This window comes from Microcoleus sp. T3_A4 (genome assembly GCF_036700465.1).
In the GTDB taxonomy this organism is placed as follows: Bacteria; Cyanobacteriota; Cyanobacteriia; order Cyanobacteriales; family Microcoleaceae; genus Microcoleus.
The window spans coordinates 19640-77310 of record NZ_JAUBOY010000037.1; the positions used below are offsets into that span (position 1 = coordinate 19640).

41 protein-coding genes and 1 pseudogene are annotated in these 57671 nt (G+C 45.8%); 19 read left to right on the top strand and 23 right to left on the bottom strand.

Annotation, left to right across the window (positions count from 1 at the left end; genetic code table 11):
* From QUA07_RS20725 to QUA07_RS20765, 9 genes and pseudogenes are all read left to right on the top strand, one after another.
* Nucleotides 1–679, top strand: a pseudogene (locus QUA07_RS20725) (ATP-binding cassette domain-containing protein); the annotation flags it as partial.
* A 49-nt stretch (nucleotides 680–728) separates the two neighbouring features.
* Entirely contained in the window at nucleotides 729–1520 is a 792-nt protein-coding gene (locus QUA07_RS20730; protein ID WP_333078787.1) for an ABC transporter permease, read from the top strand.
* Nucleotides 1521–1698: 178 nt separating this feature from the next.
* Nucleotides 1699–2601: an Rpn family recombination-promoting nuclease/putative transposase gene (locus tag QUA07_RS20735; protein ID WP_333328621.1), complete on the top strand. Its 903-nt coding sequence runs from the start codon at nucleotides 1699–1701 to the stop codon at nucleotides 2599–2601.
* Between the two features lie 45 nt (nucleotides 2602–2646).
* Nucleotides 2647–4722, top strand: a complete 2076-nt coding sequence (locus QUA07_RS20740) for a Gldg family protein (RefSeq protein ID WP_333328624.1) — start codon at nucleotides 2647–2649, stop codon at nucleotides 4720–4722.
* Nucleotides 4723–4878: 156 nt separating this feature from the next.
* Nucleotides 4879–5544, top strand: a complete 666-nt coding sequence (locus tag QUA07_RS20745; RefSeq protein WP_333328627.1) for a DUF4340 domain-containing protein — start codon at nucleotides 4879–4881, stop codon at nucleotides 5542–5544.
* 256 nt (nucleotides 5545–5800) lie between these two features.
* A complete protein-coding gene (locus QUA07_RS20750; RefSeq protein WP_333161790.1) occupies nucleotides 5801–6931 on the top strand; it encodes an ABC transporter ATP-binding protein in 1131 nt (376 codons plus the stop codon).
* A 186-nt stretch (nucleotides 6932–7117) separates the two neighbouring features.
* The gene (locus tag QUA07_RS20755) at nucleotides 7118–8248 is read left to right on the top strand and encodes a spermidine/putrescine ABC transporter substrate-binding protein (protein ID WP_333328631.1); all 1131 of its coding nucleotides are present in this window, start codon (nucleotides 7118–7120) and stop codon (nucleotides 8246–8248) included.
* A gap of 154 nt (nucleotides 8249–8402) precedes the next feature.
* Complete coding sequence (locus QUA07_RS20760; protein ID WP_333328634.1) at nucleotides 8403–9314, top strand: ABC transporter permease; 912 nt, start codon at nucleotides 8403–8405, stop codon at nucleotides 9312–9314.
* Between the two features lie 135 nt (nucleotides 9315–9449).
* The gene (locus QUA07_RS20765) at nucleotides 9450–10295 is read left to right on the top strand and encodes an ABC transporter permease (RefSeq protein WP_333085094.1); all 846 of its coding nucleotides are present in this window, start codon (nucleotides 9450–9452) and stop codon (nucleotides 10293–10295) included.
* A gap of 111 nt (nucleotides 10296–10406) precedes the next feature.
* On the opposite strand, the gene QUA07_RS20770 is transcribed toward QUA07_RS20765, so the two are convergent.
* The gene (locus tag QUA07_RS20770) at nucleotides 10407–11222 is read right to left on the bottom strand and encodes a fatty acid desaturase (RefSeq protein ID WP_333085095.1); all 816 of its coding nucleotides are present in this window, start codon (nucleotides 11220–11222) and stop codon (nucleotides 10407–10409) included.
* 361 nt (nucleotides 11223–11583) lie between these two features.
* Nucleotides 11584–12396, bottom strand: a complete 813-nt coding sequence (locus QUA07_RS20775) for an acyl-CoA desaturase (RefSeq protein WP_333085096.1) — start codon at nucleotides 12394–12396, stop codon at nucleotides 11584–11586.
* 80 nt (nucleotides 12397–12476) lie between these two features.
* On the opposite strand from QUA07_RS20775, the gene QUA07_RS20780 reads away from it, so the two are divergent.
* Nucleotides 12477–13709, top strand: a complete 1233-nt coding sequence (locus tag QUA07_RS20780; protein WP_333328639.1) for a methionine gamma-lyase family protein — start codon at nucleotides 12477–12479, stop codon at nucleotides 13707–13709.
* 189 nt (nucleotides 13710–13898) lie between these two features.
* On the opposite strand, the gene QUA07_RS20785 is transcribed toward QUA07_RS20780, so the two are convergent.
* Nucleotides 13899–14219: a DUF2834 domain-containing protein gene (locus tag QUA07_RS20785; protein WP_333328642.1), complete on the bottom strand. Its 321-nt coding sequence runs from the start codon at nucleotides 14217–14219 to the stop codon at nucleotides 13899–13901.
* Between the two features lie 46 nt (nucleotides 14220–14265).
* A complete protein-coding gene (locus tag QUA07_RS20790; RefSeq protein WP_333328645.1) occupies nucleotides 14266–14898 on the bottom strand; it encodes a Vat family streptogramin A O-acetyltransferase in 633 nt (210 codons plus the stop codon).
* A 236-nt stretch (nucleotides 14899–15134) separates the two neighbouring features.
* Between QUA07_RS20790 and QUA07_RS20795 the strand changes: the two genes are divergently transcribed.
* Nucleotides 15135–15596 (top strand): GNAT family N-acetyltransferase, encoded by a 462-nt coding sequence (locus tag QUA07_RS20795; protein ID WP_333328648.1) that lies wholly within the window; start codon nucleotides 15135–15137, stop codon nucleotides 15594–15596.
* A 49-nt stretch (nucleotides 15597–15645) separates the two neighbouring features.
* Complete coding sequence (locus tag QUA07_RS20800; RefSeq protein WP_333109180.1) at nucleotides 15646–16017, top strand: DUF2237 domain-containing protein; 372 nt, start codon at nucleotides 15646–15648, stop codon at nucleotides 16015–16017.
* Between the two features lie 119 nt (nucleotides 16018–16136).
* On the opposite strand, the gene QUA07_RS20805 is transcribed toward QUA07_RS20800, so the two are convergent.
* The 3 genes from QUA07_RS20805 to QUA07_RS20815 all read right to left on the bottom strand — a co-directional run bounded on the left by QUA07_RS20805 (nucleotide 16137) and on the right by QUA07_RS20815 (nucleotide 19802).
* Entirely contained in the window at nucleotides 16137–17279 is a 1143-nt protein-coding gene (locus QUA07_RS20805; protein ID WP_333328651.1) for a leucine-rich repeat protein, read from the bottom strand.
* 187 nt (nucleotides 17280–17466) lie between these two features.
* Nucleotides 17467–18501 (bottom strand): M28 family peptidase, encoded by a 1035-nt coding sequence (locus QUA07_RS20810; RefSeq protein WP_333328654.1) that lies wholly within the window; start codon nucleotides 18499–18501, stop codon nucleotides 17467–17469.
* A gap of 98 nt (nucleotides 18502–18599) precedes the next feature.
* Nucleotides 18600–19802 carry a Coenzyme F420 hydrogenase/dehydrogenase, beta subunit C-terminal domain gene (locus QUA07_RS20815; protein WP_333328657.1) on the bottom strand — a complete coding sequence of 401 codons (1203 nt, stop codon included), beginning with the start codon at nucleotides 19800–19802 and terminating at the stop codon, nucleotides 18600–18602.
* Between the two features lie 395 nt (nucleotides 19803–20197).
* Here QUA07_RS20815 and QUA07_RS20820 point away from each other — a divergent pair, with 395 nt between their 5' ends.
* Complete coding sequence (locus QUA07_RS20820; protein WP_333328660.1) at nucleotides 20198–20758, top strand: hypothetical protein; 561 nt, start codon at nucleotides 20198–20200, stop codon at nucleotides 20756–20758.
* Between the two features lie 159 nt (nucleotides 20759–20917).
* On the opposite strand, the gene QUA07_RS20825 is transcribed toward QUA07_RS20820, so the two are convergent.
* The 6 genes from QUA07_RS20825 to psbZ form a co-directional block, all read right to left on the bottom strand.
* Nucleotides 20918–21178 carry a hypothetical protein gene (locus QUA07_RS20825; RefSeq protein WP_333151551.1) on the bottom strand — a complete coding sequence of 87 codons (261 nt, stop codon included), beginning with the start codon at nucleotides 21176–21178 and terminating at the stop codon, nucleotides 20918–20920.
* A gap of 2 nt (nucleotides 21179–21180) precedes the next feature.
* The gene (locus QUA07_RS20830; RefSeq protein ID WP_333328663.1) at nucleotides 21181–21366 is read right to left on the bottom strand and encodes a hypothetical protein; all 186 of its coding nucleotides are present in this window, start codon (nucleotides 21364–21366) and stop codon (nucleotides 21181–21183) included.
* An 89-nt stretch (nucleotides 21367–21455) separates the two neighbouring features.
* On the bottom strand, nucleotides 21456–22922 hold the full coding sequence (locus QUA07_RS20835) for a DEAD/DEAH box helicase (RefSeq protein WP_333085686.1): 1467 nt from the start codon (nucleotides 22920–22922) through the stop codon (nucleotides 21456–21458).
* A 775-nt stretch (nucleotides 22923–23697) separates the two neighbouring features.
* Nucleotides 23698–25008 (bottom strand): 30S ribosomal protein S12 methylthiotransferase RimO, encoded by a 1311-nt coding sequence (gene rimO / locus QUA07_RS20840; RefSeq protein ID WP_333059616.1) that lies wholly within the window; start codon nucleotides 25006–25008, stop codon nucleotides 23698–23700.
* A gap of 316 nt (nucleotides 25009–25324) precedes the next feature.
* Nucleotides 25325–25915, bottom strand: a complete 591-nt coding sequence (gene ribH / locus QUA07_RS20845) for a 6,7-dimethyl-8-ribityllumazine synthase (RefSeq protein ID WP_333094553.1) — start codon at nucleotides 25913–25915, stop codon at nucleotides 25325–25327.
* Between the two features lie 220 nt (nucleotides 25916–26135).
* On the bottom strand, nucleotides 26136–26327 hold the full coding sequence (gene psbZ / locus QUA07_RS20850) for a photosystem II reaction center protein PsbZ (RefSeq protein WP_190735314.1): 192 nt from the start codon (nucleotides 26325–26327) through the stop codon (nucleotides 26136–26138).
* 316 nt (nucleotides 26328–26643) lie between these two features.
* Here psbZ and QUA07_RS20855 point away from each other — a divergent pair, with 316 nt between their 5' ends.
* Both QUA07_RS20855 and QUA07_RS20860 read left to right on the top strand, forming a co-directional pair.
* Nucleotides 26644–29520, top strand: a complete 2877-nt coding sequence (locus tag QUA07_RS20855; RefSeq protein WP_333328666.1) for a CBS domain-containing protein — start codon at nucleotides 26644–26646, stop codon at nucleotides 29518–29520.
* Between the two features lie 347 nt (nucleotides 29521–29867).
* Entirely contained in the window at nucleotides 29868–30110 is a 243-nt protein-coding gene (locus tag QUA07_RS20860) for a DUF2127 domain-containing protein (protein ID WP_333328707.1), read from the top strand.
* A 767-nt stretch (nucleotides 30111–30877) separates the two neighbouring features.
* On the opposite strand, the gene QUA07_RS20865 is transcribed toward QUA07_RS20860, so the two are convergent.
* Nucleotides 30878–31222 carry a DUF4870 domain-containing protein gene (locus QUA07_RS20865; protein WP_333161840.1) on the bottom strand — a complete coding sequence of 115 codons (345 nt, stop codon included), beginning with the start codon at nucleotides 31220–31222 and terminating at the stop codon, nucleotides 30878–30880.
* A gap of 103 nt (nucleotides 31223–31325) precedes the next feature.
* Here QUA07_RS20865 and prfC point away from each other — a divergent pair, with 103 nt between their 5' ends.
* Entirely contained in the window at nucleotides 31326–32954 is a 1629-nt protein-coding gene (gene prfC, locus QUA07_RS20870) for a peptide chain release factor 3 (protein WP_333247360.1), read from the top strand.
* A gap of 545 nt (nucleotides 32955–33499) precedes the next feature.
* Nucleotides 33500–33772 (top strand): hypothetical protein, encoded by a 273-nt coding sequence (locus QUA07_RS20875; protein WP_333328670.1) that lies wholly within the window; start codon nucleotides 33500–33502, stop codon nucleotides 33770–33772.
* Nucleotides 33773–34007: 235 nt separating this feature from the next.
* Here QUA07_RS20875 and QUA07_RS20880 read toward each other — a convergent pair whose 3' ends face one another.
* Nucleotides 34008–36944 (bottom strand): hypothetical protein, encoded by a 2937-nt coding sequence (locus tag QUA07_RS20880; RefSeq protein ID WP_333328673.1) that lies wholly within the window; start codon nucleotides 36942–36944, stop codon nucleotides 34008–34010.
* A gap of 295 nt (nucleotides 36945–37239) precedes the next feature.
* Between QUA07_RS20880 and QUA07_RS20885 the strand changes: the two genes are divergently transcribed.
* Entirely contained in the window at nucleotides 37240–39810 is a 2571-nt protein-coding gene (locus tag QUA07_RS20885) for a zinc metalloprotease HtpX (protein ID WP_333328677.1), read from the top strand.
* 988 nt (nucleotides 39811–40798) lie between these two features.
* Entirely contained in the window at nucleotides 40799–41368 is a 570-nt protein-coding gene (locus QUA07_RS20890) for an RNA-binding protein (protein ID WP_333085264.1), read from the top strand.
* 482 nt (nucleotides 41369–41850) lie between these two features.
* Here QUA07_RS20890 and QUA07_RS20895 read toward each other — a convergent pair whose 3' ends face one another.
* The 8 genes from QUA07_RS20895 to QUA07_RS20930 all read right to left on the bottom strand — a co-directional run bounded on the left by QUA07_RS20895 (nucleotide 41851) and on the right by QUA07_RS20930 (nucleotide 57589).
* Nucleotides 41851–42858, bottom strand: a complete 1008-nt coding sequence (locus tag QUA07_RS20895; RefSeq protein WP_333328680.1) for a tellurite resistance TerB family protein — start codon at nucleotides 42856–42858, stop codon at nucleotides 41851–41853.
* Nucleotides 42859–43178: 320 nt separating this feature from the next.
* Complete coding sequence (locus QUA07_RS20900; RefSeq protein WP_445305904.1) at nucleotides 43179–49793, bottom strand: CHAT domain-containing protein; 6615 nt, start codon at nucleotides 49791–49793, stop codon at nucleotides 43179–43181.
* A gap of 455 nt (nucleotides 49794–50248) precedes the next feature.
* The gene (locus QUA07_RS20905; RefSeq protein WP_333328686.1) at nucleotides 50249–51505 is read right to left on the bottom strand and encodes an IS4 family transposase; all 1257 of its coding nucleotides are present in this window, start codon (nucleotides 51503–51505) and stop codon (nucleotides 50249–50251) included.
* A 232-nt stretch (nucleotides 51506–51737) separates the two neighbouring features.
* The gene (locus QUA07_RS20910; RefSeq protein ID WP_333328688.1) at nucleotides 51738–52844 is read right to left on the bottom strand and encodes a hypothetical protein; all 1107 of its coding nucleotides are present in this window, start codon (nucleotides 52842–52844) and stop codon (nucleotides 51738–51740) included.
* A complete protein-coding gene (locus QUA07_RS20915; protein ID WP_333328691.1) occupies nucleotides 52841–54736 on the bottom strand; it encodes a CHAT domain-containing protein in 1896 nt (631 codons plus the stop codon). The genes QUA07_RS20910 and QUA07_RS20915 overlap by 4 nt, the downstream gene beginning before the upstream one ends.
* 31 nt (nucleotides 54737–54767) lie before the next feature.
* On the bottom strand, nucleotides 54768–55928 hold the full coding sequence (locus QUA07_RS20920) for a DUF1822 family protein (RefSeq protein WP_333328694.1): 1161 nt from the start codon (nucleotides 55926–55928) through the stop codon (nucleotides 54768–54770).
* Nucleotides 55918–56709: a sigma-70 family RNA polymerase sigma factor gene (locus QUA07_RS20925; protein WP_333328697.1), complete on the bottom strand. Its 792-nt coding sequence runs from the start codon at nucleotides 56707–56709 to the stop codon at nucleotides 55918–55920. The genes QUA07_RS20920 and QUA07_RS20925 overlap by 11 nt, the downstream gene beginning before the upstream one ends.
* Before the next feature lie 544 nt (nucleotides 56710–57253).
* Nucleotides 57254–57589 (bottom strand): hypothetical protein, encoded by a 336-nt coding sequence (locus QUA07_RS20930; RefSeq protein ID WP_333328700.1) that lies wholly within the window; start codon nucleotides 57587–57589, stop codon nucleotides 57254–57256.
* Nucleotides 57590–57671 lie beyond the last annotated feature (82 nt).

Genomic DNA, 57671 nt, shown 5'->3' on the forward strand with positions numbered 1-57671 from the left:
AGAAACACCAAAGTCGAACCAACCTTCTCAACCAGAACTGGTTCTCGAAAATCTCGAAGTTTCAGAAACACCAAAGTCGAACCAACCTTCTCAACCAGAACTGGTTCTCGAAAATCTCGAAGTTTCAGAAACACCAAAGTCGAACCAACCTTCTCAACCAGAACCCGAACCGATTTTAGATGCGCCAAAGTCGATCGAACGTTCTCAACCAGAACCCGAACCGATTTTAGATGCGCCAAAGTCGATCGAACGTTCTCAACCAGAATCCGAACCGATTTTAGATACACCAAAGTCGAGCCAACCTTCTCAACCAGAACCCGAACCGATTTTAGATGCGCCAAAGTCGAGCCAACCTTCTCAACCAGAACCCGAACCGATTTTAGATGCGCCAAAGTCGATCGAACTTTCTCAACCAGAACCCGAACCGATTTTAGATGTGCCAAAGTCGATCGAACTTTCTCAACCAGCATCTGAACCGATTTTAGATGCGCCAAAGTCGATCGAACGTTCTCAACCAGAATCTGAAGCAGTTGTAAAAAAACGGCCACTTAAAAAAAAGCCACAACCAACTAGCGATTCTCGACCAGAACAGCCAGCTATTACTAGAAAGCGACAAATAGAAAGAAAGCAACAGGATAGCGACGGCAGCGAAACACCACCTGCAGGCGACTCAGAATGAACCAATTACCAATGGCCAATTACCCATTTCCAATTCCTAAAGGTTAGTAATGCTTAGTAATATTATCGCAATTTACCGCAAAGAACTACAAAGCTATTTTGCCTCGCCATTAGCCTATGCCATCGCAGCAGTCTTTTGGCTAATCACCGGCTACTTTTTAATAGCTATCCTCCTCGCCCCCGACGGGTTAATTCCCCAAATCGGCCAGCGAGACCAAATGGGAATTACCGAACCTCCCATCGACGTAGCCTACGAATTCCTACAACTATTCCTGCGAATCATGGGTTCCCTTTCGTTGTTCGTACTACCCGCACTCTCAATGGGACTTTACGCAGAAGAACGCAAACGCGGCACCTTAGAACTATTAGCCACATCGCCCTTAACAAACTGGGCAGTTGCTACCGGCAAACTCCTGGGAGTTTTAACATTTTATACCACAATGTTGCTGCCCCTGCTGTTCTGCGAGGCGATCGCCCTCAGTTCCTCAACCCCACCCGTACCCCCCGGAGTTCTTCTGCTAGGACACGGCGGCTTAATATTACTAGCAGCAGGAGTATTGTCGCTCGGAATGTTTATTTCCTCCCTCACCGATAGCACAATTTTATCCGCCATCCTCACCTTCACTCTAGTATTATTTCTGTGGGTGATCGATGCAGTCGCCGTCAGTATCGGTGGCCCCTTCGGCACAGCATTAGGACATTTGTCGCTCCTAACAAATTACACCAATCTTGTCAAGGGAGTTTTCGATACCAGCAGTTTAATTATGTTTGCCAGTTACATCATTTTAGGAGTATTTCTGACCGCCCAATCCATCGATGCGCTGCGATATCAGCGTTCTTAAAAACATCAGGGAAGGCTTCGGGGAATAAAGAGGAAAGAGTGGGAAAGTAGGAGATTTGGATAGTTGCACATTAAAGGAAACACCACCAATTGCCAATTCCCAATGCCCAATTCCCAATGCCCAATTCCCCATTCCCATCCCCAATTAATGTTAGTTATTCCACTAATTTCTTGAAATAATGAGATTTATCAATCCAAAAATCGACTTTGCGTTCAAAAAAATATTCGGTTCCAGCGACAGCAAAGACATCCTGATTAATTTTTTAAACGCCATCCTTTATGAAGCACAGCCGGTCATCGAAGACTTAGAAATAATCGACTCCCAACCAGAACCTCAAACTCTAGCTACCCAAGACACACACCTAGATGTCAAAGCCACAATTAACGGCGGCAGAATCGCCCTAGTTGAACTTCAACTGATAAACGTGCCTTCTTTTGGGAACAGAGTTTTGTACAACGCTGCCAAAAGCTACAGCCAACAATTAACAGGCAAAGAACGTTACGAAAGACTAAAAACAGTAATTTCCTTGAAAATTGCCGACTTTGAAATGTTTGAAAATCAGCCGGAATTTATGTCACGGTTTGTTTTTCAAGAAAAAGAGCAACAGTTTGAGTGTCCAGATACTGCAATAGAATTAGTATTTATCGAACTGCCAAAATTTAACAAGGAATTAGCAGAATTAGAAACAACCGCAGAGCAATGGATTTACTTTCTCGAAAATACCAGCACTCTGGAGACAGTACCAGAAACACTCAGTGCCGTTCCCGAAATTCAGAAAGCTTTTAGAATTGCCAGCAAGGAAAACTTCACTCAGGAAGAATTAAATGAATTGCACCAGCAAGAACTGTGGATAGAAGACCAGCAGATTGCCATAGAGATAGCAAGAGAACAGGTGACAAAAACCGCTCAACTCTCGTTAATATTGCGTCAGCTAGTGCGGCGTTTAGGCACAATACAACCGGAAACCGAAAACTGCATCCGTCAATTAGGCGTAGAACAATTAGAAGAACTAGGAGATGCCGTGCTGGATTTCAACAAGCCGTCAGATTTAACAGCATGGTTGCAGGCTAATGCGATATAGAATAACATCCTCGACCCGGAAATTTTCCCCTCAATTATTTACGTTATGAAAATTAGCAAAACAAATTGGAAATATGTTTTTTTGCTGGGCCCCCTCCTCATCGCAGCGGGGGTAACAGCAGCACTTGTATCTGGAGTATGGGACCCCCTGACAGTCGGTTTAGTTATTGCCGGAGCAGTGACGATCGCACTTTGGCTGCTATATTTGAGTTACGAACAAAGCTTTTGGGGGCAGCGTTCCACTCAAGCCAGCACCAACGCCCTGATTGCTACCCTCGCCGTCTTTGTGATACTCGGAGTAATTAACTTCATAGCCGTTCGCTATCCCGTCCGCATCGACTTAACCGAAAGCCAACAATTTACCCTTGCCCCGCAGACTCAACAAATACTGCGAAACCTGCAACAAACAGTCAAAGTTTGGGTATTTGACCCCATCCAAAATCCCCAAATTAAAGAATTGCTGCAAAGCTACAAACGCGAGGGAGGCGAAAAATTCCAATTTGAGTTTGTTGACCCGCAGGCCCAACCTGGAAAAGCGCGGGAATTTAGTATTACTAGCATCGGAGAAGTTTACCTGCAATCCGGCGACAGAAAACAGGTACTGCAAAAAGGTGGCACTGCTTTTGGTAGCGACCCAAATCAAGGTCTTTCAGAGATAAAACTTACCAATGGCTTAGAAGAAATCCTGAACACTCGCGTTGCTAGAGTTTACTTTTTGCAAGGCAAAGGAGCCCGCCCGCTACAGGAAGGTCAAGGCGGAATTCAGCAAGCTGAAAAAGCTTTGAAAGATAAATACTACAACGTCCAAACGCTGAATTTGACCGAACGCAAAGAAGTGCCAGAAGATGCAGATGCTTTAATCGTTCCCGGCCAGGACAAACCGTTTTCCGATACAGAAATTAAAGCACTAAGAGCTTATCTCGATCGCGGCGGCAGTTTATTGTTAATGGTAGACCCGGCAATTGATACGGGATTGGACAAATTGCTGCAAGAATGGGGCGTCAAACTAGACGCCCGTTTGGCCATTGATGCTTCGGGCACTGGTCAAAGATTTGGCCTGGGCCCCACGGTTCCCACAGTCAGGCGCTACGGCGAACATCCGATTACTCAAAGTTTTGGCAACGGTATTTCATTTTATCCATTTGCGCGTGCTTTGGAAACCTCGCCAGTACAAGGGATAGAGGAAAAACCACTGATTTGGACGAGTCAGGAAAGTTGGGCGGAAAGCGATTTGACGACTAAGAAATTGGAGTTTGATCAGAAGACCGATCGACAAGGCCCGCTATTATTAGGTGTAGCTTTAGTTCGATCGTCCACTGACAGCACTCCCTTAAAGCCCTCACCTTCACCAACACCAACTTCGCCCTCGCCTTCACCCCAAGCATCACCGGCAACGCCATCGCCTTCACCCCAAGCATCGCCGACAGATTCACTATCGCCGACAACTTCACCATCGCCGACAACTTCCCCATCACCGACAACTTCCCCATCACCGACAACTTCCCCATCGCCAACAACTTCCCCATCGCCGACCGACTCGCCATCGCCGACAACTTCGCCATCACCGACAGATTCACCCTCACCGACAACTTCGCCATCGCCGACAACTTCGCCATCGCCGATAGATTCACCATCACCGACAACTTCGCCAACAGCTTCCCCAATCAGCTATTCGGTGATTGTCTCGCAAGAAGCAACGCCTCCAGCATTACCGACGACTTCGCCAACACCGGCAGCATCTCCCACAGCATCTCCCACAGAACCGGCAGAAAGTTCGCCAACACCAACACCCGCAGCATCCCCCACAGCATCTCCCAGTCCAACCGCAACTCCTTCCGCGCCTTCAACTCCTAGAAAAACATCGCGAATGGTAGTAATTGGCACATCTCAATTTGTGACTAACGGTTGGTTTGACCAACAACTCAATAGCGACGTGTTTCTCAATTCAGTCAGTTGGTTGAGTAAACCAGACCAGCAAAGCTTTTCTATCAGTCCGAAAAAAGCTACTAACCGCCGCATTAACATGACTGCCCTCCAAGTAGGATTGCTGGTGTTAGCTTGGCTAATGTGGCCTTTACTCGGACTGGGAATTGGCGGCGCTATCTGGTGGAAGAGAAGATAAGTTAGTTGACTGTTGACTGTTGTCAGTTGGCAGTTGTCAGTTGACTGTTGTCAGTTGACTGTTGTCACTGGTCATTTGTTAATCCTTTGCTGTGGCTAATAACAAATAACCAATAACATTAATCAACAGTCAACAGTCAACAATGCCCAATGCCCAATGCCCAATGCCCAATTCTCAGTTATTATGAAATTGCAGAAAAATACATTAGTATTGATAGCCGTCGCGTTGAGCATGACTGGGCTGGTTGCTTTATTCGAGATGCAAGTATCTCCGAAACAGGAAGCAGCTAAGGAAGAAAAACAGAAAATTTTTGCTTTTAACTCCGATCGCATACAATTCTTTACAGTCAAAACTCCCGAAAAAATATTGACTTTTGAGCGAGTTTATGCTACAAAAGGAGGCAAGTCTAGCTGGGAAATGAAATTGCCAGTGCAAGCACACGCAAGTCAGGCATCTGTGGATTTTTTGCTAGACAGGCTGGCAACAGGAAAGAGCGATCGCACGATTAATACTACTGCTGCTCAACTGCCAGAATTCGGTCTCGACCAACCCCAAGCTACAGTCACAGTAAAACTGGACAACCAGGAAACTCACCGCCTAGTTTTAGGCAAAACAGACTTTAGCGGCCGCTTCTTGTACGCTCAAGCCAATCCGCCGGAAGCGCCCCCTCAAAATTCCGCCCAAAATTTGCCCGTGCTGCTAGTGCCTTTTGACTTTAAAAATGCCGTCCAGCGACCTTTGTCAGAGTGGAAAAAAGCAGAAGAACCCAAAACAGAGAAACCGCAAAAACCCTCTCCCACGCCAAGTCCAGAGAATAAATAGATGCCCAGTTGATCTGAGATGTTGCACCATTCTCAATAAGCCTTTTATGAACAGGCAAGATGCCTGTTTCACAAAGAGTGAATTTTCTTCTGAAACAGGCCCGGAAGCCTGTTGCTGACAATGGTGCACTCTGGGATAGAATTTAAAGAACAAATCCCAAAACCTGTTACATCCAACATTCCTCACCTAAAATACAGAAAAGTCTAAACTTAAACTGTATTTAAGTGGCGTGCATTACCCCCAGGAAAGGGCGAATATGTTTCAGACAGCACTCAACCAAGGTACGACAGCAACGGATACAGCGCTTGACGTTGAACTCCGCAAGGTATTTAAGGTATTTAATGGCGAAACCGCAGTCCGCGGAGTAGACCTCAACATCCGCCAAGGAGAATTTTTTAGCATCCTCGGGCCGAGTGGCTGCGGCAAGACTACGACCCTGCGCTTAATCGCTGGGTTCGAGACTCCCTCGGCGGGCGAATTGATGATTCGTGGCCAGTCGATGACCAACACTCCAGCTTACCGCCGTCCGGTAAATACTGTGTTTCAAAGCTATGCTTTGTTCGGACACATGAATGTCTGGGACAATATCGCTTTTGGATTGCGGATCAAAAAGCTGGGTAAAGCAGAAATTGAAGAACGGGTACGGGAAGTTTTGCAATTGGTGAAAATGGAATCTTTCGCCAACAGGTTTCCCGGTCAAATGTCGGGCGGCCAGCAGCAGCGGGTGGCTTTGGCGAGAGCTCTGGTAAATAGACCGGCGGTTTTGCTGCTGGACGAACCTCTGGGTGCCCTGGATTTGAAGTTGCGGAAGCAGATGCAGTTGGAACTGTCGAATTTGCATCAAGAATTGGGTTTGACTTTTGTGATGGTGACTCACGACCAAGAAGAGGCGATGAGTCTGTCTGACCGAATTGCGGTGATGCACGAGGGGAGGATTGAGCAAATTGGCTCTCCTGAAGAAATTTATGAGTGTCCGCAGACGGCTTTTGTGGCCGATTTTATTGGCGATACGAATTTGTTTGCTGGTACGGTAGAATCGATCGACCGATCGACTATCACAGTTCGCACATCAGCCAATCTGAAAATAATCGTTCAGCAGTCGGATATGTGGAATGGTGTCACAGGCGACTCTGTTGTGGTCAGCGTTCGGCCGGAAAAAGTATATTTGAATCTCTACCAGCCGGAAGTTTCGGTCAACTGTTTTGAAGGGCGGCTCAAAAATACTATGTACATGGGGACGCACGTTCATTACGTCGTTGAGTTGGCTTCGGGCGATAAAATTACTGTACGCCAGCCAAATACTGGCGGTTCTTTCCCAGATCCGCACACGCCGATTTACGCTTATTGGGGAACTACTGATTGTCTGGCTTTGACCGATCGGAATTAGTCAGTTGGCATTTGGTAGTTGGTATTAGTCATTAGTCATTAGTCATTGGTTATTTGTGGGTGGTTGGTTCTCCTAACAAATAACATAGGACTATTCCCAATTAACAATTCCCTATTACCAATTCCCCAATCTTCAATCTCCAAATCTAAAATCTAAAATCTAAAATCTAAAATCTAAAATCGAACTGTGCCTCCGACTAACTTACCAATTTCCAGGATTTTTCCGGCTAATTCTACACGCCGTCAGTTCCTAAAAAATTCGGCGGCGACAATTTCCGGGTTAGCTGTTTCGAGTTGCGGCTGGCGACTTGCAGACGTACAATCAGCTCCTCCCGTCAAAGGTGCTGCCGACCAACTTTTCATCTATACTTGGGCCGGCTATACAGATAACGCTTTGCTCGATCGCTTTGCCGAAAAAACTGGCATTCGCGTAGTGGCCGACGTGTTTAGCTCCAACGAAGAGATGCTGGCGAGAGTTCAAGCCGGTGGCGCCCGCGCCTACAGCATCATTTACCCATCTGACTACATGGTGGTTCAAATGACGGAACTGGGGCTGTTGAGCCCATTAGACCACTCGATTTTGGGCGGGATAGATCGGCTCAAAAAACAGTTTCAAAACCCTGTTTATGACCCAGGAAACCGCTACAGCGTACCTTTGAGTTGGGGAACCACAGGCTTAATTTACAACAGCGAACAACTCAAAGAAGCTCCTGAAGATTGGGACTATTTGTGGCAGCACAAACAGGAGTTAGCAAAGCGAATGACGCTGGCGAGTGATGTTCGAGAAGTCATGGGCGCTGCGTTGCGGATGCTGGGCTATTCTCTGAATTCTACGAACCAAGACCAAGTGAAACAAGCTTACGAAAAGTTGGTGGAACTCAAACCGGCGATCGCATCTTTTACGACTGATGCTTGGCGGCCTCAAATGCTAACGGGGGATTTGAAGATAGCTATGTGTTATTCTTCTGATGCTAATGAAGTAATTTCAGATAACGATAAATTGAAGTATGTCGTCCCTAAAAGCGGTTCTTCTCTGTGGACTGACACTTTAGTAATTCCTCAAGGTGCTCCCAACCCCGAAGCAGCTTATAAGTGGATTAACTTTTTGCTGCAAGCCGATGTCGCTGCTTCTTTAGTAGAACGGCTCAGTTTTTCAACTCCTTCGGAAGATGCTTTTAGTTTGTTGACGCCGGAAGTCCGCGAAAACGAGATTCTTTTCCCTTCGGAAGATATTTTGAAAAAGTGCGAAGGTGTGGCTCCGGTAGGGAAATTTATGGAAGTGTACGATCGCTATTGGACTCAATTAACCAGCGGCTAATCATCAAACCTAGGGCGGGTTTTACACGCAATCTCTGATTCTCACCCAATATTTACATAAACCCGCCCCCGTACAGCAGATCGCCCAATCTATCCGTATTATATCCGCGTTAATCCGCATTCATCAGCGGTTAAAAACTCAAAAAAATTGATTTATGGCTGTTTCAACTAGAACTCCCCCTCCTCTTCCTCCCAATTCTTCTTTGAAGCCTGAAACTGTTTCCCCGTGGTCTGCTTGGGCTGGGCCACTGGCATTATTGGGCCCTTCTGGCTTGTTGCTGCTTTTATTATTAGTCATACCAACTTTGGTGATTTTTCAGCTTAGTTTGGTGCCGAATATTAAACCGGGAGATTTGGTGAATCCTTCGGGAATCGGCAATTACCTGCGAGTGTTTGAGCCGCTGAATTTGCAGGTGATGGGTCGATCGCTCTATTTTGCAACGGGGACTACTATTCTGTGTTTGCTGCTGGGATTTCCCGTCGCTTACTGGATCGCCCTCAATGTCTCGAAAAAGTGGCGGAATTTAACTTTGTTAGGGTTTGTGTTGCCGCTGTGGACTTCTTCGCTGTTGCGATCGTATGCTTGGATTACAATTCTGCGTCCTACGGGGGTTCTCAACTCGCTGCTGGCAGTTGTAGGCATTCCTCCTCTGGAATTGCTTAATCAAAGTTCCGCAGTTTTAATCGGCATGGCTTACAGTTATTTGCCTTATATAGTGACCATTCTCTACGCTTCTTTGGAAAAGTTAGACCGCAGGTTGCTAGAAGCATCTCAGGATTTGGGTGCGAATCCAGTGGAAACTTTCTGGAAAGTGACCGTACCTCAGACCATGCCGGGAATTGCTGCGGGTTCTTTGCTAGTATTTATTAGCAGTTTGGGCGATTTTGTCGATCCAGAGTTGCTCGGTGGAGCTTCGAGTATGACCGCAGCTCGTTTGATTTACAATCAATTTTTGGGGGCGACTCAAAATTGGGGGCTGGGTTCGGCTCTGAGTATGGTATTAATCTTTGCAGTGAGTATCGGAATTGCCCTTTTACTCAAATATGGCGATCGTAATGCAGTTTAGGATGTTTAAGGAAGAAGGAAGTTCGGCAACGGATTATATAACGGATGTAACGGATGTGACGGATGTCAGTCCGATGGAAGAAGAAAGAAAACAATCCTAACGAATTAACAATTACCAATTACCGATTACCGAGAAATGGAAAAGACAGCCGAAAATCCACAGGAGGAAATACAAGCCGATATGTACTTAAAACCTAAATTTAAGATTTCTTGGCAGGTGATATTTGCCGTTGTGATGTTTTTTTATATGTACCTGCCCATCCTGGTACTCACATTTTACAGCTTTAACAAATCGCGTTTTAGCGCCGGCTGGGAAGGATTTACTTTAGATTGGTACGTTAAATTATTTAGCGATACGCGGATTTTAGTTGCCCTGAGAAACAGTTTAACAGTTGCTGTTTGTGCAGTTGCAATCTCGGCCGTACTTGGCACTTTGATGGCCGTTGGTTTAGCCCGCTACCGCTTTCCTGGCAAGAGTTTATATCAGGGAGTCTCCTACTTGCCGATTATTATTCCAGATATTGCGACCGCAGTTGCTACTCTGGTATTTTTAGCGGCGCTGGCTATTCCTCTGAGTTTGTGGACAATTGTCGCCGCTCACATTGTGTTTTGTCTGGCTTACATCGCCCTAGCTGTTTCTACTAGATTGGCCGATTTAAACCCGTATTTAGAAGAGGCTGCCTTGGATTTGGGTGCAACGCCTGTTGAAGCTTTTATTCAGGTTTTGCTCCCTCAATTAATACCCGGAATTGTTTCAGGTTGTCTGTTGTCTTTTGTCCTCAGCATGGACGATTTTTTGATTGCGAGTTTTACCGCAGGTAGCGGGACTACAACTCTGCCGATGGAAATTTTTAGCCGGATTCGGACTGGAGTAAAACCGGATATTAATGCTTTGAGCGTGCTCTTGATAGTAGGTTCGGGAGGATTGGCCTTTTTAGCGGAATATTTGCGTGGCCGGGGCGAGCAAAAACGGGCTCATTAGGCAGTGGGCAGTTGACAGTTGGCAGTTGACAGTTGGTTATTTGTGAGTTGTTACCAATGCCCCATGCCCTATGCCCCATGCCCTATGCCCCATGCCCCATGCCCCATGCTGCTACTTGGCTGGTAATTTCACTTTAGTAGCCAAACCTAGTGCTTCCAAAACTTGAATTGTCATCCAAGTGAAGTCAATTTCCCACCATTTCATACCGTGACGCGCAGAGTATTGAAAAGCGTGGTGGTTGTTGTGCCAGCCTTCGCCGTAAGTCAAAACCGCAACCCACCAACAGTTAGTGGAACTATCTTCCGTTTCGTAAGTGCGATAGCCAAATTTGTGAGTGGCGCTGTTAACAAACCAAGTGCAATGATATACCGCAACTAAGCGGACAAAAATTACCCAAACTACAAAAGGCCAGCCTGCTGCTAAGTAAAGCAAGACGCCAAAGGCGATTTGAATTGGCAGAAAGTAATTTTGCAAAAATTGATAAAACGGGTCGCTTGAAATGTCTTTTGTGCAGCGAGAAATTTCAGCGTGAGCTGGACCTTTATATAGCATCCAGCCGATGTGACTCCACCAAAAACCCTTTTGGGCATTGTGAGGGTCGAGCGCATTTTGGTCAGAGTTGGTGTGGTGCAATCGGTGCAGCCCAACCCAATCAATTATTCCTCCTTGACAGGCAAGGGCTCCGCAAAATGCTAGAAAGTATTCTACGAATTTTGGTGTCTGAAAACTGCGGTGGGTGAGCATTCGATGCCATCCGAGAGTTATTCCCAGACCGCCGGTTATCCAGTGCATGAATACTGTTAAACCAACTGCTGTCCAATTGAAGTTACTGGGTAGCAGTGCGAACAAAGCGCCGATATGAAGTCCTGCTAAACTAATAACGTGCTTCCAATTGTATTGGAGTTTTTCTTGCGTTGCAATTGTCATTCTCTTTTTGATTTCTGATGAGATGCCGAGCTGAATTCACGCATACAAGTTTTGATTGAGGTAGTGAACTGTTTTGTTGAACACTTGCCCAAACTAATAAATAATGAATGAATGATAGATTTTGGATTAGAATTGAAAAAATTTACCGTTTTGTCTTAACAATAAAAATTTTGGATGCTAAACAAAATTTTTTGTTCCCAAATCTATTATAACTGATTCTGGTTTTGGTTGGGTCGATCGCACTAGATGATTCGAGCTTACTTCAACCCAACCTATACCGCTCGCAAAAACAGGATGAGGCATTGGTCACGAGCCATTAGTCCAGAACTGATGACCGACAACCCATGACTCATTGCCCATGCTATTTTTCTGCTAATTTCACTTTGGTTGCCAAACCAAGTGCTTGCAGCAGTTGAATTGTCATCCAGGTGAAGTCGATTTCCCACCATTCGAGACCGTGGCGCGCCGAGTATTGAAAGGCGTGGTGGTTATTGTGCCAGCCTTCGCCGTAGGTGAGCAGGGCAACCCACCAGCAGTTGGTCGATCGATCGCCCGACTCGTAGGTCCGGTAGCCAAATTTGTGGGTAGCGCTGTTAACAAGCCAAGTGCAGTGGAACACCACCACGATCCGCATAAACACGCCCCAAACCACGAAAGACCAGCCGCCTAATAAATAAAGCAACACACCGAAGACGACTTGGATGGGGATAAAATATGCTTGGAGAAACTTGTATACTGGGTCGTCGCCGATGTCTTTAGTAAAGCGGGGGATTTCCACTCTGATCGGCAGATCCGAGAGCATCCAGCCCATGTGGCTCCACCAGAAGCCTTGATTGGAATCGTGGGGATCTGTTTCGGTGTCGGAATGTATGTGGTGTAACCGGTGCATTCCTACCCAGTCGATCGGGCCACCTTCACAGGAAAGGGTACCGCAAATAACTAGAAAATACTCTAGCCATTTCGGTGTTTGAAAACTGCGGTGGGTGACGAGGCGGTGATATCCGAGAGTAATTCCTAAACCACCTGTTACCCAATGCAGGAATACTGCTAGCCCAACCGCAGACCAGCTAAAATTACCCGGCAGCAAAGCAAATAAAGCACCGATGTGCAGAAAGGCCATAAAGCCTACGACAGGCCAATCAGGAGAAGTTTTTTTGGAAGTTGCAATCGTCATGAATATATTATGTTTACAAACTAGGGGCCGCATCTACGCCATAATGAACAGCGCGCACGCAAAGGGTGAGCGAGGTATAGATGAATAGCGTTTCACGGCTACAGGAAGCAGAACAGGCACTCTTTCAGATTTTTTCTGGTATTGACACTACAGTCAAGCAAAATCTTCAACGAGTCTTAAAAGCTTTTCGGAGCCACCGGGTTGGAGTCCACCATTTTGCAGGGGTTACGGGTTACGGCCACGATGATTTGGGTCGAGAGACTTTGGACGGGGTGTTTGCCGAAGTGGTAGGGGCCCAGGCCGCGGCTGTCCGGGTACAGTTTGTTTCGGGTACTCACGCGATCGCCTGTGCTCTTTTTGGCATCCTGCGTCCTGGTGACGAAATGTTGGCAGTGGCTGGTTCTCCCTACGATACTTTAGAAGAAGTGATCGGCTTGCGGGGGCAAGGTCAAGGTTCACTCATTGAGTTTGGCATTAGTTACCGTGAGTTGCCTCTAACTCGCGAAGGAAGTTTGGATTGGCCGGCATTGAGCTCTACTATTTCAGCAAAGACTCGCCTGGTTTTTATCCAGCGCTCTTGCGGCTATTCTTGGCGGTCGAGTTTGTCTATTTCTGAGATTAAAAAAATCGTCACCATAGTCAAACATCAGAATCCTAACACAATTTGCTTTGTTGATAATTGTTACGGCGAGTTTGTCGAGGATTGCGAACCTACTGCTGTGGGCGCGGATCTGATGGCTGGTTCTTTAATCAAAAATCCGGGGGGTACGATCGTCCCTGCTGGAGGTTACGTTGCTGGGAGGGCTGATTTAGTAGAGGCGGCAACTTGTCGCTTGACGGCGCCGGGAATTGGCAGCAGCGGCGGCGCAACTTTTGATTTGAATCGGTTGCTGTTTCAGGGTTTGTTTATGGCTCCCGGTTGTGTGGGGGAGGCGATGAAGGGCAATCATTTGACGGCTTATGTTTTTTATAAGTTGGGTTATCGAGTGAATCCTATGCCTTTGGCTAGAAGACGAGATGTGATTCAGGCGATCGAATTCGGTTCTGCTGATAAGTTAATTGCTTTTTGTCGGGCGGTTCAGCGAAATTCCCCCGTCGGTTCCTATTTAGATCCCGTGCCGGCTCCGATGCACGGCTATGAAAGTCAGTTGGTGATGGCTGGGGGTACTTTTATTGATGGGAGTACGTCGGAGTTTTCGGCTGACGGGCCTCTGCGGGAGCCTTACGTGGCTTTTTGTCAGGGGGGGAGTCATTGGACTCATGTATCGATCGCTCTTGAGGATGCGATCGAGGCTGTGGGCCCAGCTAAGTAACTGGTATGGGCGAGGCCTCTTGGGGTAGGGGGGCTCCCTGTTCTCCCCTGAGTTTTGAATTAAAGAGTAGATTTTTGCAAGAATCTGAGGATTTTTAACCGCAGATGCACGCAGATTGACGCTGATTTTGGGTTTTTAGATTGTGTAGGTTGGGTTTAGCGGAAGCCAAACCCAACAACTACAAAACTCTCAAGGTGTTTCTTCAAGTTTGCGCTGCCGCATTAGGAGAAATAAAGGCAAACCCAGGGAAACACCCACCAGTAAGTTACTGGCAATATAAATCCACAAGTTTTTCATTTTGAGACGCGAACCTTCGCTAAATACAAAAGTACCAAAAACTAGGGATGACACTATTACATCCATGCCGAAAAAACCGGAAATTTGATTGGCAAACAACTCACCGAAGAAAGCGTTAATATTCAACCCTTCTTCTAAAAGAAACGGGACAAACTGGGAGTAGGGCAAAGCCGTGCCTAGAATACAGAAAATTAAGTAGGCAATTTTCAACATTTTCCAACCTCCACTTTGTTAATTAAAAACCGTTGTATTTGAGAGTTTACTCAGCATTGCTGAGTGCTTGAATATCGTTTTGCATAATTATGCTCACATTGCGCGAAATCTTCTCGATTTCCCAATCCCACCACCGAATTTCTAATAGTTGTGCAACTTCAGAATCGCTAAAACGCTGTTTGATTGGATGGGCGGGGTTGCCACCGACAATAGTGTAAGGGGGAATGTCTTTTACTACAACGGATTTGGCGGCTATGACGGCACCGTCGCCGATTTTGACTCCGGGCATAATCAGGGATTCATAGCCGATCCAAACATCATTGCCAATGACGGTATCGCCTTTACTTGGCAGTTCCATTACTAAATTCATGGCTGTTTCCCAACCATTCCCAAAGACCGGAAAAGGATAAGTTGAAATTCCGTCGAGTTTATGATTTGCACCGTTCATTATGAATTTGACGTTGGTGGCGATCGCACAAAATTTGCCAATAATTAATCGATCGTTTCCGTAATTATAAAGTACATTTCTTTCAAAGTTTTCTGGTTCTATTGGATCGTCGTAATATGAGTAATCGCCGACGATAATGTTGGGGGATTTAATAAAGTTTTTGATGAAGCATACGCGCCGTTGGTCGGCCATCGGATAGGGTCGGTTTGGATCTGGCCCAATTTCTGTCATAAGTTTCAATGCTTATTCGTTAAGCTGCTGGATTAATGTAGTGTTAATTCGAGTGAGGTTTGCTTCTAATTCGTTAACATAGAGTAAGAGTGTTTGTCAAGGGGTGGGAGAGAAAATTTGGGTCGATCGCGCTGCAAGAAATGAGACACAATGGTAAAAGCTAACATCCATCCGCGTTCCGAAGCGGTTAAAAATCCCAAATTAATATTAAAGAAGCGATCGCAGTGAGATAATTTATGAGAGTACGAACCTACGAAATCGGTGATACCCAACAAATTGTACAACTGTTTTACGACACCATACACGAAGTAAACATCCGAGATTACACACAAGCACAAGTAGATGCTTGGGCGCCAGCAGATATGGATATCGAAAGTTGGACTAAAAGCTTAAGCAGTAAATTTACTTTCGTAGCAGAAGAGGGTGAGAAAATTGCAGGTTTTGGGGAATTAGAAGCAAGCGGCCATATCGATTGCTTTTTCTGTGCTCAAGATTTTCAAAGGCAAGGAGTCGGCAGGCTAATTTTAAAACACATTGAGTCAAAAGCCCAAGACTTAGGAATTAACAAGTTATTTGCCGAAGTCAGCATTACAGCTCGACCTTTTTTTGAAAGCCAGGGATTTATTGTGATTAGAAAACAAGAAGTAGAATGCAGAGGACAAAAATTAATCAACTTTGTCATGGAAAAAAATATATAAACAACGATTTGTGTAAAATTAGATCGAAGAGTTTTACTCAGGAGTTGCGATGGTGACGGAAGCTACAAATGTGCTGGGCGGAAAGTTAGAGAATTGCTGCACTTCGCCAATGACAGGATATTATCGGGACGGCAAATGCAATACAGGTGGTGGCGACTTTGGGGCTCACACTGTTTGTGCTCAACTGACAGAAGAGTTTTTGCAATTCACTAAATCGAACGGAAATGATTTGAGCACTCCGGTTCCCGAATTTAACTTTCCCGGTTTGAAGCCTGGGGATTGCTGGTGTTTGTGCGCTTCTCGGTGGAAGGAAGCAATGGATGCAGGAGTTGCGCCGCCTGTGGTTTTGGCTGCGACTCACGCCTTGACTTTGGAATACGTTTCTTTGGATGAATTGAAGCAGCACGCTGCTGATTTGTAGGAGGATGTTGGTGTGCGATCGCTTTTAGTCAATAAGGGCGATCGGGTTTTTCGGATGAATTGCAAATTTATCGTTCGTAACTCAAATATTTAAGTGCGATCGGGCGTCACTGTAAAGTTTTATGGTTGAGTTTGTGGTTCCCACTTACAGATAGACTCTGGCTTGAGAGGGCAAGTTTTGGGAGCGATCGCATTTCCGCTAAGGTAGAGTTCTGTCAGTTTAGTGAAAGATGCTAGCGGTTTGATGTCGCCGATTTGATTGTTTTCGAGTGAGAGTAAAGTCAGCTTAGTCAAGGATGCTAGCGGTTTGATATCAACGATGTGATTGTTGTTGAGCCAGAGAGTCTCCAGTTTAGTCAAGAATTCTAGCGGTTTAAGGTCAGCGAGCTCATTCTTGTTAAGTGATAGCCCTTCCAGATTAGTCAAGGATGCTAGCGGTTTGATATCACCGATTTGATTCGAGCTGAGGTTAATCCCTTCTAGGTTAGTCAAGGATGCTAGTGATTTGATGTCACTAATCTGATTGCTGCTGAGGTCGATAAAAGTCAGTTTCATCAAAGATGCTAGCGGTTTGATGTCACTAATTTGATTGCCAGCGAGATCGATCCCTTCCAGGTTAGTCAAAGATGCTAGTGGCTTGATGTCGTCAATCTGATTGCTGCGGAGGAAAAGCCCTTTCAGGTTAGTCAAGGATGCTAGCGGTGTGATGTCATCGATCTGATTTTCGATGAGGACGATTTCAGTCAGGTTAGTCAAGGATGCTAGCGGTTTGATGTCGCGGATATGATTGTTCCCGATGTTGAGCACTTTCAGGTTAACCAAGGATGCTAGCGGTTTGATGTCACTAATTTGATTGCTGCTGAGGTTGAGCAAAGTCAGGTTAGTTAAGGATGCTAGCGGTTTGATGTCGCTGATAGAACAGTTGATAAGCCGGAGAACCTTCAGGTGAGTTAAGGATGCTAGCGGTTTGATGTCGCTGATTCCTTCCTTCGTAAAGCTAATTCCTGTGATACTAGAAAGTTGGCGATCGCCCTCATCGCACTCAGTAGTTCCTGCTATTTTTAACAGCATATCAACAGTATGTTTAGCTTCTGGACTCAAAGAATCTTTTTCGCGACACCATTGAGCAAATGTTTTGTTTCCCGATCGCACTTCTGCTGCTTTCGCGGACACTCCATTTCCAGATAATGCTAGAAGCACACAACAAGTAAGTGCGATCGACTTTGGTAACTTCATGTGTTTCTGTACAACTATGAGGGTCATAATCTTGTACCTATAATTTTTACCCCTAGATAAAACAAAGACACTGCCTTACCGTGTGCCTGCAAAACATCTATTAAAAACTCTCTTAATCACCTCAATCAGGCAACTTATACTAATTTATAGGTGCGTCATTTTGCCTGATATTCTGCGCCCAGCGAGGATATTTACCCGCTGGCACCCTACGCAACTAATTAATATCAACTCCCACCAAATCTGCCACGACTTTCTCCAATCCAGCTATCACCTTCGTCGTCCGTTCCCAGTCAACCTTATCGGGTGTATCTTGCGCCGTGTGATAGTAAGGATAGCGATAGGGAGCAGTATCTGTCACCATCAGCCCTGGATAACCATGTTGCCAAAAAGACCATTGATCAGACCAACCAACACCAGGAATACCACCTGGAATTGCTGCACCTTCCGAGGGAAATTCAGCATGGCGGCGGAAAGATGCGATCGCCTCTCTAACCAGTTTACTTGAGGACGTATTGCCAATAAATCCGATAAAGTTTCCCGATGTAGGATAAAAAAGGTTTAATGGTGCTGGATATTTCTGGCTGTTTTTGGCATCTGAGTAATAACCAATTGTTTCTAAACTGAGCATCGAAACAATTTTTTCATTACGCTCTCTGCATCTTTTGGCATAAACCAAACTCCCCATATCAGCAGTCCAGAAAAAAGGCGGTTCCTCATTCACAAACTCAACAAAACGCACAGTCTTTTCAGGCTTTTTACCTGCAAACATTCTCGCTAAAGCCAGCACTCCCGCCGCCCCAGTTGCGTTATCATTTGCCCCTGGACTCCCCACCACAGAATCATAATGTGCTCCAATTACAACTATTTCATCTGCATTTTTTCCCCCTGGAATCTCTACTTCTATGTTATAATAAAATTTATCATCAATTTTATATCCTTGTCGTTCAACTTTATAGCCAGCAGCTTGAAAAGATACTTCGAGAAAGTCAGCAGCTTCTCCAAGTTTTTGATATTGTATAAAATTGCGCTCTCCAATTTCACCAGAGAGCTTTTCCACATCGCGCTGTAAAGCGTCTCGGAGCGATATTTCCTGTGCTGTTAAAGGGGGAATGGTCCCGCTGTAGCTTTTCCCTGGCATTGCAATCATACTCAACCATATCCCACTACTCAGACTAATTAAGATCGTACTAAGGATAGCCAGTCTAGTTAACGTTCTGCGATTCCATAATTCGATCTTTCCCAAGTGCATTTGTTTTCTATCTTTTGCTATCCTTGAGTAGCAGGGTGCGTCAGTTAGCGTTATTTTTTCAATAATCCAACAACTTTTGACTAACGCACCCTACAAGTTTACACATCTGGTAACTTATACTGCCCCACAATCCGCTTAGCATATTCCGGCACATGAGCCTCTAATTTCTCCGGGTAATTCCGCTTCACGTACAGATAATTGCGAGTGAAATGAGAATCAATCGAAAACCGAGCATATTCCAAGCCCTTCGGCCCAATTCTCTCAATAAAAACTCCCATTAACTTCGCCGCCCACATTGGCAAAGTCACTCCTTTTTCATAAGCCGGAATGCTTTGCTGAACGGCTTCTTTTCGGTTTCCCTGAGACATCACCGGCTGAGTATTTAACTGATCCGTTACCAAATCTAACATTTCTTGCCCGGTGTCATTTCGCACTACAATCCACTGCCAACCAAAAGGTGCGCCCATGTAGCCCACAACTAAATCTGCTAAAGAATTGACATAATCAAAACAGCTCAAACAAGAAGGAGCAAAGACATCTTTCAATTCTTTAGTATTCAAGCCAAAAAACGGCACTTTTTCTTCCGAACCATCTTCGTGTTTGAAGTGAACGTTAAAGTCTTGCATAAACTCATAAGATACAACTGTTTCGGGAGAACGGCTCGTCGTATCTAGGAATTTCTGCAAGCCCGCGCGGCTGACATTATCAACACAGGGAGTTCCCAAAACGTAGAGCTTTTCTAAACCGAGTTTTTTCTCGACTGTTCGCAAGGCTTGAATTTGACAGCCGACGCCAATTACTAACAGCCGCTTCATCCCTGATTGTTCAATTTGTTCTAATACTGAAAGATTTGGGGAGAGAGTGGGTTTGTTTACTTTTGCAGCCAGAATCTCTTCACGATTTCTAGCAATAATCGGCATCGGCTGAAAGCGGTCTTCCTTAGTATTTTGGACGCAAACAACGCCTTCTACAATTCCTTTTTCGAGCATTTCAATGGCAATTGTGCTGACGATTCCCGTCCACTGAGCGCCCTCGATCGGCTCTTTTTTACGAGCCGCCATCATGTTTTGACTGACTCCGAAATACCAATCGTCGGGATTATCGAGATTGCGCGATCGCCCGTGAATCTCTTCTTCCAGTTCTGCAATATGCTGTGTTAAGAAAGCACAAGATTCCTTGACATAATGAATGTAATATGTATCGCACAAACCGCACTCGCTGCAAAGTTCTTTAGCGGGGCGACGGCTACCCGGTTTGAGGGCTTTGGATTTTTGGTGCTTAGTAGAATCTGTTGCGGTCATCTAAATTACTTATTTTATGCAGATATGGCTTTTGTTAGGATATCACAGCAATTTCCGTTGTTACCTACTTTATTCTTTCTTTCAGTCCCGGCAGGCGGACGCAAGTTTGTACGGGAGCAAATTCGGTTCGCCCGAAATTGGCGGTTTTCACAAGTTAAAAAATATTAGTCAGGACTTACCTAGGTTGCGCTAGAAACGGGGTTTCTGGCTGAATACCTCATTGTTAAACCTAAGATTTAGGGTAAAAACCGAGTTTCTTTATGTAGTTTTGGTAAAAAAAATCCAGTTTCAAAGACTCGCAGTGCTTCCAGGAGTGTTTGTGTAAGTCCTGTTAGTATCAATCCGGATCTAGCGGGCGATCGCGCGAATACATTGCCAAATAAAGCTATAAAAAAATGGTAAAAATGTTTGTGACAACAGCCGTCGCTGGCATCATGATGAATCTCGCAATTTCGAGTTTCGGATTTGCTGCTTTAGTTCGTCCTGTCCTCGCTATGAATCAAACTGTTGCGACTCTAGAAAGAATGCTCACCGCGACACAAAAACCGGCGGCGATGAACTATTCGCGCCTGGGGATTGGCGGGGTTCGGTTGGGGATGTCTGTAGAAGAGGCAAAACGTAAGTTTGGAAAACCGCAGCGCGACGAAACTAAACCTGCTGGGCCTGGCATCGGTGGCAAGATTCGCACGCTAACCTACTCAGGATTGACGGTAGCAGCATGGGAGGGCAAAGTTTATTTAGTTTCTACTACCAATCCCAAGTTTCTGACAATTGATGGTGTGAAGCTAGGAGATAACAGGCAAAAAGTTGTTAAAACTTACGGTTATGGGTCGCAATCTGTGCAGGGTGGAGTGACTCTGTTGACTTATAGCAATGACCAAAAGGCTTCTAATTTGATTGTGGAAATTAAGGGCGATCGCGTACATAAAATTCTTGTGAGCACGCAGCTAAACTGAAATATTAAACAACTGTGCAAAAGTCCGGGTTCACAAGTTTGTAGTAATGACTTTATTCCTTATTTATGAGGATTTTTAGCCTTTCTGTGAGTTGACTGGAGGGCTTTTTCCTGATGTGCGTGAAGCGTAGCTATCCCGTAGGGAATCGCCCGCGTCTCCTTAATCCTCTTCATCATCATCCGACAATTGTGTCATTTCCTCAGCAATTAGTGTCTGAAAATCCTCTCCGCAGTGAACGTTGAGATGGATTGCAGCACTCAGGAACTCTGCTAGAATTTCAGCTTTTTGTCGATCGCTCAAATCAGGTAACTGAAGCTGATGGATTAAAGTAATCACATTTTGACACTCAGTACCCAATTCATCAATTAACGTTCTCAGCGTAGAATTAGTTACAGAAATTGTCCGATCGCTAACTTGCATCTTTATTTACCCAATCGTTTTAAAGCTTGCTGAATTCCTTTCTCAAAAGCTCGAATTTCACTTTCCCAATGCCGGATTAAGCCTTCATCGGGAAAATCCTTCTGATATTCCAGTCTAATCTTTTCTTCATGTTCTGCAATCCGCTTGTTCAAGGAACGAAGAGCTTTTTTGTGATTTTTATTCCCCATAGAGTCTCATACCCATACAAAAAAGTAGAGACGCGATATCGCATCTCTACAATAATTCTAAATAAGGTGCACCGAGTGCACCCTAGCAATTAGCGGTTCTGGGGAACAGGAGCACTCGGTGCTCCAGAAAAAGTCGCCTCACCAGTCTTAGCCCGCTTTTTGATCAAGATAGGCTTGACGCTGTTTTCTCCACCAATCGGGGGATCTTCTTGTTGAGCGTAATCCGCGCCCATCCAAGCAGGACGGCTTTGATCGAAAGCCATTTGCAAAGCAGCAGCGGCGATCGCGTGGGAGTCGTACTCCTCGGACAACTGAGACACCAGAGGCAAGAAAGATGCCATCCGTTCGCCAGCCAAAGCTTCGCGAACTTTACCCTGCATCTTTTCCAACTGACGAGCTTCAATTTGCGCCCGTGTCGGAATGTTTCGCACCGTCAAGCTTGATCGCACGTGGCGTTCAATCAAGCGCAGTTTGCGGCGATCGACCGGTTGAATCAGCGTAATCGCCGTTCCTTCGCGACCAGCCCGGCCCGTGCGTCCGATCCGGTGAACGTAGCTTTCCACACTGTCGGGTAAATCGTAGTTAATCACGTGAGTCAAGTGATCCACGTCCAAACCCCGCGCCGCAATATCAGTCGCCACTACCCAGCGCACCTGACATTGGCGGAACCGATGCAACAAACGTTCCCGCTGTGCCTGATTCAAATTACCGTGATACTCATCAACACTGTGACCTGCTGCTTGCAGTTGGCTGGTGAGTTCTGCCGCCGACTGCCGCGTCCGCACAAAAATCAGTGCAGATTCCGGGTCTTCCATTTCTAGGATTGGCTGTAGGGCTCTTGCCTTCGACCAGCCACGGGGAATCATGTACACGCCTTGGCTGATACGCTTTGGCGTTGCTTTTGGCTGTTCTACGGTGACGTTGACTGGGTTACGCAAATGCCGCGCCACCAATTTCCGAATGGAAGCTTCCATCGTCGCCGAGAAAAATGCCGTTTGACGTTCTTTTGGTGCAGCATCCAAGATTTTTTCCACATCTTGGATAAAGCCCATGCTCAGCATTTCGTCAGCTTCATCCAAAACCAGCCACTTTACCTTGTCTAGTTTCAGGCTGCCGCGGCTGAGCATATCCAATATGCGTCCGGGTGTACCGACAACTACGTGCACGCCGCGCTTCAAACGCTGCATTTGACGATCGATCGATTGACCGCCGTACACTGTCAGAACTTGCAGAGAGCGACCCACTTTTACAGGGCCGTCGCTGCTAATGCCGCTCAAATCACGGATGGCTTCAGTTACTTGCATCGCCAATTCGCGAGTCGGCGTCAGCACCAGTGCTTGCACCGCAGTCACATCTAAATCAATCCGCTCCAAGATGGGCAACGAGAATGCTGCCGTTTTGCCTGTCCCTGTTTGGGCTTGACCCACAACGTCGCGACCTGCTAACAGGTGCGGAATTGCTTGTACTTGGATGGGAGTAGGTTCTGTAAAGCCTAGTGTTTCCAGATGGAGAACGAGTTCTTCCGAAAGACCTAAGCCTTCAAACAATAAATTCATTAATGCTCCTAATAACGAGTCTTAGCCTTCTAAGTTGCCCAACTCGGATGCGGATTTCTGCTCTAGGGCAGGAACTCATAAGAGTTCTTTATGGTGCTGCGCCTGCGCGCACCTTCTTAAATAGCAATCGAGTATAGGGCAGCTCCGTCGATGGTGACTAAATTTACCAATTCGACAGCCGTCTTTGATTTTGTGACATCACCGATACCAACCGCCAGGGGTCGGGTTATAGGCTTCCAACATTCTTAAAACAGGACATTGGACTTCCTTTGAGGTACTTGCAAGCTTTCCCTCTTAGGCATTTTATAGTGAGGATCATGACCAGCCCCACTTCACTACTCATGTAGTAACAGGTTGTTTGGTTCAGGCGCTATCCCGCAATCCGTCGCCTGCGGGATTGAGCGGGGGATGGGGCGACCGTTACCGCCTATCCATCTCAACACTCTTTCGGGATACCGTTGTGGTGTAGGGCGGACGGCGAAGCAATCTCAAATTATCCCCGCTTATTTCTGGCTTGTTATCATCATAACTCTTTACATTCAGAAACAAAACATTAAATTCGTTAAAATTTTCCGATGTTCTGTAGAGATTACCGCACCCCGACGGGGAGGGTCGATTGCCAGAGAGGGGCTAAAAAAGTTTAGAACCCCTTTGCTACATATCTTTGCACAATTGTGTACTAACTGTTACTTTTGTTGCACAATCTGCTAATCATTTTTGGCTCGTGTCCGGTTTTTGTTCGCCGCACCGTCTCAGACAACAGTTCCAGCAATACTTACACTTGACCGTAGAGGTCGTAGACATCTGCACCAGTAATTTTCACAGATACGATTGAACCCAGCCGCGCTTCTCCTGTGACGTAGACGAGTCCATCTACTTCTGGGGAAAACCGAGCGGATCTACCAATCAACTCGCCTGTCTCTGGTTGTTCTTGTTCTATCAGGACATCAACTACCTGACCGACAGACTCTTGATTCTTCTTCAATGATATAGGTTGTTGTGCCGCCATTACCGAATTGCGCCGCATTTCCATTATTTCTGCAGGTATTTGCTGGGGCAAGCTGAAGGCTGGGGTTCCTTCTTCTGGCGAAAATACAAAAACTCCTACGTGATCGAATTCGTGGCGCTTGACAAATTCCAGCAAGTGTGCTGCGTGTTCGTCGGTTTCGCCGGGGAAGCCAACAATAAAAGTTGTCCGCATCACGGCGCCGGGAAGTGCTGCTTTGAGCCGATCGACTATGGCATCATTGATCCCAGCTTGAAAAGGTCGATTCATCGCCCGCAAAATTTCCGGGTGCGAGTGTTGCAGGGGTAAATCCAAATACGGCAAAACGTTGGGTGTTTCGCGGATGGCTGCGACAACTTGCGGAGTCAAACCTGTAGGATAGGCGTAGTGCATCCGAATCCAAGGTACATCTACTTCACCCAAAGCCCGAAGCAGTTCGGCTAGTTTCGGTTCGCCATAAATATCTTTGCCGTAGTTGGTGGTAATTTGAGAAATTAAGATAATTTCCTTTACCCCTTCGGATGCTAATTGCTTAGCTTCGGCGACAATAGACTCGATCGTCCGCGACCTTTGATTTCCGCGCAAGTGCGGGATAATGCAAAATGCACAGCGGTAGTCACAGCCTTCTGCTATTCGCAGATAAGCGACACCTTCCGATGTGGTGCGGTAGCGGGGAGTAGTTTCGTCAGCGATGTAAGTAGGTTCTGAAGAGACGAGGGAAACTCGATCGCCCTTTTCCACCTGCTGCATAACATTGACTATTTTGTGATAGTCACCAGTGCCGACAATTGCGACTGCTTCGGGCAATTCGTCCAGCAATTCCTGCTGAAAATGCTGTGCCATGCAGCCCGTGATCACTACTTTTTTATTAGCTTCTGCCAATTCTACCAAGGTGCGAACTGACTCTTCTCGCGCAGCTTGGATAAAACTACAAGTATTGACTACAACATAATCAGCTAATTCTTCATTAGAATCCACTTGATAGCCCGCTTGAGCCAGCAAGCCAATCATGTGTTCGGTATCGATGCGATTTTTTTCGCAGCCGAGGTGAGTAAATGCGATCGTTGGCTTCGTTGCCATGCAGTAATAGTTAGTGTTGCGCTATTTCTAAGAACATTTTATTATATCACACTCATTGCCAATTGGCAAGATATTGGTCTAATTTGTCGATCGGCTGCGACCAGTGGAACTTTTACCTTGGGGGCGGGCATAATTACCACCCCACAAGAGTCTTAAGATTTTTCCCGATGCAAATCTTGATGTTTTTTGAGCTTAAAACTACTGCTAAGCTGTCGCGCATTTAAATTGCATATTCTGGGTGGGCGTCCCGCCCGCCCCACAATAGTTTTATTGTTTTTTGACATAGAATATAAATGCCACAACAGCTTAGCCGAACTTACGAGGGGATTTGATCCGATGATACATCAGGGGCGATCGCCAGATTGGCTTCGCCCGAAAGCACTTGAGCAGCAGATCCACTAGCTAAGTGACCGTAAGAGTGTGTTCCCAAACCCTTAACTTGGCGCATCAAAGTGCCCATTTCCAAAGCACTCATCGCATAATTCCAGCCCAAATTGCTTTTAATTCCAGCCCTTTCCAAAGCTTGCTGCATCGTGTCAGTCGTCACCACCCCAAAAATCACCGGCACCCCTGTCTGAAAAGCAGCAGCAGCAATTCCCTTAGCAACCTCACCAGCCACAAAATCAAAATGAGGAGTTTGGCCCCGAATTACCGCACCCAGACAAATTACCGCATCGTAGCGGTGAGAAAGAGCAGCTTGGCGCGCCACCAAAGGAATCTCAAAACTTCCCGGAACCCAAAAAAAGTCCACTTGAGAGCCATGAGGATTAATATCAACCCCGTGGCGTTTCAAACAATCTTGACATCCCTCCAAAAGTTTGTTAACCACCAAATCGTTAAAACGACCGATGACAATAGCAAATCGCAAAGATTCGGTGTGAGTAAAAGTTCCCTCGAAAACAGTCATAGTGCTCTAGTTTAGATTTTAGGTTTTAGATTTTAGATTTTTGTTTGTGAGAAGGCAAAAGTCAGAAAGCAGCAGCATCTCATCTGAATCTCAAGTGCAAAAACATACAGGGTCGCGCGGTCTGGAAAATTCCTAGCTTCTGCCGAATGCCTTTCAATCGCTGGTGAATGCCTTCCGCCTTCTATCTTTTACCTTCTTGATTCGATAGACTTGGGTGAAATTAAACGACTAAAAAGTTCAATACACCCACTGCAATAACCAGCAAAAACCAGAGACCCGACCCAACATAAATCAGGGATTTAGACTGATTCCAGTTTTGGGGAGAGGCATAAGCAACTGGCACGCCAACGACCATCACAAAAGACAGCAGTACCAGACCCAGTAAAACCACTTGAAACAGAATTGATAACATCTTTTCTCCTTTCGATATAACCGTGCGTTGATCGGAAATAGTTTCCCAGAACCGAAAAAAATCTTCCAAATTCTAGTTTTTGACAGTTTCCCGATAGTCGATCGAGAAATTGTCGGTTGATTGATACGAAAGAACCCAGGCAAATTCGGGCGTTGCGCGAACAGGCGTCAGCGGCTCTTAAGATTTTTATCAATTTTATCATTGTTCGCTACAGCACAGAAAACTGGAAAGGTTAACTTAAAGCCCGATCGACACATCCGGTTTCAGAGGGCGAGAAATTGCTACTGTTTGAGTTAGAGATGCGGGATTTTCGGCTATGGACTTAGTTTTGTGCCACACAACAGCAGATTTTGACGCCTTGGGGGCGGCGGTGGGACTTTGCGTGCTGCGCCCCGGTAGCAGGATCGTATTGACGGGCGGGTGTCATCCGACAGTGCGGGATTTTTTGGCGCTACACCGCGACGAGTACCCGCTGATTGAACGCCGATCGGTCAATCCCCAACGAATTCGATCGATTACTATAGTTGATACCTCCCAGCGCGATCGCTTGGGAAAAGCCGCCGAGTGGCTGGATTTGCCACAAGTAAGCGAAATTGCTGTTTTCGACCACCACCTAGAGGCGCATTCCGACATCCCCGCTACAGTGACGCAGATCGAAGCAGTCGGAGCCAGCACGACATTAATTGTCGAAAAGCTCAAAAATCAAGCAGAAAAGAGCGACACACCATTCCGCCTTCTCCCTTCGGAAGCAACAGTCATGGCCCTCGGCATCCACGTCGATACAGGTTCCCTCACCTTTGAGGGGGCAACTGCGCGAGATGCAATAGCTTTGGCCTGGTTGATGGAACAAGGAGCGAGTTTGGGGGTAATAGCTGAATATGTAGAACCCGGTTTGTCTCCTCAATTGCAAGATTTGCTGAGAGAAGCGCTGAATAATTTGCGATCGGAAACTTTGCACGGTTACAGCATAGCCTGGGTGCTGCTATCCACCGAATCCTACGTTCCGGGGCTTTCTTCCCTGGCTTCTCGCTTGCTCGATTTGACTGAAACCGATGCTCTGCTGTTAGGTAATGTTTATAAATTTAGCGAAAACGAAAACAACCGCAACATCGATCCCGAATCGCCAGTTTCCAATCGATTAACTATTATCGGTCGATCGCGCATCGAAGGCACAAACCTCAGCGAATTGTTCAAACCCCTCGGCGGCGGAGGCCACGCCGGCGCTGCTTCCCTCGCCACCCGCGATGTTGACCCCCTGCTGACTTTAAATCAGTTAGCTGACGAACTCAAAGCTCAAATTCCCCACCCTCCGACAGCCCGCGAATTAATGTCGTCTCCAGTGCGGAGTATTCGCCCGGAAACCTCGGTGGGCGAAGCTCACCGTATCCTCCTACGTTACGGACATTCCGGGCTTTGTGTGGTCGATGCGGGCGATCGACTTGCTGGCATTATCTCGCGCCGCGACATTGACATTGCCCTGCACCACGGTTTCAGTCACGCCCCGGTGAAGGGTTACATGACTTGGCAGTTAAAAACGATCGCCCCAGATACCTTGCTGCCGGAAATTGAATCTTTAATGGTGACATACGATATCGGACGCTTGCCAGTATTGGAAAACGGTCAACTGGTGGGAATTGTTACCCGGACTGATGTGTTGCGCGAATTGCACCAGCAAAAAGCGCGAGACAGGGGAAGCAATGCAGAATTTTCTAATTGTGCCGTACCCGAATCGGTTGAGCAGTTGTTGCGATCGCGCATCAGTCCCGAATTATGGCAGTTATTGTCGATCGCCGCCAATATTGCCCAAAACCGCGGCTGGCAACTTTATATTGTCGGTGGAGCAGTGCGGGATTTACTCTTAGCCACGGATGATACACTGGCGCTAACAGATATTGATTTGGTTGTGGATGGAAAGTGCGGTTCCGACGATTCCGGTGCTGGTGTCGAGTTAGCTTCATCGCTGCAAAAACTTTACCCCGAATCGCGTTTGGACGTTCACGGTCAATTTCAAACCGCCGCGCTTTTGTGGCACAAAGACTCTGCTTTCGGCTCGCTGTGGGTGGATATCGCTACGGCTCGCACTGAATTTTATCCTTATCCGGCTGCAAATCCTGAAGTTGAAGCGAGTTCAATTCGCCAAGATTTGTACCGCAGGGATTTTACAATTAATGCGCTGGCTGTGCGGTTGGGTGTTCCTCGCAGTGGCGAATTGTTAGATTTTTTTTGCGGTTTGCTGGACTTGGAATCGAAGCAAATTCGAGTTTTGCACGCCAATAGTTTTATCGAAGATCCGACGCGAATTTATCGCGCTGTGCGGTTTGCGGTGCGCTTGGGGTTTGAAATTGAGCCGCAGACGGAAGGATACATCCGCAACGCTTTGGCTAGCGGGATTTATTACCGAATTCAGGGGGAAAACGGTCGAGCTCCGGCTTTGGAAACTCGGCTCAAAAGTGAATTGAAATACATTTTGCAAGCTCCTTACTGGAAAGTTGCTTTGCAAATGTTGGGAGATTTGCAGGCTTTGCGCTGCATTCATCCTAGTTTGGAGTTGGATCGGGAGTTGTGGCGGCAACTGCGTTTGCTCGATCGGTGTTTGAATGGAAGAAGAAGGAAGAAGGAAGAAGGAAGAAGGAAGAAGGAAGAAGGAAGAAGGAAGGAGGAAGAAGGAAGAAGGAAGAAGGAAGAAGGAAGAGACAATTCCCAATTCCCAATTCCCAATTCCCCATTCCCGATTATCAATATTCCCGATTGGCAGATGCGGCTGGAAGTTTTGATAGCTTATTTAGCACCGGAATATCGAGGCAAGGTGGCTGCAAATCTTCAGTTACCTGCTGACAGCATTAAGCGGTTGGAAGTTTTGGAAGCCGGAAAGAATCAGTTAGCAGAGAATTTGCCTAAGTGCGAGTTGCCGAGTCAATTGGTGCTGCTGTTGAGAAATTATGAGTTGCCGGTGTTAATTGCGATCGCGCTGCAAAGTCCGCGAAGTGCCCGCCGCCAAATCTGGGAATATCTCACCAAATGGGCGAATGTTGAGCCGCCTTTGAATGGCAACGATTTGAAGGCTTTGGGTTATAAGCCGGGGCCTGGGTTTAAACGAATGTTGGATGATTTGTTGGCGGCGAGGTTGGATGGCGATTTGGGCGATCGGGCTGCTGCTATCTCTTTCTTGGCACAACGTTATCCTCAAGCTTAGTAAGGTGCGTCAGCAGCGCGTTATTTTTTCTCTAATTGATTAGCTAATTGCTGATGCACTCTACTAAATTTTGAGTTTTCAATCCCAAACAGCCTAACCAGGCGATCGCACATTATTGATATTTCTAGAATTAAGGTGAAGAAACATCACGCTCCTGCTTTAATCGCAATTGTCCTTTACAAAACATTTGTGGCTTCCCTCTTGACAGTAACTTCGATTGCTTTGCTTTTTGCATAAAAAATTATCAAGTATTAGAAGATTTTTCGCAATCTTATTTGTTATAAAGCCAACTAAAAGTTCTTGAATTCATCGTAGATAAACTTCTACTTATTCAGCCTAAAAACTTACTGTTTAGCGGACTTGTCGCAGCACTTTATGCAGTTTTAACTGCTGTTGAAGCCGTTGGTTTGTGGTACGAAAAAGACTGGGCAACAATCTTAGTTTTAGTGCTGGTAAGCATCAGTATCCCCCCTGAAATATATGAATTAGTTCACGGGGTCACGGTACTTAAGTTAGCGGTATTTATCACAAATGTAGCCATCTTAGGATATTTGCTCCACCATTGGCCGAAGCATGGTAAAGGAGCTTAAAGTTTTGATTATTCAGAGGAAACTCACTGGATTTTATAAATGTCAGCATTTTCCCTTTTAATTTCATAAAACGGCTGATCAGTCAAATAAAAACCTCAATCTTTACAAAAATTTTGTGATTGTAAAGATTCGATAAAGCTACGAGGGGTTATACCCCCTATGAGTTATACTGACATATATATAGATGCACCCTGATGGCTTTCCCGTTCCACAAGAGCGGGATTTTTATTGGAAAAATATTATATTAAGTTTTAAGACACCTGGTAGAGATAGAATTGGTGGAACATTTGCCTAAAACGATCGCCAGATGCAAAAATAGCACAGCTAAAGCAAAAACGATGGTTCGGAGCGATCGAACATCCGCCTTAACTCTGCGAAATAACCCAAAGGCGGTAGCATAGTGTGGGAAACTGCATCAACTGAATATGAACTTAGCCTCAGCAATAGCCCTGCAATAGGGTGAAGATACCATTGCGACTTTAGGCAGATGAGGTTTCGGCATCACTTACCGAGCTACCCACATTCATTTAAACTGAGATGTTGCACGATTTTCAATTACTTGTTTAGGAACAGGCTTTCCGGCCTGTTCCACAAGAGATGAATTTTATTGTGGAACAGGCCGGAAAGCCTGTTCTTCTTGACAATGGTGCAAGATGTAAGTTTAAACAGAGATGTTGCACCATTGTGAGTTAGAAAACAATTAAAAACCCGGTTTCTGGTTAAAGAAATCGGGTTGTAGAAATCAATGGTGAAGCGCGATTTGCTGTCTAAACTATTCGGAAAATAAAAGGGTAGCGGTAAGGTTGGTTAGGATTTTGCAAAACGTGGAGGATAGCCATTATTGTCAGTCCCCAGTGCAGCAAATAACCGAGGGGCACTAAGATAAAACCAGCAAGACCGAAAGTGACGACAGTTAACGCCACAATTACGGCGCTGTACACCCATACATTAAGGTGAAAATTGATCGCTTCTGTGGCATTTTCTTTGACAACGGGGTCATCTGATACTAACAATACAGCGATCGGCGCTCCGATCGAGAACAGTAACGTACTAAAAAAAATCGCCCCGTGGCACACCAGTGATAGCAGCTTCCGCTTGTCGGAATCGTACATATTAGTTTTCTTCCCTTGACTTTACTGATAATTTTACCTTTAATAGCAACTGTAGCACAGGCTATAATGGCGATCGGGTGATGATTCCCCTACCTAATTTGTGATGACAACAGAACTCGAAACTGAACTGCTAACTGCTGTTGAGCGCCGGCGCAACTTTGCTATTATCTCGCACCCCGACGCGGGTAAAACTACTTTGACAGAAAAGCTGCTGCTGTACGGAGGTGCAATTCACGAAGCAGGTTCTGTGAAAGCGCGGCGGGCTCAGCGACACGCTACATCTGACTGGATGGCGATGGAACAGCAGCGGGGAATTTCTATTACTTCTACTGTTTTGCAGTTTGAGTATAAAAAATATCACATTAATCTGCTCGATACTCCGGGACACCAAGATTTTAGCGAAGATACTTATCGAACTCTGGCGGCGGCTGACAATGCAGTGATGCTTGAGGATGCTGCTAAGGGTTTGGAACCGCAAACTCGGAAGTTATTTGAAGTTTGTAAGCTGCGAAGTTTGCCTATTTTTACTTTCTTTAATAAGCTCGATCGCCCTAGTCGAGAACCTTTGGATTTGTTGGACGAAATTGAGAAGGAATTGGGGTTGCAGACTTATCCGGTAAATTGGCCAATAGGTACGGGCGATCGCTTTAAAGGTGTTTTCGATCGCAGGGCGCGCAAAATTCACTTATTCGAGCGGGCTAAACACGGTTCTCGTGCTGCTGTTGATACCGTCATCGAATTGGGCGATCCGCGCATTGAAGATTTGTTGGAACAAGACCTTTACTATCAGCTCAAAGAAGAGTTAGAACTGCTGGATGAGTTAGGCACTGAACTCGATTTAGACTTGGTTCGGGCTGGAAAAATGACGCCAGTTTTCTTTGGCAGCGCCATGAGCAATTTTGGGGTCGAACTGTTTTTAGATGCGTTTTTAGATTACGCTATGAAGCCGATCGCCCGCAAGAGCAGCGCCGGAGACTTGCCACCAACTTATGAAGATTTTACCGGGTTTGTGTTCAAATTGCAAGCGAATATGGACCCAAGACATCGCGATCGCGTGGCGTTTATTCGGGTTTGTACGGGCAAATTTGAAAAGGACATGAACGTGACTCACGCTCGCAGTGGTAAAACGGTGCGTTTGTCAAGGCCTCAAAAGTTATTTGCTCAGGATCGGGAGTCGATCGAGGTTGCGTATCCCGGCGATGTGATCGGTTTGAACAATCCGGGGGTATTTGCGATCGGCGATACTATTTACACCGGTCAAAAACTGGAATATGAAGGGATTCCCTGTTTTTCTCCTGAACTTTTTGCTTTTTTGAGAAATCCCAATCCTTCTAAGTTTAAGCAGTTCCGCAAAGGCGTTTCGGAGTTGCAGGAAGAAGGCGCAGTGCAAATTATGTACTCGGTTGATGAGTCGAAACGCGAGCCAATTTTGGCTGCTGTCGGACAGTTGCAATTTGAAGTTGTGCAGTTCAGAATGCAGTCGGAATATAACGTGGAAACGACGATCGATATGTTGCCTTACAGTGTAGCTCGTTGGGTTGACGGCGGTTGGGAGGCGCTGGAAAAAGTTGGGCGGCTATTTAATACGGTGACGGTGAAAGATACTTGGGGAAGGCCGGTTTTGCTGTTTAGAAATGACTGGAATTGCCGACAGGTGGAAGGGGAGCATCCTGTGTTGAAGTTAAATGCGATCGCCCCTGTGGTTTCTGGTTTAGCTGTTAGCGAGGAGTGAGAGGGATAATTTGTTTGTAGGGAAACGGCATTGTCGTTTCCTCCAAAAAATCGGGATTGTTATTAACAAAAAACCCTGATTACCGCAGCCAAAGGACACAACAGTGTTGTGTCCCTACAAATGATATTTATTGTAGGAGTTGTAGAGAAACGACACTGCCGCGTGCTCAATGCCGCGTGCTTAATCGAGTAAGGTGCGTCAAATCTAAATCTTCAGCCCGATCGCCCAAAATCTCCCAATCCCCCTCTTCAATCCAAAATCCAAAATCTAAAATCGGTTGACGGCGGCCCCCCTCTGCGGCTACGCTTTGAAGTGAGAGGTTGCTTGCTTGTAGAGGAGGCAGCCCGCGTCGCCCAAAAATCTAGTTGCACTGCCCAAAGCTGTTGGTAGCAGCAATGGACAGCATAACCGCCAAACTGGTACAAGCAGTCTGGAGGCTAACGGAGTATCTTAACATCCTCTGTAGCCGCCCTGCTATGTGTTGAAATGCGGGGCGGCTGGGTTTTTGGGTTTTTCTAGAAAACCCAAAACCAGGAGAACATATTATGTCACAGGAATTCGTGCCTGACGACAACAAATCCGATCGCCCAAATGACGACTCAGCAGCAGTATGCGAACAGGAAGTGGTGCTGTTAACGGTTGTCGGTTCGCCCAAAGGCGTCAGGGAAACCATACTCACTTTGTACCGACTGGGATTTGCAGAAGTGGGCGATTGGAGTCCCGTACAGCGTGCCGCTAATCCGAAGCAGGTGATGAGCGTGCTGATCCGTCGTTCGCGATCGGCTGACAGTACATCGCCGAGAAAATCTGGGCGGTAAGCCGCAAGGTTAAATAGCTAAATTCGAGGGCGGGCTTTTAACACTCTGTCCCTGAGTCCGGCAGTCCGGCAGGGTTTGAAACCCCTGCCTCAAAGCAAAAGTCCTCTGAAGAGGACTGAAGAATTCATTAGTCCTCTTTAGAGGACTTTTGCTATTAGCCAGGGAATTCATTCCCTGGCGGGCTGTCGGTTTAAGGCAGGGAATGAATGCCGCGTCTTTACTCATTTCGATCGAGCTAACTGCTGACAGTATCCTCACCCAAATTATCGATAAATTCTTGCAGCCAATCGCGGCTATTGCGAGTCCAATCGCGATTAGGAGCAATGGCTAAAGAGCGATCGAACATTTCCAGCGCCTCTTGCCAATTCTTGAGTGCTTCCTGTCTCTCAAATAATTTTTCTTGCAAATCACCCAGACATCGCAGCGCATTTCCTTTGTTGGTGAGAGCAGCGATATAATCCGGTGCAATAAGTAAAACAGAATTCAAGGCTGCGAGCGCCTCAAAGCAAGACTGTTTTGCCGCCTCAAATTCACTTAGCTGTGCTTGCAATTTACCCAGGCTTAACAGCGCCTTCCCTTTGTTGTTGAGAACACCGAGATCATCCGGTGCAATAAGTAAAACAGAATTCAAGGCAGCGATGGCCTCAAAGTAAGACTGTTTTGCCGCCTCAAATTCACTTAGCTTTGCTTGCAATTCACCCAGACTTTGCAGCGCATTCCCTTTGTTGTGGAGAGCAGCGATATCATCCGGTGCAATAAGTAAAGCAGAATTACAGGATGCGAGCGCTTCAAAGTAAGACTGTTTTGCCGCCTCAAATTCACTGAGCTTTGCTTGTAATTCACCCAGACTTCGCAGCGCATTCCCTTTGTTTTTGAGAGCAGCGATATCATCCGGTGCAATAAGTAAAGCAGAATTACAGGCTGCGAGCGCTTCAAAGTAAGACTGTTTTGCCGCCTCAAATTCACTTAGGATTGCTTGCAAATTACCCAGACGTAGTAGCGCAATCCCTTTGCTGTTGAGAGCACAGATAAAATCCGGTGCAATAAGTAAAGCAGAATTACAGGCTGCGATCGCCTCAAAGTAAGAAAGTTTTGCTGCCTCAAATTCACTGAGCTCTGCTTGCAATTTACCCAGACGTAGTAGCGCAATCCCTTTGCTGGCGAGAGCATTGATAAAATCCGGTGCAATAAGTAAACCAGAATTATAGGCTGCGAGCGCCTCAAAGTAAGACTGTTTTGCTGCCTCAAATTCACTTAGCTTTGCTTGCAATTTACCCAGACTTTGCAGCGCATTCCCTTTGTTGTTGAGAGCATTGATATCATCCGGTGCAATAAGTAAAGCAGAATTATAGGCTGCAACTGCCTCTAAATATTCTTGTTTTGCCTCTACATATCGAGCAAACTGAGCATAGTAATCTCCCTCCGATCGCGAAACTCTACCAAGCCAATAATCACTTTTAATCCACAACTCATCTCTAACTTCCAGCAGCGACTTGCATTCCCCATAGCGACTTTTTTCCAAAGCTTCATCAAACACCTCTTTCCATTCTTCTACACCTCGCTGCCAATCCAAGCGATTAGCATGAAAAATTGCCTCCGCCACATTCCCCACTTCTCGGTAATGCCGCTCTAAAATTTCATGAGCTTTGCGAGTTTTCGGATCGTCCCGATCGGCATCCAATCGTCGCAATAAATCGTGAATCCGATACCAGTTATCCCCCCGCTTCTGCGATTTCCACACAAAGGAAAAACCCGTCAACATCTCAAAATTTGCACTGCTTGCCTGGAAGTGGCAACCCGATCCCAATTTCACGTACAAATCTTCATCAAAAGCGCGGCTAGCACTCAGCGAATGCACGGCAGATCGCACTTCGCGATCGACATAACTGAGCAACCGATCTGTTAATTCCGCAGTCTTGTTTTCCAACTTCGGAATCCGCGCAAAATCCGACGACATCAACTCAATTCCCCGCTTTCTTTCTGCCAGCACCGCATCCGTGCACAAACCCAAATAAAACGGATGTACCTGCAAATTTTCCCAAGGATCGTCGGGATTGACGCTGGCATATTTAATCACAGCATCTGCCAAATCTGTCTTGTCAATCTTCACTTTGTGCAAGTAATCCCTCGCATCATCCGGCGACAAATGCCACACCAATTGTGCATCTATATAATCTTCAGGAATCGGAAACCTCGACGCATTCGGCCACCGCAATTGCGTCACCGGACACTCTCGCCCCGCCACAACAACTACAATCCCCAATTTGTAATCCAAGGCCCTCAACAACCGCCGAAACCACTCATCTTGATACCAAAAAGTTGCGCCTTGAGAATTGCGTTTTTCATCCCACATTTTCTCATGAGTATCGAACAGCATCACGAGGCGAGCGGGTTTATTTTTGCCAGCCATTGTCGCATTCAAATCCCCAGCGAACAATTTCGGCAAATAGTCGGTTAACTCAGTATCAATATCTAGACGGCGAATTTCCTCCGCCTTTTCATCGCTGACGCCCAAGCGATTTTGAATTAATTTCATCGCCCGCTTGATGCCGCCCAATTTATCTATCCCTTTGAGCACCGCCACCGCTTGCGCCACCACCGGAAAATCTGCAAAAGTTTCAATTATAGGTACCACTAATTCCGCCACATCATCGGGGAAAAGTTGGTTGAGAGTTGCCTGTGATTCGCCTTTGTTCAGCAAATACCAAAAGCAAGCAAAGTCATAATTGGGAAATTTAAATTTATATTTTTTAGTGCCTGCTGCAATATTGCGCCGCAGCATCAGCAAGCCGTAAAATCTATCTTGCGGTTTATCTTCTTTAATCGGTATCAATCCGAAATCGTGCCTGACTGCGGGGATGGGAGTGTAGGTTTTAGCTGCTGCATAGCGGACGAAATTAGCAACTTCGGCGGCTTGCGAGTCAGGGAGTTCGCGCCATTTTTGCCACACCTCCGGTGCAAATCTTTTGCAGCAGTGAAACTCCAAGTGTTTTAGCAGCAATGACTTGCCGTTGCCTCCATCCCCGAAAAAATACAAAATTTGTTCTGGAGGCGGGTCTTCGTTTAAATAAAAGGCAAATCGGCGGGTAAATTCGTATCTGTCGGTGAAGAGTTGGAGTTTGCGATCGTCCCCGATTGATTCGCTTTCAAAATCTTCGTCGTCAATTGGCATAAGTGTGCGGGTGAGGTGTTAATTTAATTATAAGCAAAAATTAGATTGAATCGGCGATTGAAATCGCTTCTTGTCAAACAAAGTCCGCCTTCGCGGACTAAGAGATAAAGGAAGTATTTAACCCGGATTTAGCATAAATCTTCAGTCTTCATAGCGAAGACTTTAACTTTGAGGCAGGGGTTTAAACTCCTGCCCGATCGCAACGATCGTCCGCTGAGAGTGGCCGAAAGTTTGACTATTAAGCGGTTTCAACCGCCGAAGAAACTGCAACAAATGGTGACAGAGAAATATAGCTGTGTTAGAACAGCTATCGATCGACCAGCCAAGCTATCTTAGAAAGGACGCTAGCGAAAGCACAGTCATGGCACCTCCCACTAATCCAAATCCGGCGGATTCATCTGCAAAACAGTCTCTAGAGGCTGGGCTAGCAGCTTTGAAACAGCAGGATTACCCCACCGCGATCGCCATTTTAGAATCAGTTACCAAAACCGCAGCTAATCAGCCGTCGGGAATCCGCGCGCAGATGGGGTTGGTGGCTGCATACAAAGCAACCGGTAATGTCAAAAAGGCGATCGCCCTGTGCTCTTCCCTCGCCAAAAGTCCCAACTCTCAAGTCAAAACTTGGGCCGATCGCGCTTTAAAAGAATTAACCCCCCCTCGCCCCCCAAAACCACCGGAAAATAAACCAAAATCCGCAGAAACTCCCCCCGAAACAGGCTTTGTCGCCTTTGATGCCGGAACTAAATCGCCGAAAAAATCGCTTGGGGGCGATCGACCAACCCTAGACAAAAAAACAGGATTTTTACCTTTAGAGCCGGTTGTAGAGCCTGGAAACACCAAATCGCCACATATTTCTCCGCCACCTCCACCCCCCACACCGCCGATTCGCCCGACATCAGAGGGCGGGCACGGGGGCACCGCCCCTACAGAAACCGCACCCGATACAGAAATTAGCGGCGAAAATAGTTCCGGTTCCCCAACAGATATCCCCGGAGTCGCCAGCCCAGATATTTACCAACTCACTTGGCGCGAAGCAGGCCGCGCGAAAAGCCCGCGCCCGCTCAAACCGCTGAAGTTGCTGGAGTTTCGGATACAAGCCGTTGCAAGTGCGCTCGCCCTATTTTTCCTAGCCCGGTTTGTCCTGCAATTCCTGCTGACAAACACTAATTCTCTATTAGTTCAGCTTTACATATTCACTAGACTGCCTATTTTCGCGCCGATTCAGCTTTTTTACCGCGATCCAACTCCGTTTGTTCAGATGGTTTTTGGATTGCTTTTGGCCTCGTCTCCCTGGCTGATAGACGCGCTGCTGAAACTGTTTTGCGGCATCGAAACTCTGCGCGGGTCAGTTTTATCGAAGCACAGCAAGGAAGCTAGTCGGGTACTGCGAAGTTTTTGTACCAAGCAAAATATGCCGGTGCCGGTGCTGAAACTCTTGCCGCTGAATGTTCCTGTAGCTTTCAGTTACGGCGGTTTGCCCCGTTTTGCTCGGATTGCTGTGAGTCGCGGGCTGTTGGAACAGTTGACGGATGATGAAATTGCTACTATTTTCGCGCGGGAGTTGGTGCACATTTATCACTGGGATTTTGCGCCGATGTCGCTGGCGCTGCTGGTGATTCAGATTCCTTACTTGATTTATTGGCAGGTGGCGCACTGGCAAGAGCGGTTGTGTGATTTAATGACGATCGAGTTTTTGCGTTCTGCTGTCAAATTTGTGGCCGCTGCAATTTCTGCTACGAGTTACGGGATTTATAAGTTGTTCAGGTGGCCGATGTTGTGGCTGTCGCGCCGCAGAGTGTATTTTAGCGATCGTACTGCTGCGGAAATTACGGGTAATCCTAACGGTTTGACGCGGGCCTTGTCTAAAATTGCGATCGGCATTGCTGCTAATATCGAGCAGCAAAAACAAACTAGCTTTTTCCTCGAAAGTTTCGATCTCTTGTTACCTGTAGGCGTTGGACAAGCTGTAACCCTTGGTTCTGCTGCATTACACGCGCCGCTAGAACAGATTTTGCTGTGGGATGTCAGCAATCGCGAGCGCAATTGGTTGACGGTTAACCGCGCGCATCCTTTGCTGGGAGAGCGTTTGAAGCTGTTGGCTCTTTATGCTCAATTCTGGAAGCTAGAGACAGAGTTAGATTTGGCAAACGCGGGAGTGCAAGAACAACCCAGGAAAGGAAAATTGTCTCTGTTTAAGTCAATAATCGAATTTAAAGACTCAAAACTATTTTTACAGGGTGCGCCGTTTTTTGGAATTCCGATGAGTTTGGCGATAGTCGGGGTGCTTTGGCTGATTGGGGGGATTTTTTCGAGGACGAGTATCTGGCAGTTGGATTGGCTTTGGGGCGATCGATCGATTATTTGGGGCTGTTTGCCGATCGGATTTAGCATCGGTACTTTGATGCGGATCAATTATTTCTTCCCGGACATTACACCGCGAGAAACCGCTTCGCCGAGTTTGCCGGAAATTTTGTCAAATCCTGAGAGTTTGCCGCTGGATGCTGAACCGGTGCGGCTGGAAGGCCAACTTTTGGGTCGATCGGGTATGAGTAATTGGCTGGGACAAGATTTGATTTTGCAAACGGCGACAGGGTTGGTGAGGTTGCACTATGTTTCCAGGTTTGGCTACATTGGCTCTTTATGGCCATTTTTGTTCAAAGAGACTACTCGCCCTAGCGATTTGATCGGAACATCTGTTGTGGCGACTGGTTGGCTGCGCCGGGGTGCTACTGTGGCGATCGACCTTGAAAGTCTCAGCAGTCAAGGAGGGAGGGTTAGTGACAGCGGACATCCGATTTGGTCTGCGATTTTGGCTTTTGCTGCTGCTTTTTGGGGCGCCTACATTATTATCCAGGGCCCAAGGTGAGGAAGAGTTGTCCGATTTTGGCGTGAATCGGTCTCAACGCGCAGCCAGGATTAGTTTTGAGTTAAACAGCGGAGGGGCGATCGGATTCTGGAGTTGCTCCCTAGGCACCCTAGAGTCTATCCGTTACATCCGTTACATCCGTTACATCCGTTACAAAATCCGTTGCCGAACTTCCCTCGTAAAGAAAAGTTGCTTTTTTGCCAGCCCTCTGTTACATTAGTTTACATGAATTGGATTGAACCAAATAGCGCGATAACTTCAGTTGGCTAAAATCCCTTAAGGCATTGCGTAAAGATTGTCAACACCCCAACACAGCAAGTACTGGCAGCCGCTTGTCGGCTGTTTTTTTTTCTACCGCTATTTTTGCTGTGCGGGATGAATTCTCAAAAGTGATTGAGATGTGGTTTCCGTTAAATTCAGACTGAAATCTTCCTAAATAACTAGCTCTGTTACCAAGGCTGTGATACCTTTAAAGAATGCTCGGACTCTGCCGGGCCTGATTTAAGGGATACCGGGTAAATGAGTAGTTCTCAGCATTAGGAGCGAGATTAGGATCGAGGTAAGATTACTGGCTGAAAAAATGTTAGCCATTTTATCCATCACTGTATTAAACTGAATACTGGCATTCCGATCGCTTGCAATTGACATCCTTGGACATAAATTTCTAGACGGCGCTGGCTATAAACATTCTGAATCAAAACCGGAAGCAAGTAATACAGAATAGCCAATAGCCTAAACATTTGAGTGATGACTAAAAGTTTACACAACAACCTGAGATTTAAAAGCTCTCTGCATCGGCGGTTAAGTTCCGGCCTTATCAGAGTAAATCATCTTTTGGTTCTAAAAGGTGGGGGGATCTGTCAAGGTTGGTGGGAGGAATGCGCCAATTCTCGGGTTATGTGGTGTTTGCCTGAAGTAAATATTCAGTTGACTTCAGGTAATTCTGTTCGAGCAAATTAATTAAAACCCAAGTCGGGAGGAAATTTTCATGTCTATTCGTCTTTATGTTGGCAATCTACCGAAGGAACTCGATCGCCTAGAATTGCAAGAAGTTTTTGCACCGGAGGGCGAATCTGTTACCACCAAGGTAATTACAGACCGCAAAACAGGAAAATGCAGAGGATTCGGTTTTGTGACGGTGCTAACCGACGAACAAGCCGACCAAGTTATTGAGAAATATAACGGCTTGATGTTCAAAGAAAACCCGCTGAAAATAGAGAAGGCATTGCCCCGCTCTAAGGGTAAATCTGAGAAGGGCGAAGACGATCAGCAGCAGTCGCCGCAGTCACCGCAGTTGGTGTCGGCATCGGCGTCTGTGCCTATGCCTGTGCCTGCGCCCCAGCAACAGCAGCGCTCTGCTTCGGCTCCTCCTACCCAAGGTGGAGGCGGTTCCAGCAAAAGCAATCGCCGTCGGGGTGACAACAACAAGTCTCGCCGCAATCAGTCAGCAGCAACGGTGTCGAGCCCTGATTCCGGCTCGGTGCAGCCAGATCCGCGCTGGGCGAGTGCTCTGGAAGAACTCAAGCAAAGATTGGTGGAAGCTCAGACTACTAATTAGTCGCAAATGGCGGCTAATTGCTGCTGCCTCTCGACTGTGGTTGACTGAATGTATCTGGAAGTGCGATCGAGAATCGGTCAAAAAACCCTGTTCTCGATCGCACTCTTTTATAGTAAAAAACCTCTAATATCTAGCAGTGCGGTAAAATAAGCGCGATCGGGCAAGTAATGAAAACTCAAGTCCTGACTACCAACCAGTTAGATTTTGGTCGATCAACCGAACACGATGTCATATCGTTTCCGGTTGCATCGGAATAATAAAATCGAGTCAACAGTTAACACTCAACCATTCAGTTTTTCGACCCGCCCGTCAACAGTCAACAGTCAACAGTCAACAGTCAACAATTCCGGAGGAGTGACCAGAATTGATCTCATATCCTGAGAATGGTTGGCAAAAAAACCCGGTTTCTCTAAAAATATAGGGTTGAGCAGCGAGACATCTAGAAAGAAACCAGGTTTTTAGCCCGTCTAAACAAGTCATTTTTATTCGATCGGCCCGAATTCGATTGTCTCAATAAACTCAAAAATCTTGTTCATAATTCCCTCAACTTCAGACTCCAGGGAACCCAATTCATCCCCCTCCTGATAAATTCGCTGACAGCTTACCGTGTAGCAAAAATCGTCAGCAATAAAAGCCATAAGTCCCCGGTAAGCATCCAGTCGAGTCAGAGAGCCATCGTTTTCTTGCACGCTGATAGTTGCACCCGCAGGCAAATCGACAACCACGAAATAAGCTTCTTCATCTTCTAAATATTCCGCGTGGAGTAACTTAGAATTGGCAACATTAGCAAGAATTGCCTGAGAAACAAAATTGTCGAGAAAAGACTTGAGATAAGCTTCCTCGCCAACCGACTCGATTGTTTCTTCCACTTCACCAGCAACAGGGAAATAATCAATTTTCAGCAAAACGCCAAAGTCATCTGAAAATGCGACACAGCTTTCTTGATCATCAATTTTACCGCCTCGTTGATCATCAACTGGAATGGGAACGCTAAAATTGCCTTCAGGAGATACGTACCATGCCGCATCGAAATCAGACTCTTCGCCCTCTACTTCCGAGTAAGCAGCAATTACATCCTCAATAATTTCTGCTGCTTCCTCATCTTCCACACCTAATGCTTGCTGGAATTCTTGGAGAAAAGCCTCGTGCTTCTGGGATATTTCGCCATCGGCGACAAACATTGCTGCGGTTATTGCAAAAGTATCCAAAACTAACTCATCTGGCATAGATTCCCAAGCAGTATTAAATAATGCTCCTAAACCATCTTGGGCGACAATACCGGCGAGTCTTTGAAACATTGCTGACATATCATCTTCCGAGTATTCAGCAAATATTTCGGATTCCCAAAGTATGCTTTCTAAGATATCAGCATCCGTGTCAGGGGAATTTGCCTCTGCTGCCACAAATGCTACCGCTGCTACTGATTCTTCTAAAGTCAAGCTTGCTTCGGATTGGTCTTCTGAATTGAATATTTTATCAAACTTGGCCACAGGTTTTGCCCCGCTAGTGTTTAGTTTTGCTATTCATAGCAAATTTATGACATAAAAAGATAGTCGTCAATCGATTTTAGATTTTAGATTTTAGATTTTAGATTTTAGAATTGACCCCACGGATCAATTCGGGGGCTCCTTTATCGGATACAGGTTTTTTATTTCTGGGTCCTGAGTCTGCTTTCGGAATGAATCCGGGGCTTGTATCCTGGATGCTTTCGGTCAGGGATACTCTGGGCGCCGGACACGGCGCCGTGCTGTTTCCCTACAGATATCGCACCCGACACGGCACTGTGCCGTTTCCCTGCCGATATCGCCTATTACCAAGGACTGCCAATTATTGTGAATCCGGCCCAAAACTTGGGATGAGATAAATCTGCATTTGCTACTTGTGTGGCTTGATTAATGTCGATCGCGCCTTGAGTTCCCCGCAATTGACCGTCTTTTACTACAATTTGTTTGTGGATCATTGCCAGTTGAGCTTTTCTGAGCGCTTCAGCTTTAATTGGGGCCGATCGCAAATTGCCATAAAACTCCGTCATCAGTCCCAAAGTGCCGATATCATTAACTTTCCACAAACTTGCCAAAGCTGATTTTACACCGCTGCGGACGGCCAGTCCAGCAAAACCCATTTCTGCTGCTGTACTGTCACCGATCGCAGTTTCGCACGCACTCAGCACTAATAACTCGACTTGTCGACGATGGTACCACTTCGCCAACCTAAATTCATCCAGTGCCAAAGAGCTGTCCCACAAATCAATCTCAGCTTCTCTTCTTCCATTTTCGCCTTGAGGAAAACTGGCGTGAGTAGCTAAGTGAACGATTCCAAATGCCTGTTGTTCTCGCTGCTTTCTCAGGTTTTCTAGGGTAAAGTCTTGATTGAGAAAAGAGCGGCCTTGCCACAAGGGAAATGCTGCTTGATTTTGCGTTTCTGTTCTCCTCCCGGCGATCGTAGATAATTCGATCGGCACCGCACGCAAAGGAGGTTTATCAGTGTGGGGAAATTCGGAAGCACCCATTGCTAAAACTTGAGCGTTTTTCAAACTTTGATAATTGGTGTTAGTCAAGCTGACACTGGGAAGTGATCCTACACTGTACTTTTCTACTAGAAATTGCTTGCCGTCGTGCAAAGCGGATAGTGGCAGTTGGCGCAAACCAGCATCAAAGCAAAACACTAGCGTATCTATATTTAATGCTTCTAAATTTGAACTAATCGGCGCAATTAACCACTGGTAAAGTTGCTGAGAAATGGGCAAATGTTCTTCACGTTGCAAATCATTTGGTTGACCCAAAGAGCGATGAAATTCTGCCACTTTTTCCAGCAAAACTGCGTTAGATACAGGAATATTTCTGAGAATCGGAGGGCCGTCTGGAACTACTAACACTAGGGATAATTCTTCGAGACGGACGATCGCGTAAACAATTACAGCTTGCTTCCCGGTTTCCTCCTTAATTGTTTTCAGAGTTTCTCTCAGATATTGAACGTTGATTTTTTTATCCGTGAAATTTTCCCCATAATAATTTTCGTAGTCTTGTTCAAAGAGCTGGTCAATTAGAGCAATAGCATCGTTAGCATTGCCTTGTTCTAAAGTTTGTTCCACGAGCAATCTGCTTTGTGAGGGAAAGATATTTGGGATATCTGCAGGTGCGGGATTTTCTGCGATCGGAGGGGGAGTGGGAGTTGGCGCGGGAGTTGGGGCGGGGGCTGGAATTGTTGCAGGCGATGGAGTTGGTGCGGGAATTGGAGTTGGTGCGGGAATTGGTGCGGGCGCTGGAGTAATAGTCGGTGAATCTTGAACTGGCGCTGTATTTATTGCAGCCATTCTCTCCCAAACATCCGAAAGATTGAAATCAAATGGTTCAGAATTAGCAATCGGTAAACTAGGAGTTTGATCGATTATTTCTGGCGGAGTTTCTGCGACTGAAACAGTTAAATTGTCAGTAGATGGCTGTAAAGAAATTAGGTTATTTGCTTCGGCTCCGGCAATGGTGTTAACTGACGGGGTGTAAGGGAGTTCTAGGGAGATAATTGTTTCATTGTTACGATTCCAATCTAATTCGGTATTTCCCGTTTCAGTATTTTGGTTGATCGAGGTTTGTGCTCCCAATAAATCGCCAATTAAAAAAGCTAACTCCTGTTGGGGAGTTTGGCTTGGGCTGACAGCGGGTGCGGGTACGATCGCACTTGTAGGCACGGGTACGATCGCACTTGCAGCCGCAGGTACGATCAAGGTTGGAGGTGCTGGCTGAATCTGAGTTACAGGCTGGGTTACAGAGCCAAGAGGAGCTGCAGGCGCTGGATTTGGCGCGTTTGAAGGTTGGGGGGCGATCGTAGGTTGAGAGGCGAGGGAGGAGGTGATTTGGGAAACAGAGGGAAGGGTAGGTGTCGAAGCTATGCGGGCAGCAGCGTTTGGCGTTGTGGGTGTTGAGGGCTGTGTGGGGCGCGCGCGGGGTGGCAGTACGAATGAATCGGGCAATTCAGGTAGTCGGAAGTCGAGGGGAAAACCAGGTATCGGATCGGGTGTTGCCGAAGGTGCGATCGAAGTTTCGGGAATTGGGGCAGGTGCGATAAATATTTGGGGAATTGGGAAAGGTGCGATCGAGCTTTCCGGTGTTGCCGAAGGTGCGATCGAGCTTTCCGGTGTTGCTGAAGGTGCGACGGGTAAACGCGGTGGGAGTTGCCGTGAAGGTGTGCTTACGGGCGCTGGAGTATCTGCGGGTGTGGGTGCAGGCGTGGGAGTAGCTGCGGGTGTGGGTGCGGGCGTGGGAGTAGCTGCGGGGGCGGGTGCAGGCGTTGGAGTAGCTGCTGGTGCGGGGGTGGGAGTGGCTGCGGGTGTCGGTGCGGGGGTGGGAGTGGCTGCGGGTGTCGGTGCGGGCGTGGGAGTAGCTGCGGCTGCGGGTGTCGGTGCAACTATTGGCGGCGGCACGGAGATAATTTGAATGCGATCGACATCCTGTTTGTGAGTATAAAGATAGGAGTTATCCCGCAAAATTGTTTGAATAGGATTAGAATTTCCCCTAGTAATTGCACCCGCCGTTCCATTTATGGCAGAATCACCCACAATAAACGGCGTTAATCCTGCGCCCCCGTGGCGGATAATTATAGTACCGCCCCTGCTATCTCCAGGATTTCCAGCCGTAGAAATGCTAGCATTGATGCCGTTTCTGTCTGTGAAGGAATTGATCGATCGAAAAAACCTTCCCATCTGAATCTCGACATTGCCTCCCGTACCCTTGCCGAGACTACTTTGAGCGTTAATTTGACTCGCAGTAATATCGCCCGCAGCACTGCGGTTATAAGCCGTGACATTCCCTGCATTCCCCTCAGCCGAAGAGTCAATTTTACCAACATTAATACTTCCGGTAGCGTCGAGCAAGATACTGCCGCCATTACCAGCAGACGATGTATTGATATCGCCTGCAGCAATATTAGTTCCAGCGCTCAGATCGATATTACCGCCAGTGTTAGGGGAAGTCGCATCAAGATTTTTAGTTGTGATTTCTCCGTTCTCACTAAACAAAGAAATTCCGGCGGGTGAGGTGATATTTTGGGCGGTAATATTATTCGTAGTAATAATGTTAATAGCACCGGACGTTTCGGAAATATCATCTTGAATACTGACGCTGTTGAGGGGAGAGACACTGCCCACAGCATCACCAAAATCAACACTTCCCGCATCGGGTTGAACAGTCAGACTGTAAGGCCCGTCAACAGTAGACTTAAAAGTAATATCGCCAGTATCTAAAATTTTGACCGACAGGTTATTACCTAATGTTACCGGAGCGTTAAAAGTAATATTATTGCGGTTAGTTTCTATCTTGCCACGGGCAGTAATAGAGTCATTTGCCTTGACATCAATATTGCCACCAGTCACAGTAATACTGGGAGCGAAAGTGCGGGAATTAATATCCGATGTCGAAACAGTTCCGCCAGCATTTATGGTGATATCTCCACCCTTACCATTTGCCGCAGCGGTAATAATTGGGCCTGCTGTTGTGTCGATATTACCGCCGCTTTGAATGCGAAGATTGCCACTATTGGCATTGAAGCCGCTTAATAAGAGGGCGCTACCAATTCCTGCCGTACTGATGTTGGTTCCAGCTTCGAGGGAAATATTGCCGCCGTTGTTACCGCCGATCGCATTGATGATTCCGGCGGTAGTGTCGATCGCCCCGCCGCTTTTGAAAGTTATTGAGCCGCCGTCTTGATTGCCGATCGCCCGGATGTCGCTGGTAGTAATATTTCCCCCAGCATTTAGATTAACATTGCCGCCTATATTAGTTTTAAGATCGGGAGATGAACCGTCATAACTTGTCAATAGCTGATCTGTAGTAATATTGCCATTGCTATTAGTAAACTTAAGATTTCCACCCTGTATTCCCGATACTAAGACATCGCCTATATTAATGTCACCGCTAGTAGTAGATAAAGTAACATTGCTACCGTTGCCGTTATTAGAAGTAGCCGTGATAGCGGTTCCTGTTGTCGGTGTTGTGATGCCGGTGCTGGCTTGAATAGTAATATTTCCAGCAGCGCGATCGCCCGTGACATCTATCGCTCCGGTATTTATGGAACCGGCAGTGCTCGTAAGTGCGATCGGGCCGCCGTCTTGATTCGCCGCTACATTGAGATTGCCAGTCGTAATATTGCGATCGGCACTCAAAGTAATTGATCCACCATTGTCCGGTAAAAAAATCGTAGCATTTCCTGAATCCTGAGAGCTGGTTGCATTTAATTTTCCTATAGTGATGCTGCCATTCGTGCTAGTAAAATTAACAATTCCGCCTTGCAATTTACCATAGTTTAATACGTTACCTGTTATAATATTTCCACTGGTAAACAGAGTAATATTGCCACTATTACCGCCATCTGAAGAATTATTGATTTCGCCAAGCTGGATATTGCCATTTACGCTCGTAATATTGATATTTGCACCATCAGATTGTGAAGGGTCTTCACTGTAGGTTAATATCTCACCTAAAGTAATATTCCCTCTTGCTTGTACATTGACAGAGCCAGGAATGCCGAGAGGAGCGCTATTACTCGTATCTATAGATCGGGGAGTCTGGAAAATAATAGAACCCTGTTCGCTGATGATACTAACATTACCGCTATTTCCATTAGCCTTGATGAAACCATTATCCCTACTAACAGTTTCTAAACAAAACCAGGAAGTAGCACAGCCAATCAAGATATCGTTTTTTGCTTTAATGGTAATATTACCCCCTCCATTAGGTGCGGAAGTAGTTATATTTTCCGCACCCGCTGTATTTCCTGCTATAAAAGTAAAGCTGCCACCTGCATTCACCGTAATATCACCGCCAACGCCATTACCAGAAATATTCTTAGCAAGAAGTCCTTCTGTTGAAATATTTCCCCCAGCACTCAAAGATATATAACCAGCATCACCCGCTATATTAGAGACTGAAATAACTCCCGCTTGTATGTTGCCTGTAGCTTGCATAATTATAGGACCTACGTTATTGGGCTGGTTGTTATAATTGTCAATTCCTCCTACTTGAATGTTGCCACCAGATCGCAAAATTATCGATCGCGAAGTAGCCAAAATAAATTCATCTGTACCAGGAGAAGCATTAGCAAAAGCTGCATCTGGACTTGTGATTGAAATCCCACCGTTAAAAGTAATACTTCCAGTACCTGAAGTCGTATCTACCTTGAGGGAAGCCCCCGTATATCCCCCAGATATATAGTCATTGGGCTGCGTAAATATTGGATCATATAAACTGATGAAATTAGCAGGTCTACCCGACAAATCGAGAATTGACATATTACTGCCACTTCTAAAGTGAGCATCTGTAGATATCATGCCATCACTCGCTAAAGTCAAATTTCCGCCGCTCACAAAAGGCGTTTGCGAAAGATGATTCAGCGCCAAAAGATCGATACTTTGATTTCCCTGAATGTAGAGATTACCCCCAGCATTTGCCACAAACGGATTTGCCACACTGTCGCGCACCCGCACTGTATTGTCAGCCAGCAAATTCAAATCGCCAGTTGTACGCAACTGACTTTCAACTAATGTCAAATTGCGATTAGCTGACAGCGTTGCAGTGTCCGCATTTACACCTTTAGCAGTGACATCTCCATTCTCTACCTGCAAACCAGAACCCGTTAATTCTATTTGCCCTCCAGCGTTGACTGTCACCCCCGTTGCATTTCCCCCGCCACCCGCCAACAACTGCGGCAAAGATGCAACTGGCAACACCCAATTTTGAGGCAAACTCCCAGCTACAGATTGCGGCTGAATCTCCAAACTCAACAGATTTCCCGGTTGACTAATTCTGACTAAACTCTCGCCGGGAACCGCCGCAACAATAATATTTCCTCCCGGTGCAGAAAGTTGTCCGGTACTCAAAACAGTGCCGCCCAATAAAGTTAAATTTTGCCCTTGTCCCACGGCCAAATTGCCTAAATTGACAATTCCTCCCGGTTGCGTATTTGTAAAAGCAAAACTATTAGGATTTCCGACTAATAAAGCATAATTATTCGTACCACCCGCACTAAACCAATTATTGCCAAAACCCATGCCCGTCGCAGTAGTCGCAGTGAAAGCAGCAGGCACGTTCAAACTAGAATTTGCGCCGAAAACAATCCCCGCCGGATTCATTAAAAATAAGTTGGAATTGCCGCCAGTTATTTGAATTAAGCCGTTAATTAGCGAAGCATCGCCGCCGACAACTCGCCCTAAAATATTGCGAATATTGGGATTTGATATAAAGTTAGCAGTTTGTCCTTCAGTTAAACCAAATTGTTGGAAACTGTGAAAGAGATTTGTGCCGTCGCCGGATTGTTGGCCGCCGTTGATGTTGAATTGGTTGCCGCTGGGAGTAATTTGAGTATTCGTGCCGTCGGTTGCGGGGGTGATTTGGGCTGTGGCTGTTTGGGATGGGGTGAAAAGTCCTATTTCCCACATTACTAAGGTGGTGAATGAGAGGAATGTGAAGAAAAAGCGGGGTTTTATGTGTGTTGATTTCATGGTTTTGTTAGTAGATGATATCGAGTTTACTCTGAATAATTGCGAAAGTCCGCCAGCGCCCTCTGACAGTCCCAAAGTCCGCCAGGGAATGAATTCCCTGGCTAATAGCGAAAGTCCTCTGAAGAGGACTGTAGAAAAAACTTTGATAACAGTGCGCTGAAGAAGACTGTAGAAAAAACTTTGATATCAGTCCACTTTAGTGCAATACGGTTCAGTTAAGGCTATGCAGTGCTTAAAACAATAAATACAGGAGGATTCATTATGATTCCAGTACCTCTGTGTTTAACTTGTTTAGACCGAAATTTTGAGACAGGTTTTTTCACGACTCGGGGGTTGTTTCTCGCTCGCCCTTTCAGGTAGAACTTGATCGAGAATCTCCAAAGTTAACCAATTCAAAAAAAGGGAAGTTCCTGTGGTTGTAACCGCTGAAATTTTGGGAGAGCGCGACGAATAACTCGTAGTGTTCCAGTAAAAGAAAGACGCAATGGTGAAACACCTGCGCTGCTTGCTGCTTGAAAAATTAATGACCTTACCGCCCAATGTCCTAGTAGTAAACCATAAATTTCTTGTACCACCTCCTTTGGCTTTTGAGAACGAATATGAGTTTTTCGTCCTAATAAATGTACTTTCAGTTCATCAATCGTATTCTCAACTTCCCAACGTTGATGATATTCACAGGCAAGGAACTGGGCAGGAAATTTTTCCGCGTCCAACAAGCTGGTAATTAAACGATATCTAATTTGTACTTCGGGGCGTTCGGGATGCTCAATTGTGTACTCAATTACTCTTACTTGTATTGGCTTAAATCCTTTTTTTCTTAACTTGCCAGATGGATAAATCCAACTTAAATATGAACCATCATCTAGTTGTGTTTCGTTTAAGAATTTAACGTTGGATGGAATTCGCCCCAAATACTCACAACCTTTACTGAATGTGGCTTCTACCATCGTGTAAGAATGTAAACCTCTATCCCACATCAATAACATTCCCTCTGCCACTGAGCGTAACAATTTTAACGCTCTTACTCTTTCTCCTATTTTATATGGACACATTAAGGCATCAAATATTAAATGTGTTCCTGCCTCTACTAAAATCACTAATCTAGCTTTGGGGAACGCCGCTCTCGTACCCGGACGGCTTCCTGGACGACCAAAAACTCTGGCATTTTCATCACTATCTGGGAGGTCTAAGCAGGTTCCGTCTATCACTACGACTCTGAGTTCGTTGATAAAAGCTCCTACTGTTTCAACTGTAGCCATTGGTCGTACTAAGGAATGAAACAACTGTCTCATCACGCCCGCTCCTAATCTTTGTCTGGCTTGAGTAATTGCCGATTTACATGGAAATCGCCAATATTTACCAATTTTTATCCATGCTTCATTAAGACCATCAATTAAATTTTTTAAGACATCCCGCATTGAATCTTTTGACCACAGACTCATGGCGATTACCAGACACACTACCAGTTGTGCTGGCAGGGCACGATGACGTTTCTCTTCAACATTTGTTTTGGCAATAGCTTGTTCGATGGCACTTGCTGGAATTGCTATCTCTATGACCTTGAATATCTCCTTACTTGGGATTTTGGGAGATACTAATGAGAATTCTTTGAGATGCACGCTAACTTGCTCTCCTTTTGTGGACACCATACCTAATTTACCACGGTTTGAGCCTTAACTGAACCGTATTGCACTTTAGTGGACTTTTGCTTTGAGGCAGGGAATTCATTCCCTGCCGGAATTAACGTCACAACTGAAGAAGACTGTATAAAAAAGTGTGATATCAGTCCACTTTAGTGGACTTTTGCTTTGAGGCAGGGAATTCATTCCCTGCCGGAATTAACGTCACAACCCCTGCCGGAATTAACGTCACAGCCCGTAACTATTTCCTCTGTTCCCTTCTTTGCAAATCCCGCAATTGCTTCTCTACCTTTTCCGCCATTGGCAAATCTCCCAAACTTGTATATCCATCTTTTGCCATTCGCAAATATTTCATAGCTTCCAGATTATTTCTCATCGCTGAATGAACTTGTCCCAATCCGTATCGAGCGGCTGTCAACTCCTCAATATCGTCAGGTTTCGCCGTATTAATCGCCTGGGAATAGTAGACTTCAGCCTGGGGAACCAGTTGTAGCTTTTCCAGATACAGATCGCCCAACGTGCGATAAATTGGCGGTGTTTCCCCGCCTGTTTCTTGTAAGTTTTCTAAAATTTCTCTTGCTTCGGCAATCAAGTTTGTGTTAAGATAAATGGTAGTAATTGCTAATTTTTTAGCGTTTTCGTTAGGTACTTGTTTGTCGATCGCCCCTACCGCATCCTTAACAACCTGAACCTGCTTCTCATCCAGCAACTCAAACTCTGTATCTCTTTCTCCCACAGCACTTTCTGAAGAAACGCCCGTATTCGCCTCGACCATCAATCGGTACCTAACACCCGGTTTCAGCGCCGGTTCTCCCGGATAGACAGCCTCAGTACCGTTAACAGTCATTTCCCAGTTTAATTTCGCTCCATTTTCCCGGAGACTCAACTTATAGCTAGTCGCACCAGCAACCGGATTCCACCGCAAAATTGGCTTGCTGTCGAGCAATTTCGTGCGCCGCGGACTGATAATATAAGGAATTGGCGCGCTATTCCAGGTAATTTTACCGTCGCCGCGATCGGGACATTTAATCAAGTCGGCGCTGCAATCAGCTTTCGACTTTTCCTTGGCTAACAAACAGCTATTCAATTGATTTTCACCCGGTGCGATCGACTTAATTCCCAAATCAGCACATTGGATCGTCAGTTGGGCGTTTTGTGCAGTTCGCAATTTGTCTCCCGGATAAATCGGCGTACCGCTGGTAGGGCGAACAATTCGGCCGTTTTGGCGCTCGATCGCAACTTCCCCGCTACTATGGATAATCAGTCCGTTGGATATTCTGTTACTGGCTGCTAGTGCGGTAGTTGCGATCGAGCTTAATGCTATAAAAGTTGCAATCCTGATTTTCACTTGATATTTCCTTTTATTCGTAAATATTGTTTGGCACTTTGGATACATTGCTCTTGTTCGGGTACGCTAGATTTAGAATATTTAATCGTTTTTTTCCAGTGTTCTAAGGCTTCATGTGGCTTACCTTGAGTTTCCAGAACCCGTGCTAAAAAACAGTGAGCTTCAGGGCTATTGTCTGTCAATCCAATTGCTGTTTGGAAATCTATTTCTGCATCATGATATTGCTGTTCTTTAAAGCGTATCCAGCCGCGATTCTTGATACAAGCCGCTTTTACTCCGTCGTATTTAGCGTTTTCTAAACAAAGGTTGATCGCCTTTAAAGCGGGTTGATGTTTATCCTTGCGGATGAATAATTTAGATATTTGAGCAGAAGCATCAGGAAGTCCTCGCAATACAGCATTTTGCATTGCCTCTAACGCACCTTGATCGTCATTCAATTCGTCGCATAACATAGCTAAATTATAGTATGCTTGTGCATAATTCAGGTGAATTAAGCTTGCTAAATTGTAGAATAATTTAGCAATTAAAGGTTTATTTTGACGGTGGTTTTCCATGCCAATTTGATTCGCAACTGGGGCAAGTATCGGGCCCATTAACATATAACTGCTAGCGGTAGTAGCTAAACCGATTCCCAGGCGCTGCATCAAATTAGAAATAAAAATAGAGATATCGTTGTTTGGGCGATCGCCCTCAGTATCACCCAAAAGAGATCCCACAGCAACAAGCGGGCGATTCCCTACGGGATAGCTGCGCTTCACGCGCTTTAATTGCAGTAAAGTCAACCCGTCAAAAGTTGGCTGCTGACAGAGCACAGGTATGGCACTCGCACCGGGAAACTCAGATTCCCACTTCTGTAAATAATCCTTAGCTTTCCGTACTGCTAAAAACAAAGGATATTCTTTGCTTAAATATCCGAATAAAGACTTAACAAAATCGTGAGCAATTTTATCTGGTATCGGCGCACGCATCACAATCATTGCCGGTAAAGGCAAGCCTCCCGCAACTAAATCTGCTGCCAATTGGAGGCTAGAACAAGAGTTTAAAATTAGCAACTCCAATCCTTGAAAAATTGATTTTTCCAACCCCTCTTTTAAATAGTCTATTGTGACAGTATTATCGCAATCTGCTTGATTAATATGCAGCCATCCCTTGACAGCATTGCTATTGCTATGTCCGCCGTAATATAAAATCTGCCAATTTTTTTCATCTTCTAACAACTTCTCGCGTAGCTTTTCCGGTGTTGGCTGGTGAATAAATTGTAAATCGCAGCGATCGCCAAAAGACCTTTGAAGACTTTTCTGATCTTGTCGCAGATCGAGTCCGTCACTATTACCGGATACACATAAAATTCTACCTCGCGAAGGCAGAGGCATTCCTCCTGTAGTTGCCTTTTTGAGAGCTGTTCTATACTGTGACGGACTTTTGATTATCTCACAATTTTTGTAATCTTCGCGAAATTTCCACGCATCCCAAGGCAGATGCCAATTTTCCGAATCTTTGATTTCGAGAAATACTTCAAAGCACTGAGTTCTGCCACCAACTGCATCGACTACACTTCTAAAATTTTCCTCAATTCCCGCATAAAATTCCTCACTACTCAGCCACAGCCTCATAGATTCATTCAAATATTGATAGATTAATTGAGGATTATCTTCAGAAATATTGGTTGTCCCTGTAGTCTTAACTTTAATTCTAGAAAGGATGTTGCTAGATTGTCCCGCACGACAAATAAGTTGCCATCTTTTTTGCAGATCATCAACTTCCGGGGCTGGTGGCAAACTTCCTTTAAATTTATGAACTGTTGTTTGGTTTTCTTGAAACTCCCCTGTGATGTCAGGAAAACTCTTGTGTAGATCCCCAATCCCTAAACCCAAGATAAATCTTAAGCTCATAAATTAGACGCGAATAGAGTTAATCGAGATATCATACCACAAAATTTTCTGTGACGCTGAAATCATCTAAAGCTACTCGAATACTAAAGCTCTCGTCTCGATCTACTTCAATATCCTTCAGCAAAATGTACCTCTCCTGAATCCTTGATTGTGACTCGGTTAGATTTTTACCGATGTCGGATATTAAGGAAAGTTTAATATTCTGGGGCAGGTAACGTTCTCCGATCGCCGGATGCAGTTGAACGTGAACTCTGACAGTGCGATCGCTCTCTTCAGCAATCGCCACCAACAAAGCAACAGTTGTCCTTCCCAGCCGCATTCCCAAGTCAATCAACTTAGCCCGCGTGACATCGGCTTCAGGAAACCTATTGATGCTACTTTGACTGCCCTGTAACGCAGATTCTTCTCTCGATTTTCCACCTCCTCGTAATGCAAAACTGGGGGTTTTGTCAGGGAAAATTAGGTTTTTAAACTTTTGTTTAGCTTCCTCCAATTGCTGCAAAAATATTTCTGCAACATTTGGCAACCAATTACCTAAATTAGATTTAACCGGATTTTCAATCTCAACAGGAGAAGTTTTTGCCTGCGGGTTAAATACAGCTTCAAAAGGCTGCCAATCAGCCGTAAATACATTCATAAACCACTGACTGAGGTTAATTTTAGATTCCAACAAATGTTCTAGATGCCCTAAGAAATTATCCAGGGAATGCAATTCGCTCAATACTAATTCCCCCGCCTCCGCAGTTGGAGAAAAACCAAGCAATCTCGCTTCCTTTTCCTCCTCATCAATTTCTACAGCAATATAGCCAATGCGTTCTGCCCTTGCTTCCACAGGCACTGGGCAAATCTCAGGCGGATGTGCCGATGAATTCTGGTTGCCATTTTCTGGATTTTGATGCCGATTGTTAATTGGACGGCATTCGATTTTTCCCAATCCTTTAACATACAAATCTCCCGCATCTGCAAACAGGCGAATTACGGGATTCCAGCTATCGCATTGAGTCAAGTCAGTTTCAATATCGATGATTTTTAGATAATCGCGAACTGCCAGCACTGCCAAAGTATTGAGATAAACTTGCTCGTGCCTTTGCGGGTGGCGCTGTTGGGTGGCAAAATGCTGAGCAAGTTGCAGTGCCTTCTGAGTAATTGGCATCGGCAAAGATTCGATTTCCCCAAGATTGCTATGGTTCATTGTTCTGGTACACTCCTGGTATATTTAAAGTTTGATATCCTTGGTCTTCGCAAAATTTTTGCAGCAGATAACGGCAGTCATTATTGAACAATTGATATAAAGTAGAATGCGCGCAGCCAAACTCTTTTGCGAGTTCTTGAAGACTTTGACCGTACAAACATTTGCGCTGCAATAAAACTTGACAATTTATCTGGGGTTTTCCTCTAACGTGTATGCTTTTTAACTCGTTATTTGGATCGGTTTCTATCCATGCGAGAACTTCGTCCACATAGAAAGTTACATCAGGATCGGCGGCGAGATAGTCAATGGGATTGATAGTTTCTTCGTCTTGTTTTCCTTCTGAGGAGGCTATTCGACGGCGGTTTGGTGTGTCACTTTCTTTTATTGGGGCCTGACGACAATCTAACAGCCGCATTTGGAGATAGCGATTTAACCAAGTCGTAATCAGGCTTTCTTCCGGATCGTAAGGTCGTTTTGCTGTGGTAGCTTCACATAAATTTCGATTGAGATAGATCCATGTTTCTTGCAATGCCTCTTCATAGTAAGGTGTTTTTTGTTTCCAGAGTTTGCCGGATTTGAGAATCTCTCGAATTAGTTGATTCAAGAAATGACCTCGCCTGATACTGCCGGGGGGATGCTGGCAAGCTTTGGTGACGAGTTCGAGGATTTGCTGGTGGGCGGGAGCTCGATCGAACTTTTCCGATTTTACTGAGCACCCAACAGCATCGGATTCGTCGGATAAGTGGTCTTCTCCCTCGGAGGGGTTGGATTTATCAGTCATAGTTAAGTGCGGCCGCAACTTTGTTCCTACATTTACTTATCAGGTTGAGTAAGAAAATTTTTTGCGAACTGCCAAAGTTTTTTTGAGCGGATGGTTGAAAATCTTGCTGTGTGGTGGATTTGGCTGTTTGAGTGTAGGTTGAGTTTTGTAAACAGGACTGGTGCTCGTAAACTCGGTTTATAGACACGCTGTGGGATCGATCGCCCTTAAATCCCGAAAACACCCGTTGTTCCGTACTTTCACTCAGTGTTTGCAAAACTTTATCAAAAAATTTGAGAGTTTTGCATAAAACTACCGAGCTCACCCTGATAAGTAAATGGAAGCGAAAGTCAGGCTTTAGGGTCGATCGTTGGCGCTAACAACGAAAACCAGATCGATCGCGCAATCCGGCTATGTCGCAATCCCGAACTCCGGCAAGGGTTGAAACCCCTGCCTCATAGCGAAAGTCGTGTGAAGACGACTGAAGAATTTATCAGTCCTCTTTGAGAGGACTTGTGCTATGAGGCAGGGAATTCATTCCCTGCCGGAATGTGGGGAAAGCGCGTTATTCGATCGCCCTTAAATCCCGAAAACACTTGTCATTCCGTACTTTCACCAGTGTTTGCAAAACTTTATCAAAAAAAACTTGAGAGTTTTGCATAAAACCACTGAGCTCACCCTGATAGATATACAGAAGGGAAATTACGAAGTTCGATCGCACTTGTTGAGATTTATTCAAAAGTGCGATCGCGCGTAACTTCCCGATCGCAATCCGAACCAAATTCCCAACGAATATTGGACAGGGCTTCTGCCGATGTTGGTTTAATCTATTTCCACGGTTGCATTTATTGAGTTGATTTGAACCGGTAATTGCGACGACAGATTTGAAGTGCGATCGCATTTCGCGAGACTTCAGTTTGGGTAAATGACGGATCTACGACAGCTAGAAAGTGCAGAAGTGCGATCGGGCTTGTCGATAGAAT

Coding starts and splice junctions, on each gene's coding strand:
- QUA07_RS20800 (WP_333109180.1), top strand. CDS start 15,646: ATGGTGACGGAAGCTACAAATGTGCTGGGCGGAAAGTTAGAGAATTGC.
- QUA07_RS20750 (WP_333161790.1), top strand. CDS start 5,801: ATGTTTCAGACAGCACTCAACCAAGGTACGACAGCAACGGATACAGCG.
- QUA07_RS20745 (WP_333328627.1), top strand. CDS start 4,879: ATGCCCAATGCCCAATTCTCAGTTATTATGAAATTGCAGAAAAATACA.
- QUA07_RS20915 (WP_333328691.1), bottom strand. CDS start 54,736: ATGAGCTTAAGATTTATCTTGGGTTTAGGGATTGGGGATCTACACAAG.
- psbZ (WP_190735314.1), bottom strand. CDS start 26,327: ATGTTATCAATTCTGTTTCAAGTGGTTTTACTGGGTCTGGTACTGCTG.
- rimO (WP_333059616.1), bottom strand. CDS start 25,008: ATGGCAACGAAGCCAACGATCGCATTTACTCACCTCGGCTGCGAAAAA.
- QUA07_RS20740 (WP_333328624.1), top strand. CDS start 2,647: ATGAAAATTAGCAAAACAAATTGGAAATATGTTTTTTTGCTGGGCCCC.
- QUA07_RS20795 (WP_333328648.1), top strand. CDS start 15,135: ATGAGAGTACGAACCTACGAAATCGGTGATACCCAACAAATTGTACAA.
- QUA07_RS20805 (WP_333328651.1), bottom strand. CDS start 17,279: ATGACCCTCATAGTTGTACAGAAACACATGAAGTTACCAAAGTCGATC.
- QUA07_RS20930 (WP_333328700.1), bottom strand. CDS start 57,589: ATGCGATCGCACTTCAAATCTGTCGTCGCAATTACCGGTTCAAATCAA.
- QUA07_RS20875 (WP_333328670.1), top strand. CDS start 33,500: ATGTCACAGGAATTCGTGCCTGACGACAACAAATCCGATCGCCCAAAT.
- QUA07_RS20760 (WP_333328634.1), top strand. CDS start 8,403: ATGGCTGTTTCAACTAGAACTCCCCCTCCTCTTCCTCCCAATTCTTCT.
- QUA07_RS20790 (WP_333328645.1), bottom strand. CDS start 14,898: ATGACAGAAATTGGGCCAGATCCAAACCGACCCTATCCGATGGCCGAC.
- QUA07_RS20920 (WP_333328694.1), bottom strand. CDS start 55,928: ATGAACCATAGCAATCTTGGGGAAATCGAATCTTTGCCGATGCCAATT.
- QUA07_RS20905 (WP_333328686.1), bottom strand. CDS start 51,505: ATGGTGTCCACAAAAGGAGAGCAAGTTAGCGTGCATCTCAAAGAATTC.
- QUA07_RS20900 (WP_445305904.1), bottom strand. CDS start 49,793: ATGTGGGAAATAGGACTTTTCACCCCATCCCAAACAGCCACAGCCCAA.
- QUA07_RS20890 (WP_333085264.1), top strand. CDS start 40,799: ATGTCTATTCGTCTTTATGTTGGCAATCTACCGAAGGAACTCGATCGC.
- QUA07_RS20825 (WP_333151551.1), bottom strand. CDS start 21,178: ATGCAAGTTAGCGATCGGACAATTTCTGTAACTAATTCTACGCTGAGA.
- QUA07_RS20830 (WP_333328663.1), bottom strand. CDS start 21,366: ATGGGGAATAAAAATCACAAAAAAGCTCTTCGTTCCTTGAACAAGCGG.
- QUA07_RS20820 (WP_333328660.1), top strand. CDS start 20,198: ATGGTAAAAATGTTTGTGACAACAGCCGTCGCTGGCATCATGATGAAT.
- QUA07_RS20785 (WP_333328642.1), bottom strand. CDS start 14,219: ATGTTGAAAATTGCCTACTTAATTTTCTGTATTCTAGGCACGGCTTTG.
- QUA07_RS20855 (WP_333328666.1), top strand. CDS start 26,644: ATGGACTTAGTTTTGTGCCACACAACAGCAGATTTTGACGCCTTGGGG.
- QUA07_RS20780 (WP_333328639.1), top strand. CDS start 12,477: ATGAATAGCGTTTCACGGCTACAGGAAGCAGAACAGGCACTCTTTCAG.
- QUA07_RS20770 (WP_333085095.1), bottom strand. CDS start 11,222: ATGACAATTGCAACGCAAGAAAAACTCCAATACAATTGGAAGCACGTT.
- ribH (WP_333094553.1), bottom strand. CDS start 25,915: ATGACTGTTTTCGAGGGAACTTTTACTCACACCGAATCTTTGCGATTT.
- QUA07_RS20765 (WP_333085094.1), top strand. CDS start 9,450: ATGGAAAAGACAGCCGAAAATCCACAGGAGGAAATACAAGCCGATATG.
- QUA07_RS20835 (WP_333085686.1), bottom strand. CDS start 22,922: ATGAATTTATTGTTTGAAGGCTTAGGTCTTTCGGAAGAACTCGTTCTC.
- QUA07_RS20730 (WP_333078787.1), top strand. CDS start 729: ATGCTTAGTAATATTATCGCAATTTACCGCAAAGAACTACAAAGCTAT.
- prfC (WP_333247360.1), top strand. CDS start 31,326: ATGACAACAGAACTCGAAACTGAACTGCTAACTGCTGTTGAGCGCCGG.
- QUA07_RS20880 (WP_333328673.1), bottom strand. CDS start 36,944: ATGCCAATTGACGACGAAGATTTTGAAAGCGAATCAATCGGGGACGAT.
- QUA07_RS20735 (WP_333328621.1), top strand. CDS start 1,699: ATGAGATTTATCAATCCAAAAATCGACTTTGCGTTCAAAAAAATATTC.
- QUA07_RS20815 (WP_333328657.1), bottom strand. CDS start 19,802: ATGACCGCAACAGATTCTACTAAGCACCAAAAATCCAAAGCCCTCAAA.
- QUA07_RS20810 (WP_333328654.1), bottom strand. CDS start 18,501: ATGCACTTGGGAAAGATCGAATTATGGAATCGCAGAACGTTAACTAGA.
- QUA07_RS20865 (WP_333161840.1), bottom strand. CDS start 31,222: ATGTACGATTCCGACAAGCGGAAGCTGCTATCACTGGTGTGCCACGGG.
- QUA07_RS20925 (WP_333328697.1), bottom strand. CDS start 56,709: ATGACTGATAAATCCAACCCCTCCGAGGGAGAAGACCACTTATCCGAC.
- QUA07_RS20775 (WP_333085096.1), bottom strand. CDS start 12,396: ATGACGATTGCAACTTCCAAAAAAACTTCTCCTGATTGGCCTGTCGTA.